The organism is Sphingomonas sp. Xoc002 (assembly GCF_050408055.1).
GTDB classification, from domain to species: Bacteria; Pseudomonadota; Alphaproteobacteria; order Sphingomonadales; family Sphingomonadaceae; genus Sphingomonas; species Sphingomonas yabuuchiae.
The window spans coordinates 3,404,948-3,460,157 of the sequence record NZ_CP191175.1; the positions used below are offsets into that span (position 1 = coordinate 3,404,948).

The 55,210-nt window shown below is 67.3% G+C and carries 52 protein-coding genes and 1 other RNA gene (2 of these 53 cut by a window edge); 29 read left to right on the top strand and 24 right to left on the bottom strand.

The annotated features are described in order from the left end of the window. The 7 genes from scpA to ACQR50_RS15635 all read right to left on the bottom strand — a co-directional run. A protein-coding gene (gene scpA / locus ACQR50_RS15605) for a methylmalonyl-CoA mutase (protein ID WP_428969008.1) crosses the window boundary here: on the bottom strand, window positions 1–1,168 show its 5' portion. 1,094 nt of this gene lie to the left of the window's left edge; only the first 1,168 of its 2,262 coding nucleotides appear in the window; its start codon is at window positions 1,166–1,168; the stop codon falls past the left edge of the window. A gap of 72 nt (window positions 1,169–1,240) precedes the next feature. Further along, on the bottom strand, window positions 1,241–2,011 hold the full coding sequence (locus tag ACQR50_RS15610) for an enoyl-CoA hydratase-related protein (RefSeq protein ID WP_428969009.1): 771 nt from the start codon (window positions 2,009–2,011) through the stop codon (window positions 1,241–1,243). Beyond that, window positions 2,008–2,427: a methylmalonyl-CoA epimerase gene (gene mce, locus ACQR50_RS15615; RefSeq protein ID WP_428969010.1), complete on the bottom strand. Its 420-nt coding sequence runs from the start codon at window positions 2,425–2,427 to the stop codon at window positions 2,008–2,010. Before mce ends, ACQR50_RS15610 begins: the two co-directional genes overlap by 4 nt. A 159-nt stretch (window positions 2,428–2,586) precedes the next feature. Beyond that, entirely contained in the window at window positions 2,587–4,113 is a 1,527-nt protein-coding gene (locus ACQR50_RS15620) for an acyl-CoA carboxylase subunit beta (RefSeq protein ID WP_428969011.1), read from the bottom strand. Window positions 4,114–4,403: 290 nt separating this feature from the next. Then, window positions 4,404–5,336, bottom strand: a complete 933-nt coding sequence (locus ACQR50_RS15625) for a 50S ribosomal protein L11 methyltransferase (protein WP_428969012.1) — start codon at window positions 5,334–5,336, stop codon at window positions 4,404–4,406. Further along, on the bottom strand, window positions 5,326–6,033 hold the full coding sequence (locus tag ACQR50_RS15630) for an SDR family NAD(P)-dependent oxidoreductase (protein WP_428970722.1): 708 nt from the start codon (window positions 6,031–6,033) through the stop codon (window positions 5,326–5,328). The genes ACQR50_RS15625 and ACQR50_RS15630 overlap by 11 nt, the downstream gene beginning before the upstream one ends. 75 nt (window positions 6,034–6,108) lie before the next feature. Next, a complete protein-coding gene (locus ACQR50_RS15635; RefSeq protein ID WP_428969013.1) occupies window positions 6,109–7,491 on the bottom strand; it encodes a methyl-accepting chemotaxis protein in 1,383 nt (460 codons plus the stop codon). 272 nt (window positions 7,492–7,763) lie between these two features. On the opposite strand from ACQR50_RS15635, the gene sdhC reads away from it, so the two are divergent. From sdhC to ACQR50_RS15665, 6 genes are all read left to right on the top strand, one after another. Beyond that, window positions 7,764–8,108, top strand: a complete 345-nt coding sequence (gene sdhC, locus ACQR50_RS15640; protein WP_236696974.1) for a succinate dehydrogenase, cytochrome b556 subunit — start codon at window positions 7,764–7,766, stop codon at window positions 8,106–8,108. Continuing rightward, window positions 8,108–8,491: a succinate dehydrogenase, hydrophobic membrane anchor protein gene (gene sdhD / locus ACQR50_RS15645; protein WP_428969014.1), complete on the top strand. Its 384-nt coding sequence runs from the start codon at window positions 8,108–8,110 to the stop codon at window positions 8,489–8,491. The genes sdhC and sdhD overlap by 1 nt, the downstream gene beginning before the upstream one ends. Continuing rightward, window positions 8,491–10,299 carry a succinate dehydrogenase flavoprotein subunit gene (gene sdhA, locus ACQR50_RS15650; RefSeq protein WP_428969015.1) on the top strand — a complete coding sequence of 603 codons (1,809 nt, stop codon included), beginning with the start codon at window positions 8,491–8,493 and terminating at the stop codon, window positions 10,297–10,299. Before sdhD ends, sdhA begins: the two co-directional genes overlap by 1 nt. 439 nt (window positions 10,300–10,738) lie before the next feature. Then, window positions 10,739–11,485 (top strand): trehalose-phosphatase, encoded by a 747-nt coding sequence (gene otsB / locus ACQR50_RS15655; protein WP_428969016.1) that lies wholly within the window; start codon window positions 10,739–10,741, stop codon window positions 11,483–11,485. A gap of 11 nt (window positions 11,486–11,496) precedes the next feature. Further along, the gene (locus tag ACQR50_RS15660) at window positions 11,497–13,263 is read left to right on the top strand and encodes a glycoside hydrolase family 15 protein (protein WP_428969017.1); all 1,767 of its coding nucleotides are present in this window, start codon (window positions 11,497–11,499) and stop codon (window positions 13,261–13,263) included. Then, window positions 13,260–14,675: an alpha,alpha-trehalose-phosphate synthase (UDP-forming) gene (locus ACQR50_RS15665; protein WP_428969018.1), complete on the top strand. Its 1,416-nt coding sequence runs from the start codon at window positions 13,260–13,262 to the stop codon at window positions 14,673–14,675. The genes ACQR50_RS15660 and ACQR50_RS15665 overlap by 4 nt, the downstream gene beginning before the upstream one ends. A gap of 55 nt (window positions 14,676–14,730) precedes the next feature. Here ACQR50_RS15665 and ACQR50_RS15670 read toward each other — a convergent pair whose 3' ends face one another. Together ACQR50_RS15670 and ACQR50_RS15675 are read right to left on the bottom strand one after the other, a co-directional pair. Beyond that, window positions 14,731–15,858: a mechanosensitive ion channel family protein gene (locus tag ACQR50_RS15670; protein ID WP_428969019.1), complete on the bottom strand. Its 1,128-nt coding sequence runs from the start codon at window positions 15,856–15,858 to the stop codon at window positions 14,731–14,733. A 108-nt stretch (window positions 15,859–15,966) separates the two neighbouring features. After that, window positions 15,967–16,650, bottom strand: coding sequence for a hypothetical protein (locus tag ACQR50_RS15675; RefSeq protein WP_428969020.1), 684 nt, complete (start codon window positions 16,648–16,650; stop codon window positions 15,967–15,969). A 127-nt stretch (window positions 16,651–16,777) separates the two neighbouring features. Here ACQR50_RS15675 and ACQR50_RS15680 point away from each other — a divergent pair, with 127 nt between their 5' ends. From ACQR50_RS15680 to ACQR50_RS15695, 4 genes are all read left to right on the top strand, one after another. Next, entirely contained in the window at window positions 16,778–17,446 is a 669-nt protein-coding gene (locus tag ACQR50_RS15680) for a response regulator (protein ID WP_058718341.1), read from the top strand. Continuing rightward, the gene (locus ACQR50_RS15685; protein WP_428969021.1) at window positions 17,443–18,801 is read left to right on the top strand and encodes an ATP-binding protein; all 1,359 of its coding nucleotides are present in this window, start codon (window positions 17,443–17,445) and stop codon (window positions 18,799–18,801) included. The genes ACQR50_RS15680 and ACQR50_RS15685 overlap by 4 nt, the downstream gene beginning before the upstream one ends. A gap of 13 nt (window positions 18,802–18,814) precedes the next feature. Beyond that, complete coding sequence (gene treF / locus ACQR50_RS15690; RefSeq protein ID WP_428969022.1) at window positions 18,815–20,368, top strand: alpha,alpha-trehalase TreF; 1,554 nt, start codon at window positions 18,815–18,817, stop codon at window positions 20,366–20,368. A 183-nt stretch (window positions 20,369–20,551) separates the two neighbouring features. Next, a complete protein-coding gene (locus tag ACQR50_RS15695) occupies window positions 20,552–21,835 on the top strand; it encodes an Hsp70 family protein (protein WP_428969023.1) in 1,284 nt (427 codons plus the stop codon). 125 nt (window positions 21,836–21,960) lie between these two features. Here ACQR50_RS15695 and ACQR50_RS15700 read toward each other — a convergent pair whose 3' ends face one another. Further along, window positions 21,961–24,348, bottom strand: a complete 2,388-nt coding sequence (locus ACQR50_RS15700) for a TonB-dependent receptor (protein WP_428969024.1) — start codon at window positions 24,346–24,348, stop codon at window positions 21,961–21,963. 206 nt (window positions 24,349–24,554) lie between these two features. Next, window positions 24,555–26,813 (bottom strand): NADP-dependent malic enzyme, encoded by a 2,259-nt coding sequence (locus ACQR50_RS15705; RefSeq protein ID WP_056433537.1) that lies wholly within the window; start codon window positions 26,811–26,813, stop codon window positions 24,555–24,557. Between the two features lie 132 nt (window positions 26,814–26,945). Here ACQR50_RS15705 and ACQR50_RS15710 point away from each other — a divergent pair, with 132 nt between their 5' ends. Genes ACQR50_RS15710 through mutS form a run of 3 tightly spaced genes read left to right on the top strand, consistent with a single transcriptional unit; the run spans window position 26,946 to window position 29,987 of the window. Continuing rightward, window positions 26,946–27,125, top strand: a complete 180-nt coding sequence (locus ACQR50_RS15710; protein ID WP_428969025.1) for an antitoxin — start codon at window positions 26,946–26,948, stop codon at window positions 27,123–27,125. Beyond that, the gene (locus ACQR50_RS15715; protein ID WP_428969026.1) at window positions 27,113–27,388 is read left to right on the top strand and encodes a type II toxin-antitoxin system RelE/ParE family toxin; all 276 of its coding nucleotides are present in this window, start codon (window positions 27,113–27,115) and stop codon (window positions 27,386–27,388) included. The genes ACQR50_RS15710 and ACQR50_RS15715 overlap by 13 nt, the downstream gene beginning before the upstream one ends. Before the next feature lie 28 nt (window positions 27,389–27,416). Further along, window positions 27,417–29,987 (top strand): DNA mismatch repair protein MutS, encoded by a 2,571-nt coding sequence (gene mutS / locus ACQR50_RS15720; protein ID WP_428970723.1) that lies wholly within the window; start codon window positions 27,417–27,419, stop codon window positions 29,985–29,987. A 336-nt stretch (window positions 29,988–30,323) separates the two neighbouring features. Here the strand turns inward: mutS and ssrA are convergent. Then, window positions 30,324–30,673: a transfer-messenger RNA gene (gene ssrA / locus ACQR50_RS15725) on the bottom strand. Window positions 30,674–30,710: 37 nt separating this feature from the next. Between ssrA and ACQR50_RS15730 the strand changes: the two genes are divergently transcribed. Continuing rightward, window positions 30,711–31,142, top strand: coding sequence for an RrF2 family transcriptional regulator (locus tag ACQR50_RS15730; RefSeq protein ID WP_056433595.1), 432 nt, complete (start codon window positions 30,711–30,713; stop codon window positions 31,140–31,142). Window positions 31,143–31,311: 169 nt separating this feature from the next. On the opposite strand, the gene mscL is transcribed toward ACQR50_RS15730, so the two are convergent. Beyond that, complete coding sequence (gene mscL, locus ACQR50_RS15735) at window positions 31,312–31,764, bottom strand: large conductance mechanosensitive channel protein MscL (RefSeq protein WP_428969027.1); 453 nt, start codon at window positions 31,762–31,764, stop codon at window positions 31,312–31,314. A 108-nt stretch (window positions 31,765–31,872) separates the two neighbouring features. On the opposite strand from mscL, the gene ACQR50_RS15740 reads away from it, so the two are divergent. From ACQR50_RS15740 to ACQR50_RS15755, 4 genes are read left to right on the top strand one after another with little or no spacing between them, the layout of a single operon-like run. After that, a complete protein-coding gene (locus ACQR50_RS15740; RefSeq protein ID WP_428969028.1) occupies window positions 31,873–32,466 on the top strand; it encodes a LemA family protein in 594 nt (197 codons plus the stop codon). Window positions 32,467–32,476: 10 nt separating this feature from the next. Further along, on the top strand, window positions 32,477–33,379 hold the full coding sequence (locus ACQR50_RS15745) for a TPM domain-containing protein (RefSeq protein ID WP_428969029.1): 903 nt from the start codon (window positions 32,477–32,479) through the stop codon (window positions 33,377–33,379). A 1-nt stretch (window position 33,380) separates the two neighbouring features. Next, window positions 33,381–34,046, top strand: coding sequence for a TPM domain-containing protein (locus ACQR50_RS15750; RefSeq protein ID WP_428969030.1), 666 nt, complete (start codon window positions 33,381–33,383; stop codon window positions 34,044–34,046). Next, window positions 34,043–34,576 (top strand): NUDIX hydrolase, encoded by a 534-nt coding sequence (locus tag ACQR50_RS15755; RefSeq protein WP_428969031.1) that lies wholly within the window; start codon window positions 34,043–34,045, stop codon window positions 34,574–34,576. Before ACQR50_RS15750 ends, ACQR50_RS15755 begins: the two co-directional genes overlap by 4 nt. A gap of 442 nt (window positions 34,577–35,018) precedes the next feature. Here ACQR50_RS15755 and ACQR50_RS15760 read toward each other — a convergent pair whose 3' ends face one another. The 3 genes from ACQR50_RS15760 to ACQR50_RS15770 all read right to left on the bottom strand — a co-directional run bounded on the left by ACQR50_RS15760 (window position 35,019) and on the right by ACQR50_RS15770 (window position 39,071). Then, window positions 35,019–35,300 (bottom strand): ETC complex I subunit, encoded by a 282-nt coding sequence (locus tag ACQR50_RS15760; protein WP_042491340.1) that lies wholly within the window; start codon window positions 35,298–35,300, stop codon window positions 35,019–35,021. 12 nt (window positions 35,301–35,312) lie between these two features. Beyond that, complete coding sequence (gene hrpB, locus ACQR50_RS15765) at window positions 35,313–37,763, bottom strand: ATP-dependent helicase HrpB (protein WP_428969032.1); 2,451 nt, start codon at window positions 37,761–37,763, stop codon at window positions 35,313–35,315. A 297-nt stretch (window positions 37,764–38,060) separates the two neighbouring features. Beyond that, window positions 38,061–39,071, bottom strand: a complete 1,011-nt coding sequence (locus ACQR50_RS15770) for a polyprenyl synthetase family protein (protein WP_058746568.1) — start codon at window positions 39,069–39,071, stop codon at window positions 38,061–38,063. 110 nt (window positions 39,072–39,181) lie between these two features. Here ACQR50_RS15770 and ACQR50_RS15775 point away from each other — a divergent pair, with 110 nt between their 5' ends. Next, a complete protein-coding gene (locus ACQR50_RS15775) occupies window positions 39,182–39,460 on the top strand; it encodes a chorismate mutase (RefSeq protein WP_056433511.1) in 279 nt (92 codons plus the stop codon). Continuing rightward, window positions 39,460–40,131, top strand: coding sequence for a thymidylate kinase (locus ACQR50_RS15780; protein ID WP_428969033.1), 672 nt, complete (start codon window positions 39,460–39,462; stop codon window positions 40,129–40,131). Before ACQR50_RS15775 ends, ACQR50_RS15780 begins: the two co-directional genes overlap by 1 nt. Before the next feature lie 447 nt (window positions 40,132–40,578). On the opposite strand, the gene ACQR50_RS15785 is transcribed toward ACQR50_RS15780, so the two are convergent. The 3 genes from ACQR50_RS15785 to ACQR50_RS15795 all read right to left on the bottom strand — a co-directional run bounded on the left by ACQR50_RS15785 (window position 40,579) and on the right by ACQR50_RS15795 (window position 41,906). Continuing rightward, complete coding sequence (locus ACQR50_RS15785; protein ID WP_428969034.1) at window positions 40,579–41,172, bottom strand: NADPH-dependent FMN reductase; 594 nt, start codon at window positions 41,170–41,172, stop codon at window positions 40,579–40,581. A gap of 280 nt (window positions 41,173–41,452) precedes the next feature. Then, on the bottom strand, window positions 41,453–41,638 hold the full coding sequence (locus ACQR50_RS15790) for a hypothetical protein (RefSeq protein WP_056433505.1): 186 nt from the start codon (window positions 41,636–41,638) through the stop codon (window positions 41,453–41,455). A gap of 58 nt (window positions 41,639–41,696) precedes the next feature. Then, window positions 41,697–41,906, bottom strand: coding sequence for a cold-shock protein (locus ACQR50_RS15795; RefSeq protein ID WP_056433501.1), 210 nt, complete (start codon window positions 41,904–41,906; stop codon window positions 41,697–41,699). Window positions 41,907–42,218: 312 nt separating this feature from the next. Here ACQR50_RS15795 and ACQR50_RS15800 point away from each other — a divergent pair, with 312 nt between their 5' ends. The 4 genes from ACQR50_RS15800 to nusG all read left to right on the top strand — a co-directional run bounded on the left by ACQR50_RS15800 (window position 42,219) and on the right by nusG (window position 45,566). Continuing rightward, window positions 42,219–44,264 (top strand): carbon starvation CstA family protein, encoded by a 2,046-nt coding sequence (locus ACQR50_RS15800; protein WP_428969035.1) that lies wholly within the window; start codon window positions 42,219–42,221, stop codon window positions 44,262–44,264. Then, a complete protein-coding gene (locus ACQR50_RS15805) occupies window positions 44,261–44,443 on the top strand; it encodes a YbdD/YjiX family protein (protein ID WP_428969036.1) in 183 nt (60 codons plus the stop codon). The genes ACQR50_RS15800 and ACQR50_RS15805 overlap by 4 nt, the downstream gene beginning before the upstream one ends. A 378-nt stretch (window positions 44,444–44,821) precedes the next feature. Then, on the top strand, window positions 44,822–45,019 hold the full coding sequence (secE, locus tag ACQR50_RS15810) for a preprotein translocase subunit SecE (RefSeq protein ID WP_056433493.1): 198 nt from the start codon (window positions 44,822–44,824) through the stop codon (window positions 45,017–45,019). Between the two features lie 10 nt (window positions 45,020–45,029). Further along, the gene (gene nusG, locus ACQR50_RS15815; RefSeq protein ID WP_042491307.1) at window positions 45,030–45,566 is read left to right on the top strand and encodes a transcription termination/antitermination protein NusG; all 537 of its coding nucleotides are present in this window, start codon (window positions 45,030–45,032) and stop codon (window positions 45,564–45,566) included. A 260-nt stretch (window positions 45,567–45,826) separates the two neighbouring features. Here nusG and ACQR50_RS15820 read toward each other — a convergent pair whose 3' ends face one another. Genes ACQR50_RS15820 through ACQR50_RS15830 form a run of 3 tightly spaced genes read right to left on the bottom strand, consistent with a single transcriptional unit; the run spans window position 45,827 to window position 48,354 of the window. Continuing rightward, window positions 45,827–46,414: a hypothetical protein gene (locus tag ACQR50_RS15820; RefSeq protein ID WP_428969037.1), complete on the bottom strand. Its 588-nt coding sequence runs from the start codon at window positions 46,412–46,414 to the stop codon at window positions 45,827–45,829. After that, a complete protein-coding gene (locus tag ACQR50_RS15825; RefSeq protein WP_428969038.1) occupies window positions 46,411–47,574 on the bottom strand; it encodes a M48 family metalloprotease in 1,164 nt (387 codons plus the stop codon). Before ACQR50_RS15825 ends, ACQR50_RS15820 begins: the two co-directional genes overlap by 4 nt. Window positions 47,575–47,586: 12 nt before the next feature. Continuing rightward, the gene (locus ACQR50_RS15830; RefSeq protein WP_428969039.1) at window positions 47,587–48,354 is read right to left on the bottom strand and encodes a hypothetical protein; all 768 of its coding nucleotides are present in this window, start codon (window positions 48,352–48,354) and stop codon (window positions 47,587–47,589) included. A 244-nt stretch (window positions 48,355–48,598) separates the two neighbouring features. Between ACQR50_RS15830 and rplK the strand changes: the two genes are divergently transcribed. Both rplK and rplA read left to right on the top strand, forming a co-directional pair. Continuing rightward, window positions 48,599–49,030 (top strand): 50S ribosomal protein L11, encoded by a 432-nt coding sequence (gene rplK / locus ACQR50_RS15835; RefSeq protein WP_007407063.1) that lies wholly within the window; start codon window positions 48,599–48,601, stop codon window positions 49,028–49,030. Window positions 49,031–49,034: 4 nt separating this feature from the next. After that, window positions 49,035–49,727, top strand: a complete 693-nt coding sequence (rplA, locus tag ACQR50_RS15840; protein ID WP_056433483.1) for a 50S ribosomal protein L1 — start codon at window positions 49,035–49,037, stop codon at window positions 49,725–49,727. Between the two features lie 281 nt (window positions 49,728–50,008). On the opposite strand, the gene ACQR50_RS15845 is transcribed toward rplA, so the two are convergent. Further along, window positions 50,009–50,908, bottom strand: a complete 900-nt coding sequence (locus tag ACQR50_RS15845; RefSeq protein WP_428969040.1) for a sugar kinase — start codon at window positions 50,906–50,908, stop codon at window positions 50,009–50,011. A gap of 139 nt (window positions 50,909–51,047) precedes the next feature. On the opposite strand from ACQR50_RS15845, the gene uxuA reads away from it, so the two are divergent. From uxuA to ACQR50_RS15860, 3 genes are read left to right on the top strand one after another with little or no spacing between them, the layout of a single operon-like run. Then, complete coding sequence (gene uxuA, locus ACQR50_RS15850; protein WP_428970724.1) at window positions 51,048–52,250, top strand: mannonate dehydratase; 1,203 nt, start codon at window positions 51,048–51,050, stop codon at window positions 52,248–52,250. Next, window positions 52,247–53,659, top strand: a complete 1,413-nt coding sequence (uxaC, locus tag ACQR50_RS15855; protein ID WP_428969041.1) for a glucuronate isomerase — start codon at window positions 52,247–52,249, stop codon at window positions 53,657–53,659. The genes uxuA and uxaC overlap by 4 nt, the downstream gene beginning before the upstream one ends. Then, window positions 53,656–55,032 (top strand): mannitol dehydrogenase family protein, encoded by a 1,377-nt coding sequence (locus ACQR50_RS15860; RefSeq protein WP_428969042.1) that lies wholly within the window; start codon window positions 53,656–53,658, stop codon window positions 55,030–55,032. The genes uxaC and ACQR50_RS15860 overlap by 4 nt, the downstream gene beginning before the upstream one ends. A 129-nt stretch (window positions 55,033–55,161) precedes the next feature. Here ACQR50_RS15860 and ACQR50_RS15865 read toward each other — a convergent pair whose 3' ends face one another. Continuing rightward, on the bottom strand, window positions 55,162–55,210 hold the end of the coding sequence (locus ACQR50_RS15865; protein ID WP_428969043.1) for a hypothetical protein. The gene runs 302 nt beyond the window's last position; only the last 49 of its 351 coding nucleotides appear in the window; its start codon lies off the right edge, out of view; it ends in the stop codon at window positions 55,162–55,164.

Consider the following 55,210-nt stretch of genomic DNA (forward strand, 5'->3'; position numbering starts at 1 on the left):
TGCCCCCGAGCGGATCGACGACCTTCGTCATCCCCGTCTCTTCCTGCAGCACGATCTGCGTGTTGCGCGCGATCCGGGCGGAGAAGTCGGTCGGCAGCGCGATGGCCTCGTCCAGCGCATTGGTGTGCAGGCTCTGCGTGCCGCCCAGCATCGCCGCCATTGCCTCGATGGTGGTGCGGATGACGTTGTTATACGGGTCCTGCTCGGTCAACGACACGCCGCTCGTCTGGCAATGGGTGCGCAGCATCTTGGAGCGTTCGTCCTTCGCCCCCAGTTGCGTCATCGCCCGGTGCCACAGCACGCGCGCGGCACGCAGCTTGGCGACCTCCATGAAGAAGTTCATGCCGATCGCAAAGAAGAAGGACAGGCGCCCGGCGAATTTGTCGATGTCGAGGCCCGACGCCACGCCATATTTCACATATTCCATGCCGTCGGCGATGGTGAAGGCCAGCTCCTGGAGCTGCGTCGCCCCGGCCTCCTGCATGTGATAGCCCGAGATCGAGATGCTGTTGAACTTGGGCATTTCGGCCGAGGTATAGGCGAAGATGTCCGAGATGATCCGCATGCTTGGCTCGGGCGGATAGATATACGTATTGCGGACCATGAACTCCTTGAGGATGTCGTTCTGGATGGTCCCTTCCAGCTTGGAGCGGTGAACCCCCTGTTCCTCGGCCGCCACGATGAAGAAGGCCAGCACCGGGATCACCGCGCCGTTCATCGTCATGCTGACCGACATGGCATCGAGCGGAATGCCGTCGAACAGGATCTTCATATCCTCGACCGTGTCGATGGCGACGCCCGCCTTGCCGACATCGCCCGTCACGCGCGGGTGGTCGCTGTCATAGCCCCGGTGCGTCGCCAAGTCGAAGGCGACCGACAGCCCCTTCTGCCCCGCCGCCAGATTGCGGCGGTAAAAGGCGTTCGATTCCTCGGCGGTCGAGAAGCCCGCATATTGCCGGATCGTCCAGGGGCGGCCCGCATACATGCTGGCGCGCACGCCGCGCGTGAACGGCGCGAAGCCCGGCAGGCCGGGGTCCTCGCGCACATCGGCGGCGGTGTAGAGCGGCTTGACCGTGATCCCTTCGGGCGTCTGCCATGACAGGTCGCGACCCTTCACCTCGCGCGCGGCAAGGGCTTCCCAATCGGACAGCTCAGGGCGTTCGGCCATCGGCCACTCCTCATCCACTCTTATTTTGTTTCACTAGAGCGAAATCATCGTGCGCGCGCAAGGGGCGGCATCCTACCGCCCCAGGAAACGCGGCGGGCGCTTTTCGGAAAAGGCCCGGCCGCCTTCCTCGCCGTCCTGAGTCGCACATGCGGCGCGCTGGTCCTCGGCTTCGCGGGCCAGCGCGGTCGTATAATCGCTGTCGAATCCGGCCTGGAGCGCACGGCGCATCAGCCCCAGTGCGACGCTCGGCCCCGCCGCCAGCCGTTCGGCCAAGGCAAAGGCTTCCGCATCGAGCCTGTCGTCGGCGACCACCTTATGGATCATGCCCCAGTCGAGCGCCTTGGCCGCACCGACCCGCTCGCCCAGCATCATCATCTCGGCCGCCCGTGCGCGACCGATCAGGCGCGGCAGCAACCAGCTCGCCCCGCCATCGGGCACCATGCCGATATTGACGAAGGCGTGGAGGAAATAGGCAGTCTCGCTCGCCACGCAGAAATCGGCCGCCAGCGCCAGGCTGCACCCGATCCCCGCCGCCGCCCCGCGCACCGCACTGATCACCGGAATGGGCAGCTCGGCCAGCGTCAGGAACAGCGGGTTGAAGTGATCGACCAGCGCGCGATGCACCGTCTCCGGGCCGATCTGGCCGCCCGAAATATCCGCCCCCGAGCAGAAGGCCTTGCCCGCCCCCGTCAGCAGGACGGCCCGTGCATCGCCGCGCGCCGCCAGCGCCTCGCCCATCCGGTCGAACAGTTCTGGCGGCGCGGCATTGAGGCGGTCGGGGCGGTTGAGCGTCAGGACCAGAACGCCGCCCCGACGCTCGGCCAGCAGCATGGGCTCGCTCAATGGCCTTCTCCCGGTGTTTCCATCAGCTCGACCAGCACCCCGCCCATGTCGCGCGGGTGGAGGAAGACGACGGGCGTGCCGTGCGCGCCGATGCGCGGCTGGCCCAGCAGCGTGGCACCCTGGGCTTGCAGTTCGGCGACGGCGGCGGCCATGTCGGCGACCTCGAAACAGAGATGATGCTGCCCGCCCGCCGGATTCTTCTTGAGGAAGTTGGCGATGGGGGATGTTTCGTCGAGCGGCTGGATCAGCTCAATCTGGGTGTTGGGCGCGTCGATGAAACATACCCGCACGCCCTGCGGCGGCAGGTCGAAGGGTTCCCCGATCGCGTCGGCGCCGAGGAAGTGGCGATAGGTTTCGACCGTCTTCTCGATGGAAGGGGTGGCGATACCGATATGGTTTAGACGGCCGAGGGTCATGCGGCGTGCCTCCAGCGGATATGTGTGTGGAAAGCGCCAGCCCTCCCCCAGCCCCTCCCGCCTGCGGGAGGGGAGAAGTTCCGGGCACGGGCTGGCCCAAAACACGCCCCTCCCGCAAGCGGGAGGGGATGGGGGAGGGCTTTGCCGCAAGCGACCATCTCAGAGCGGTAGATTGTCATGCTTCTTCCACGGGTTCGCGAGGTCCTTGTTGCGCAGCTTGCGCAGGCCCAGCGCGATGCGACGACGGGTCGAATGCGGCTGAATCACCTCGTCGACGAATCCCTTGGACGCCGCCACGAACGGGTTGGCGAAGCGCGCCTCATATTCGGCGGTACGCTCGGCGATTTCCTCGGGCGTTCGCCCACGGAAGATGATCTCGACCGCGCCCTTGGCGCCCATCACCGCGATCTCGGCGGTCGGCCAGGCATAGTTGAGGTCGCCGCGCAGATGCTTGGACGCCATTACGTCATAGGCCCCGCCATAGGCCTTGCGGGTGATGACCGTGATCTTCGGCACCGTCGCCTCGGCATAGGCGAAGAGCAGTTTCGCGCCATGCTTGATGATGCCGTTATGCTCCTGCGCGGTGCCGGGCAGGAAGCCGGGCACGTCGACGAAGGTCACGATCGGAATTTCGAACGCGTCGCAGAAGCGCACGAAGCGCGCCGCCTTGCGGCTGGCATTGATGTCGAGCACGCCCGCGAGCACCATCGGCTGGTTGGCGACGAAGCCGACCGTGCGCCCCTCGATCCGGCCGAAGCCGGTGATGATGTTGGCGCCGTGGGCGGGCTGGACCTCGAAGAAATCGCCCTCATCGACGACCTTCGACAGCAGCTCGTGCATGTCGTAAGGCTGGTTGGCGCTGGCCGGGATCAGCGTGTCGAGGCTTTCCTCGATGCGGTCCCAGGCGTCGGCGGTCGGCCGCTCGGGTACGCCTTCACGGTTGTTGGCGGGCAGGAAGTCGATGAAGTCGCGCGCTGCCAGCAGCGCCTCGATATCGTCCTCGAACGCGACGTCGGCGACACCCGTTTTCGTCGTATGCGTCACCGCACCGCCAAGCGCCTCTTGCGTCACGACTTCGTTGGTCACCGTCTTCACCACATCGGGCCCGGTGACGAACATGTAGCTCGAATCCTTCACCATGAAGATGAAGTCGGTCATGGCGGGCGAATAGACTGCACCGCCTGCGCACGGGCCCATGATGAGCGAAAGCTGCGGCACCACGCCCGATGCCAGCACGTTGCGCTGGAACACCTCAGCATAGCCGCCGAGGCTGGCCACGCCCTCCTGGATGCGCGCGCCGCCGCTATCGTTCAGGCCGATGACGGGCGCACCGACCTTCATCGCCATGTCCATGATCTTGCAGATCTTCTGCGCATGACGCTCGGACAGCGAACCGCCGAAGACGGTGAAGTCCTGGCTGAAGACGAAGACCAGCCGCCCGTTGATCGTGCCCGAGCCGGTCACCACGCCGTCGCCGGGGACGACCTGTTCGGTCATGCCGAAGTCGGTGCAGTTATGCTCGACGAACATGTCGAGCTCCTCGAAGCTGCCCTCGTCGAGCAACACGTCGAGCCGCTCGCGTGCGGTCAGCTTGCCCTTGGCGTGCTGCGCGGCGACGCGCTTCTCGCCACCACCGACGCGCGCGGCGGCGCGGCGGCGTTCCAGTTCGACCATCGTCGATGCCATGACCTCTCCTTACGTCTTTGCCGGGGCTTATGCCCGACTGGCGTAGGGGATGGCAATCGCGGGGATTTCCGTTTTCGTAAGGGGAAGGTTGAGCGGACTATAGCCGAGCGCACTCCCCCTCCCGCAGGCGGGAGGGGGCTGGGGGGAGGGCAAGGAGTCTCACAGAGACCATCGCTCGCGGCCCTGCCCTCCCCCGGCCCAGTTTCAGGTAAACGATGCCCCGCATCGTTTAGGTCATGCCGGGGGCATGACCGACCTGAAACTCGCCTGCGGGAGGGGAGTAAAGAAGGTCAGATATCCAAAGCCCAACCATCCCGCCCCTTGGGATCGAACGGCGCATTCGGCACGAACCGCTCTGCCCCCGCACGCAACCGCAGCACGCTCCAGTCCCCGCGCCGGTCGACCGCCTCCAGCGCACAGCCGCAGGCTTCATAGGCCGCGACCACATCGGCCCGCTGGGTCTCCAGCAGACCCGCGAGCACCAAAGTCGCCTCCGGCCCCGCAATCGCCGCCAGTTCCGGCGCCATCGAGATCAGCGGCCCCGCCAGGATATTGGCGATGACCAGATCATAGGGCGCCGCCGCCATGATCGGATCGGCGAGCGCCCCGTCGGCGACGATCAGTTCGACGCCGTCCACGCCGTTGATCGCCGCATTCTCGGCGGTGACGTCGATCGCGATCGGATCGATATCGGTCGCGACGACCTTCGCCTCGGGCCAGAGATGCCGCGCGGCGAAAGCGAGCAGGCCGGTGCCGGTGCCGACATCGATGGCGTTCGTCACCGTTCCCGAAGCCATCGCATCGAGCATGGCGAGGCAGCCGCTGGTCGTCTCGTGATGCCCCGTCCCGAACGCGCGCCCCGCCGGGATATGGAAACCGCGCAAGCCCTCGGGCACCGCCTCGTCGCCGGTGTGGACGAAGAAGCGCCCGACCGAGAGCGGCTCCAGCCCCGCCTGGCTGATCGTCACCCAGTCCTGCGCGGGCACATGCTCGACCATGGCGGGATGGTCGCCCGCGCTTGGCACCAGCGCGCGGATCGCTTCGATGGTGGCGGCATCGGGCTCGGCCTCGAAATAGGCGTCGAGCCGCCAATGCTCGCGGTCGTCCTCGATTTCCTCGGTGGTCATGATGACCGCCTCGATCGCCAGGTCGTCGGCGGCGTCGATCGCCTCCGCCTCGTCACGCGTGCACGGCAGGGTCAGCTTCCAGCTGTCAGCGGACATAGCTGGCTCCATTCACATCGAGGACCGCGCCGGTCATCGAGGGCGGCGCATCGGTGCACAGGAAACGGACGGTCGCGGCGACCTCCTCGGGAGAGGCGACGCGGCCGAGCGGGATGTCGGCGAGCAACGTGTCCCCGCCCCGGCTGGCCAGATAATCGTCGGCCATGCCGGTCATGGTGAAGCCGGGGCAGACGGCGAAGGCGAGGATACCCTGCGCCGCATAGCCGCGCGCGATGGTCTTGGTCATCGCGACCATGCCGCCCTTGGACGCGGCATAATGCCAGTGCGCGGGCGAGTCGCCGCGATAGGCGGCGCGGCTGGCGATATTGACGATGCGGCCGCCGACGCCCCGCTCCTGCCAGTGCAGAACGGCCAGACGGCAGAGTTCAGCCGAGGCAGTCAGGTTGATCTGCATCGTCCGCGCCCAGCTGTCCGACCAGTCGTCGGCGTCCAGCGGACTCGCCTCGAAGATACCGGCATTGTTGACGAGGACGTCGATCGCGCCGTTCGCCTGCGCCAGTGCCTCGGCCCATAGCCGGGCGGGCGCGTCGGGCTCGGAAAGATCGGCGGCCAGATTTCCGCCGGGGCCGCCGCGCGTGGCATGGCCCAGGACCCGCGTGTCGGGCAGGTCGCCCAGGCTCGATGCGATGGCTGCGCCGATGCCTCGGCTGCTGCCCGTTACCAATATCGTCGTCATGCCCCCGCCGTGCCGGGCGGGGGCCGATGCGTCAACCGCCACCCTGACCTCCTCCCCTGCAAGGGGAGGAATAGGTTAGGCCGCGACCCGCGCGACGAACTGGCTGGCGCTGGTCTTCAGGTCGCCCAACTGCGTATCGAGATGGTCGAAGCCGCGCCCGACCCGGTCGATCTCCTGCGCGACATGCTCGGTATCCTGGCGGATCGCGGCGATGGTGTGCGACATCGAGTCGGCCGCCAGCGCGGTCTCGTCGACCGCGGCGGTGATCGCGGTCACGGTCTGGGCCTGCGCCTCCATCGCATGGCGGATCCGCTCGGCCGATACCTGCACCTCATGGACCGTCGCCTTGATCGAGGCATTGGTCTCGACCGTCGAGCGGGTCGCGGCCTGGATGGCGGCGATCTTGGTCGCGATATCGTCGGTGGCGCGCGCCGTCTGGCTGGCGAGGCTCTTCACCTCCTGCGCCACGACCGCGAAACCCCGGCCCGCATCACCCGCGCGCGCCGCCTCGATGGTGGCGTTGAGCGCCAGCAGATTGGTCTGCCCGGCGATGTCGCGGATCAGGCCCAGGATCGATTCGATCGACTTGGCATGGTCCGACAGCATCTCCGACATGCCGACCGCCTGCCCCGCCTGATCGGCGGCGCGGTTGGCGACATCGGCGGCCTGGTCGACCTCGGTGCGGGCATCCTCGATCGCGCGGATCAGCCCCGCGGCGGTCTGCGCCGCCTCGCGCATCGCGACGGCCGACTGCTCGGCGGCGGCGGCGACTTCGCTCGACTTGCCCAGCATCCCGCGCGTCGACAACGAGGCGTCCTGCGCCTGACGCCGCAGATCGCGCCCCTCGACGCTGGCATTCTCCACGACCGACGCGATGCCGTTGCGGAAGTCCCCCGCCAGCCGCTCGCGCTCGCGGTCGGCGCTCCATTCGCTAAAGCCCGCGAACAGCTCGACGGTCAGCTCGGTCTCCATGCCGAACAGGCGGAGCAGCGTGTCGATCATCGCCTCGCGGCGGGGATCGTCGAGCGGCACCGACTCCTGCAACACCTTCAGCGCGGCCCGGTCGCTGGCGCAGGACATGGCCAGCACATCCATCGGCGGCACCCCGGCGGCATAGGCGGCAGCGACCGAACGCCCCAGCGACTCGACCCAGTCGCGCCCCGACAGATGGCAGAAACGGTTGCGCAGATAGGCCCGCCCGGCCGTCAGCTGCCGCTCGCGGTCCAGCTTGGTCCAGTCGGGTGCACCCGGATTGGCGCGGCGCCAGTGATTCCAATAGGCCTCGATCACCTCGTCGGCGCGCGACTCGATGGCGGGCCAGAGATCGGCGGCCAGGCGGGTCAGCGCGCCGTCGCCTCCGTCGAAAGCGCGAACCCGCGCGTCAAGATCGATCCCTGCCGTAATCTCCGTCGGCGGCGGAAGATCGGTCTTGGCAACAATATTTCCCCGTTCGGGCATAGCGGCTCCAGCGTTCAGGCAATCGGAACGTGATGCCGCTGATTCTGGCGCAAAAAGCGTTAAAGGCGGGTTAGCCGCCGGACGGGCCATGCCGCCATGACCGGTCGAGGCCGCGAATCTCGCCTCGCGACTTGCATCCTGTCGGCGTCTTCATCATAGGCGTATCCGCAAACCAGCCCGACTTTAGACTGTTCGAGGATCTGCCCTTGGCCGCCCGCAACACCGCACGCCCGCTCTCCCCGCACCTCCAGATCTGGAAATGGGGTCCCAACATGCTGGTCTCCATCCTGCATCGTGCCACCGGCACGGGCATGGCGACCGTGGGCGCGGCGCTTCTCGTCTGGTTCCTGGCGGCGGTCGCCGCGGGTCCCGAAAGCTATGCGACGTTCCGCGACGTCTTCACCGTCCAGTCGGGCGGGCTGAACATCATCGGCTATGTGGTCGGCATCGGCCTGACCGCCTGCCTGTTCCAGCACATGGCCAACGGCATCCGCCACCTGTTCATGGACGTGGGCGCGGGCTTCGAGCTGAAGTCGAACAAGCTGCAGGCGCAGGCCACCATGATCTTCGCGGTCGTGATGACGGTGGCCTTCTGGCTCTATCTGGGGATCAAGTGATGCGTTCGGGAACCGCAATCGGCCGCGTGCGCGGCCTGGGCTCGGCCAAGTCGGGCACCCATCATTGGCTCAACCAGCGCCTGACGGCGGGGTCGAACTTCCTGCTGGTCGTGTGGCTGCTGATCTCGATCCTGCGCCAGCCCTTGTTCGATTACGCCGCGATGCATCTGTGGCTGTCCAATCCCTGGGCGGCCATTCCGATGGCGATGCTGGTCGCGTCGATCTTCTATCACATGCGCCTGGGCCTTCAGGTCGTGATCGAGGATTATGAGCAGGACCAGAACCGGGTCGCGCTGCTCGTCGTCATGAACCTGTTCGTCTTCACGATCGCCGCCATCGCCATCTTCTCGATCCTCAAGATCGCCTTTGGAGCCGCTGCATAATGTCTGCTGCCGCCTACAAGATCATCGACCATACCTATGACGCCGTCGTCGTGGGTGCGGGCGGCTCGGGCCTGCGCGCGACCATGGGTATCGCTGAAGCGGGTCTGAAGACCGCCTGCATCACCAAGGTGTTCCCGACGCGCAGCCATACCGTCGCTGCACAGGGCGGCATTGCCGCGTCGCTCGGCAATATGGGTCCGGACCACTGGACCTGGCACATGTACGACACCGTCAAGGGGTCGGACTGGCTGGGCGACCAGGACGCGATCGAATATCTGTGCCGCGAGGCGCCCGCCGCCGTGTACGAGCTGGAGCATGCGGGCGTGCCGTTCAGCCGTACCGAAGAGGGCAAGATCTACCAGCGCCCCTTCGGCGGCATGATGCAGAATATGGGCGAAGGCCCGCCTGCGCAGCGCACCTGCGCCGCCGCCGACCGTACCGGCCACGCTATGCTGCACGCGCTGTACCAGCAGTCGCTGAAGTATGACGCGGACTTCTTCATCGAATATTTCGCGCTCGACCTGATCATGGACGATCAGGGCAATTGCCGCGGCGTGATCGCGCTGTGCATGGAAGACGGCTCGATCCACCGTTTCCGCGCGCACAATGTCGTGCTGGCGACCGGCGGCTATGGGCGCTGCTATTTCTCGGCCACCTCGGCGCACACCTGCACGGGCGACGGCGGCGGCATGGTGCTGCGTGCGGGCCTGCCGCTCCAGGACATGGAGTTCGTGCAGTTCCACCCGACCGGCATCTACGGCGCGGGCGTCCTCATCACCGAGGGTGCGCGCGGTGAAGGCGGCTACCTGACCAACTCCGAGGGCGAGCGCTTCATGGAGCGTTACGCGCCGTCGGCTAAGGACCTCGCCAGCCGCGACGTCGTGTCGCGCTCGATGGCGATGGAAATCCGCGAAGGGCGCGGCGTCGGCAAGGAGGGGGATCATATCTACCTCCATCTCGACCATATCGACCCGAAGGTGCTGGCCGAGCGCCTGCCCGGCATCACCGAGACCGGCAAGATCTTCGCCGGTGTCGACCTGACCCGCCAGCCGCTGCCCGTCACGCCGACCGTCCACTATAATATGGGCGGTATTCCGACCAACTATCACGGCGAAGTCGTCCGTTTGAAGGACGGCAACCCGGACTCGGTCGTCCCCGGCCTGTTCGCGGTCGGCGAAGCGGCCTGCGTGTCGGTGCACGGCGCGAACCGCCTGGGCTCCAACTCGCTGATCGACCTCGTCGTGTTCGGCCGTGCGACCGGCCTGCGCATCAAGGACACGCTGAAGCCCGGCACGCCGCATGCGCCGCTGCCCGCCGGTTCGGAAGAGCTGGCGCTGGGTCGCCTGGACCACTTCCGCAACGCCGCCGGTGGCTCGACCACCGCCTCGGTGCGCAGCGAGATGCAGAAGACGATGCAGCGCCACTGCGCCGTGTTCCGCACCGACGAGCTGCTGACCGAAGGCCGCCAGATGATCCGCGCCACCTATGACCGGATGAAGGACATCGGCATCAAGGATCGCTCGCTGATCTGGAACACCGATCTGGTCGAGACGCTGGAGCTGGACAATCTGATCAGCCAGGCCGTCGTGACGATGGAATCGGCGCTGAACCGCAAGGAAAGCCGCGGTGCGCATGTGAACGAGGACTTCCCCGATCGCGACGACGCCAACTGGATGAAGCACACCGTCGCGACCTTCGACGGCTGGGGCGGCCAGGGCGGCGGGGTCGAGATCGACTATCGCCCGGTGCATGATTACACGCTGACCGACGATATCGAGTATATCAAGCCGAAGAAGCGGGTTTACTAAGGCCTGTATCCAAGGTTCGAAAAAGAGGGGCTGGCGAGCGATCGCTGGCCCTTTTTTTCTTCTTACTCCCACCCGCCGGCGAGTTTCAGGTCGGTCATGCCCCCGGCAGGACCTGAACGATGCGGGGCATCGTTTACCTGAAACTGGGTTAGGGGAGGGAAAGCCCCAAGCGACGTCGCCCGCGGAGAGGGCCCTCCCCCCATCCCCCTCCCGCCTGCGGGAGGGGGTGCGCCAAGCGCCGAGCGCCGGGATCAATCCGCACCGGCAGCCCTTTTTCTCCCCTCCCGCAGGCGGGAGGGGCTGGGGGAGGGAAAGCCACAAGCGATACAGCCCATGGAGAGGGTCTTCCCCCAAACTGTAATCATTTCGGCAGCGCAGCGGAACGTGAGCGGCGGGGATGGGTTCACTCGGCATGTCCGCATCCGCTATGCTTTCGCCCATGCTGGCCGACCTTGCCCCGCCCCCGCCCCGCCTGTCCGCCACCGACAGTTTGTTCCTCGACTTCGACGGCACGCTGGTCGACCTCGCCGACAACCCGGAAGGGGTGCATGTCAGCCGGGACCTTGCCGACCGGCTGGATGCGCTGGCCGCACACATGCCGGGCCGCCTGGCCATCGTCAGCGGCCGTTCGATCGCGCAGTTGGATGCACTGTTCGGCCCCCAAGCCGAGCATTTCACCCTCGCAGGGAGTCACGGCGCCGAACGCCGCTCGCCGGAGGACGGCCATGTCCAGCCCGACAAGCCCGACCATCTCGCCACCGCGACCGACGAAATGCGCGCCGTGGCCGAGGCCAACGACCTGTATTTCGAAACCAAGAGCTTCGGTGCGGGCCTCCATTATCGCCGCCATCCGCAAGCCGAACCACTCGCCGTCCGCGAAGCCACCGCCATCGCCGAGCGTCACGGCCTGACCCTGCAACCCGGCAAGATGATGGTCGAGATCCGTCTGCCCGGCGACAAGGGCCGGGCCATCGAGACGCTGATGCAGGCTCCCGCGATGCAGGGCACGGTCCCGATCTTCTTCGGCGACGACGTGACCGACGAGGACGGCTTCGTCGCCGCCGCCGCGCTGGGCGGCGCGGGCGTGCTGGTCGGCCCGATGCGTGAGACCGCCGCCCGTTACCGCCTGCCCGATGTCGCCGCCGTCCATATATGGCTCGCCCAAGCGCTGGAGAATGCCAAGTAATGCAACAGGACATGAACCTCTGGCCGATCGGCAATTGCCAGGTTTCCGCGCTGGTCGATTCGGCAGGCCGCTTCGTCTGGGGCTGTGTACCGCGCGTCGATGGCGACCCGGCCTTTTGCGCCCTGCTCGGCGATGGCGAGCCGGAGACGGGCTATTGGGCGATCGACCTGGAGGACCGGGTCTCGACCACGCAAGGCTATCTGCGCAACACGCCGATCCTGGTTACCACCCATATGGACGACCGGGGCAACGGCATCGAGATCACCGATTTCTGCCCGCGCTTCTCGCGTGAGGGCCGCGTCTATCGCCCGACCAGCTATGTGCGGATCGTCCGCCCCATCGGCTCCCCCCGCATCCGTATCGCACTGCGTGTCGCAACCGATTGGGGTACGCCCACCGAACGGACCCAGGGGTCCAACCATATCCGCTATCTGATGACGCAGCAGACGCTGCGCCTGACCACCGACGCGCCGGTCGGCCATATCGCCGCCGAACAATGGTTCCGCCTCGAACGCCCGATCCACATGTTCCTCGGCCCGGACGAAAGCTTTGCGGGCGTGCTCAGCGAGGCGAGCCGCGCCATGCTGGAGCGGACCACGCATGAATGGCATCACTGGGTGCGCGGCCTCGCCACCCCCGTCGAGTGGCAGGCGGTGGTCATCCGCGCCGCGATCACGCTGAAGCTGTGCCAGCATGAGGAAACCGGCGCGATCGTCGCCGCGCTGACCACCTCGCTGCCCGAACATGCCGATTCGGGGCGCAACTGGGACTATCGCTACTGCTGGATTCGCGACGCCTATTATACGGTGCAGGCGCTCAACCGGCTCGGCGCGCTCGACGTGCTGGAAGGGTATCTGGAGTATCTCCGCAACATCGTCGATGCGGCACGCGGCGGGCATATCCAGCCGCTCTACGGCGTCGGTGGCGAGGCGACCCTGGTCGAGCGGATCGAGACCAAGCTGCCCGGCTATCGCGCGATGGGACCGGTGCGCGTCGGCAATCAGGCCTATGAGCAGATCCAGCACGATGCGTACGGCCAGATCGTGCTGTCCGACGTGCAGGCGTTCTTCGACACCCGCCTGTTCCGCATGTCGGGCGTCGAGGACTTCCACTCGCTGGAGCGCGTCGGCGAACGGGCCTGGGCCAAATACGATCAGCCGGACGCGGGGCTGTGGGAACTGCGCACCAAGAGCCACGTCCATACCTATTCCGCCGCCATGTGCTGGGCGGCGTGCGACCGGCTGGCCAATGCCGCGCAGGCGCTGGGCCTGGAGGAACGCCGCGCCTTCTGGCAGGAGCGTGCCGACCTGATGCGCGAGACGATCGAGCAATCGGCGTGGCGCGAGGAAACGCAGCGCATGTCGGCGACCTTCGGCGGCGACGATCTGGACGCCAGCATCATCCAGCTGCTCGACCTGCGCTTCCTGTCGCCCGACGATCCCCGCTTCCGCTCGACGCTGGAGGCGGTCGAAAAGGGCCTGCGCCGGGGCAGCCACATGCTGCGCTATGCGACCGAGGATGACTTCGGCCTGCCGCATACCGCCTTCAATGTATGCACTTTTTGGCTCATCGAGGCGTTGTATGTCACCGGGCGTCATGAGGACGCCCGCGCGCTGTTCGAGGAGATGGTGGCGCGCTGCACCCCCGCCGGGCTTCTGTCCGAGGATATCGACCCGAATACGGGCGAGCTGTGGGGGAATTACCCGCAAACCTATTCGCTGGTCGGCCTGATCAACTGCGCCGTCCTGCTGAGTAAACCATGGAGTGCCGTGCGATGAGTCGCCTGATCGTCATCTCGAACCGGGTCCAGCCGCCCACCACCGGGCCGGGCGGAAATCAGGGCGGGCTGGCGGTCGCACTCCTCGCCGCCTTGCGCGAACAGGGCGGTATCTGGTTCGGCTGGTCGGGGGAGACCACCGACCAGTTCAGCGGCCATATCAACTTCCAGCAGGGTGGCGGCGTGACGACCGGCACCATCGACCTGGAAGAACAGGATATCGACGAATATTATAACGGCTATGCCAACCGGACGCTGTGGCCGCTCTTCCACTATCGGATCGACCTGACCGAGTTCGAGCGCGACTTCGATTCCGGCTATGCGCGCGTCAACGATCGCTTCGCGGAAACGGTGCAGCCGCTGATCGAGCCCGACGATCTGGTCTGGGTGCATGACTATCATCTGATCCCGCTGGGCCGCGACCTGCGCAAGCGGGGGTTCAAGAACCGGATGGGCTTCTTCCTCCACATCCCGTGGCCGCCGGTGCGGCTGCTGATGTCGCTGCCCAGCCATCGCAAGCTGGTCGAGTCGCTGTTCGCCTATGACGTGGTCGGCTTCCACACCGAGGACTGGCTGGACAGCTTCCGCGACTATGTGACCAAGGAGTTGGGCGGGACGCTCGGCGAGAATGGCGAGGTGACGTGGAACGGCCGCACCATCTGCGCCATCCGTGCGCCGATCGGCATCGAGACCAAGGAGTTCGAGGAAGCCGCCAACGGCCATGACGCCCGCTTCGCGCGCGAACGCATGTATATGTCGGCCACGGGCCGCAGCCTGATCGTCGGCGTCGACCGGCTCGACTATTCCAAGGGGCTGGCAGAGCGTTTCCTGGGTTACGAGCGCTTCCTGGCGCAGAATCCCGAGCGACGGGCACTGGTCTATATGCTCCAGATCGCACCGCCCAGCCGCGAGAAGGTGAACACCTATCAGGAGATCCGCGCCAATCTCGATGCGCTGTCGGGGCGGATCAACGGCGAATATGCCGATATCGACTGGGTGCCGATCCGCTACGTCAACAAGGGCTTTCCCCGGCCGGTGCTGGCGGGCATCTATCGCGCGGCCCGCATCGGGCTGGTCACGCCCTTGCGCGACGGGATGAACCTGGTCGCCAAGGAATATGTCGCGGCGCAGGACCCGGAAGACCCCGGCGTGCTGATCCTGTCGCGCTTCGCCGGGGCCGCCGAGCAGTTGAAGGACGCGGTCCTGATCAATCCGTACAGCGCCGAGGAAATGTCCGATGCGATCGTCCAGGCGCTGGCCATGCCGCGCGCCGAGCGTATCCGGCGCTGGGAAAGCCTGATCGACAATGTCCGGCGCGAGGATGTGTTCTGGTGGTGCGAGCTGTTCCTGGCCGCGCTGCGCGGGGATGGGGTGAAGGCAGAGGCCAAGGCGATCGAAGAGGCGGCATCCTAAAAACTCCCCCCCTTAAGGGGGGGTGGCGCGCATAGCGCGTCGGAGGGGTGTCCCGCTATCGAGAGGGTGACACCCCTCCGTCAGGGCTTCGCCCTGCCACCTCCCCTTGCAGGGGAGGAATTTGCGGATGATGCTCCAGCCGCCGCCGGGGCAAGGCCTCCGGCATCTCGCGCCGGATATAGTCCAGCAGCCCCTCCCGGATCTCACAGCGCAGATCGAACGCGGTCGAGGCATCGCGCGCCGTCATCAGCCCGCGCACCTCGATCGAATCGGGCTTCACGTCGGTCACCTGCATGTTGAAGAAACGCCGGTCCCAGCGCGTGCTCGCCTCGACCAGTTCGCCCATCTTCTCGCGCAGGCGCGGGATGTCCGCCGCCGGATCGAGATACCAGAAGACCGAACCCAGCAACTGGCTGGTCTCGCGCGTCCAGTTCTGAAAGCTGTTCTCCAGGAACTTGGCGACCGGCACGACCAGCCGCCGCTCGTCCCAGATGCGGACCACGACGAAGGTCAGGTGGATCTGCTCGATCCGCCCCCATTCATTGTCGATGATGACCACGTCGTCGAGGCGGATCGGCTCGGTAAAGGCCATCTGCACGCCCGCGATCAGGTTCTTGAGCGCGGGCTGCGCGGCGGCACCGACGACCAACCCCGCGATACCTGCCGACGCCATCAGCGTGACGCCGATGGTACGGATGCCCGGCACGCTGAGCAGCATCAGACAGACGGTCAGGAACACGATCAGAAAAATGCCGATCCGCCCCAATATCTGCGCCCGCGTCCGCTTTCGCCGGGCGCGGAGATTGTCCTCGACGCTGATATCGGCGCGCAGATAAACGACGCCCTGAAGCGCGCGCAGCGCGGATACCGCCAGCCAGCCGAGCAGGGCGGGCACACAGAAACCCAAAGCCTGCCGCCAGATTTCGCGCCCGTCGCTCGACATCGGAACGAGGCGCATCGCGAAGCTGACCGCGATGGCGATCGCGACCCAGCGCAGCGGCTGGCGGATATGGGCGAGGACCAGATCGTCGCTCTGGCTGGCCGTCCGCCGCGCGGCGTGCCCGGCGATCCGCATGGCGACGCTGTGCACCAGCACGGCGACCAGGATCGCGACCGCAATGATCGTCAGATTTTGAAGCCACAGCCATTCGGCCGGTATGTCGAGCGATCGAAGCCAGCGCATGGGAGGCTAAAGGGTCAGCGGGGGGAAGGTTCCTTTGAATGCGGGATTCTAGCCCCAAACAAAAACGCCCCCCGACCGAAGCCGGAGGGCGTCTTCGTCATGTCCGGATCACCGCGCCGGGCGAACCGCACCGGTGGGTGCCGGAGCCCCGGCGGGCGGCGGGGGCGGCGGAACCGGCGCACCCTGCGGTGCCGCACCGTTCACCGGCGCAGGCGGAGGCGGCGGGGGCACCGCACCCGGTGCGCAACCACCCGGCGGGGGCGGCGGCGGGGCGCCCGGACCACCCGGGGCACCGGGTCCGCCCGGACCGCCGGGGGGCGGCGGAGGCGGCGGCGGGCCGTCACCACGCGGGCCACCGGGGCCGCCATCGGGGCCACGCGGACCGCCCGGCGGGGGCGGAGGCGGGCCGACCGGAGTGACCGTCCCCTGCGGGCTCACCAGATACTGGGCGTGCATGATGCCGTCGTCATAGCGGCCCTGCACCATCACATTGCTGCCGACCGCGGGCATCGCGTCGCGGTTGCTGGCGACCATCGCCCGGCCGGTGCCGTCCTGGACCACGAAACGGTCGCCGAAGACTTCGGCCACGCGCCCCTTGGCGGTGACGACGCCGCTGGTCGAGGCCAGCTTGGCGATGGGCGTCTGGACGGTCGGCGCCATGGTGACATTCGGCCGGGTCATCGAGACGGCGGCGGCGCCACCGCCCGCACCCAGTGCGATCAGGACCGCAGCGGCGGCGGCCAGCGGCGCCTTGCCCTGCAGACGGGGGGTCGGAATATGGAAACGAGACATTGTCGATCTCCTTGGTTGATGGAGATGCTTTTAGGTGATTCGCCCCGATGCCCGCTGAACCGCGCGGTTCAGATTGGGTTTAGGCTATGCGACGATAGCGGGGCGACAAGGGGATAACGGACACGTCATGCGGATTCTGCTGGTCGAGGATGATCCCGCACTGGGCCCCGCCATCGCGCGCGCCTTGCGCGCCGAGCAATGCGCGGTCGATCTGTTCGACCGGGGCGTCGATGCGGGCCATGCGGGCGATACCGAAATCTACGACGCCGCCGTGCTCGACCTGGGCCTGCCCGATGGCGACGGCATGACCCTGTTGCGTCAATGGCGCGAGGCGGGGCGCGCCCTGCCCGTGCTGATCCTCACCGCACGCGATGGCTGGTCGGACAAGGTGGCCGGGTTCAAGGCGGGCGCGGACGATTATCTGACCAAGCCTTTTCGCGTCGAGGAACTGGTCATGCGCCTGCGCGCGCTGGTCCGCCGTGCGGCGGGCCATGCCCAGCCGCGCCTGACCTGCGGGCCCCTCTCCTTCGACAGCCAGACCGGGCAGTTCGAGCTGGACGGCCTGCCGCTGAAGCTGACCGCGTTCGAATGGCGCGTCCTGTCCGCGCTGATGCTGCGCAAGGAGGCGGTCATCCCCCGGCTGGAACTGCTCGAGCGCGTCTATGAAGGCGATGCGGATGTCGATTCCAACAGCCTGGAGGTGATCGTCGGCCGCCTGCGCAAGAAGATCGGCGCCGATTTGATCGAGACCGTGCGGGGCATGGGCTATCGCCTGACCGCCGGAGAGGCCGCATGAGACTTCCCCGGTCGATTCACGGCCGGATGATCCTGATCTCGGGGGCGGCGATCCTGGCGGCGTTGCTGCTCGCGGGCTGGGGGCTGGCGAGCGCGCTGGAGGGGATCGTCACGCGCGGGCTCGACCAGCGGCTCGATTCCGAGATCGCCGTCCTCGCGTCCGCCGTCGACAGACAGGGTAAGGTGGACCGGGAGCGCATCGACCAGCGGCGCGGTTTGCTGGAGCCCGAACCCGGCTGGCGCTGGCGGATCGCGGGACCGGACGGGGTCATCGGATCGGGCGACTTTCCGCCGCTCGCCGCGCCGCATCCGCCGGGGCCTGTCGAGGGCGGCCCGCCCCCTGCCCCTCCGCCCGGCGGTCCCACACTCGTCGAGCCGCCCCGCCCGGCCGAGGGTCGCACCGAGCAAGGCATCCGCGTCCATGCCCGACAGGTCACCATCCCCTCGACACGCGGGGCCGTGACGATCACCGCCGCCGCCCCGCGCGCGGTCGTGGCGCGGCCGATCCGTGCCGCGCTGGTGCCGCTGCTCGCGATGCTGGCGGGGCTGGGCGTGCTGCTCGCCGCCGCCAGCCTGATCCAGTTGCGGCTCGGCCTGCGCCCGCTGCGGCGGCTGCGCGAGGAGGTGGCCGCCATCCGGACCGGCGAGCGCACCCGGGTCGATGAGGACCAGCCCGTCGAGCTCCAGCCGCTCGCCGCCGAACTGAATGCGCTGACCGCCGACAGCGAACGCGCGCTGGCGGCCGCCCGGGCCTCGGCGGCCAATCTGGCGCATGCGCTCAAGACGCCGGTGGCGACGCTGGCGCTCGATCTGGCGGACGATCCGCCCCGCGCAGCGCAGGTCGCGCGGATCGATGACACCATCCGCCACCACCTCGCGCGCGCCCGGGTGCAGCTGGGCACCAGCCGTGCCGCGACAGCACTGCGCCCGGCGATGGACGACCTTGCCGATGCGATCGCACGCATCCATGCCGAACGGGGCGTGCGCATCACCACCGACATCGCCGACGATCTGTCGGTCACGATGGACGCGCAGGATCTGGACGAGGTGGCGGGCAATCTGGTCGACAATGCCGCCCGCCATGCCCGCAGCCGGGTGACCATCGCGGTGGTCGCGGAAGGGCGGCTTATCCGGCTGAGCGTGACCGATGACGGCCCCGGCATCCCGGAGGCCGACCGGCTCCGCGCGACACAGGCGGGGGCGCGGCTCGACGAGCGCGGCGACGGGCATGGCTTCGGCTTGGCGATCGCGCGCGAACTGGCCGAACTGCATGGCGGTCGGCTAGTCCTGGACGAAGCACCGGGCGGCGGCCTGTCGGCCAACGTCCTGCTGCCCCGCGCCGCGCGAACCGAATAGACAGGAGAGGATGATGATCGCCAACCGCTTGCGCCCGCTGGTCCTGCTGCCCGCGCTGGCCCTGCTGCTCCAGGCGCAGAACGCGCCGCCCTCCCCCGCCGATATCTACGGCCCGCTCTTCGGCGCGGTGCAGGAGGCGCAGGTCTTTCCCGACGGCAAGACCTTTGCCGACGCGGTGCCGCGCGAGGACCCGCAAGCGATCATGGCCGCCTATGCCCGCGAAAAGCCGGTCGGCAAGGAGGCGCTGGCCACCTTCGTCCGCCGCTATTTCTCGGTACGCGGCGATACCCAGACCAAGCCCCCCTTGCGCGAGCGCATCCGCCAGCTCTGGCCGATCCTGGGCCGCGCGCCTTTCACGCCCGTGGCGGGATCGTCGGCGCTGGGGCTCGACCATGGCTATGTCGTGCCCGGCGACCGGTTCCAGGAGATTTATTACTGGGACAGCTATTTCACGATGCTGGGCCTGAAGGCGGACGGCCAGGCCCCGCTGATCGAGGCGATGTTGGCCGATTTCGTCGATCTGGTCGAGCGTTACGGCCATGTCCCCAACGGCACGCGGACCTATTATCTCAGCCGGTCTCAGCCGCCTTTCCTCGCGCTGATAATGGACCTGTCGGACAATCGCGATCCGGTACTGGCGAAGCGGCGGCTGGCGGCACTGGTGCGCGAGCATGATTACTGGATGGCGGGGACGAGCTGCCTCGATGCCTCGGGGGCCTGCGCCCATGTCGTGCGGATGCCCGATGGCAGCCTGCTCAACCGCTATTGGGATGCGCGCGAAAGCCCTCGCGACGAAAGCTGGCGCGAGGACCGCGAAACCGCCGCCAAGGCTGCGCCGCGTGCCGCTGGCGTCGTCCAGCGCGACCTGCGGGCGGCGGCGGAATCGGGCTGGGACTTCAGCTCGCGCTGGCTGACCGATCCGATGCGGCTGGAGACGATCCACACCACCGATATCGTGCCGGTCGATCTCAACAGCCTGTTGTGGATGGCCGAAACCCGCATCGCCGCCCGCGCGACGGCGGCGGGGGATGCGGCGACCGCGCGGCGCTTCACCGATATGGCGGCGCGGCGCAAGGCGGCGATCGACCGCTATCTCTGGGTGGCGGGCGAAAAGCGCTATGCCGACTGGGACCGGGTGGCCAAGCGGCCCACGCCTGCGAAGACCGCCGCATCGCTCTTCCCGCTATTCGCCGGGTTGGCCAGCCCGGACCAGGCGCGTGCGGTCGCCGCCACCACCCGTGCCACGCTGATCGGCGAAGGCGGCCTGCGCACCACGGGCCTGCGCACCGGCCAGCAATGGGATGCGCCCAATGGCTGGGCGCCGCTGCAATGGATCGCGGTCGAGGGGCTGGGGCGGTACGGCGATCAGGCGCTCGCCAAGGACATCGCCCGCCGCTGGATCGCCACCGTCGCGCGCACCTATGCCGAGACGGGCAAACTGCTGGAAAAATACGACGTCGAGGAGCGCAAGCCCGGCGGCGGCGGAGAATATCCGACGCAGGACGGCTTTGGCTGGACCAACGGCGTGACGGCGGCGATGCTGGAGCGGTGGCCGGATTTGGGCTGAAACGACCGATGACCTTCTGCTCCCCCTCCCGCCTGCGGGAGGGGGTCGGGGGGAGGGCCGGGAACCTCGCAGAGACCGTAGCCTGTGGCTTTGCCCTCCCCCAGCCCCTCCCGCTTGCGGGAGGGGAGCAAGAAGGCAAGAAACCCCCTGCTCTCAGCGCCCGCATCGTGTAGCGGACGCCGCATGACCGACACCCCGCACGCCATCCTCGGTATCGACTTCGGCACCACCAACTCGGTGATCGCCCGCGCCGAGGGCGGCGACTCGCATCTCGTCCCGCTCAAGGCGCCGAAGGGCGAAGACCCCGTCTTCCGCTCGGCGCTGTGTTTCTGGGAGGATGACGGGATCGAGGTCGAGGCGGGGCCATGGGCCATCGCCGAATATCTCGACTTTCCGGGCGGCAGCCGGTTCATCCAGTCGTTCAAGTCGGTCGCCGCCTCGCCCGTCTTCGAGCACGCGACCGTGTTCGACAAACGCTATCGCTTCGAGGAACTGGGCCGCGCCTTTCTGGACCGGATGGCGGCGCGCAGCGGCGGCACGCTCGACGGCAAGGCGGCACGGATCGTCGTCGGGCGGCCGGTCGAATATGCCGGGCACCGGCCCGACGAGGCCTTGGCCCGCCAGCGTTACGACGCGATGTTCGCGCGGCTGGGGGTGGAAATCCATTATGTCTATGAACCGTTGGGCGCGGCGTTCAGCTATACCTCGCGGATCACCGAGCCTGCCACCGTGCTGGTCGCCGATTTCGGCGGCGGCACCAGCGACTTTTCGGTCGTGCGCATCGCCGCCCCCGGCGCGGATCGGCGGTGCGAGCCGCTGGGCCATGCCGGTGTCGGGATCGCGGGCGATCGGTTCGACCAAAGGCTGATCGATCATCTCGTCCTGCCGCTGCTGGGCGCGGGCGGAAGATATCGCTCGTTCGACAAGGTCCTGGAAATCCCGCGCGGCTATTTCGCCGATTTCGGCGACTGGTCGCGGCTGGCGCTGATGCGCAATCGCAAGACGCTGGCGGAACTGGAAAAGCTGCGCCGCGCCGCGCTCGACCCCGACGCCATCGGGCGAATGATCGCGATCATCGAGGAGGAGCAGGGATACCGCCTCTACGATGCGGTCGGGCGGGTGAAGCGCGACCTGTCGGCGGCGGAGGACGCGCGGTTCCGTTTCGAGGGCGGCGGGCTGTCGATCCAGGCGGATGTGGCCCGCAAGGATTTCGAAAGCTGGATCGCGCCCGACCTCGCGCGGATCGAGCAGGCGGTCGACCGGGCGCTGGTGGCGGCTGCGACCGAGGCGGGCGCGATCGACCGGGTGTTCCTGACCGGCGGCACCTCGCTGATGCCCGCGATCCGGCGGATGTTCGAGGTGCGGTTCGGCGGCGAAAGGATCGCGACCGGGGGCGAACTCACATCGATCGCGCATGGCCTGGCGCTGATCGGAGAGCAGGCGGATATCAGGGCCTGGGCTGTCTGAAAGCCCCTCCTCCCGGCAGGGGGGAGGGGTTGGGGAGGGCACGGCCACAAGCGACGGTCTCGGTGAGACTCCTTGCCCTCCCCCATCCCCTCCCGTTTACGGGAGGGGAGCGTCATACGGACGGGTTAGAACCCCTTCTTCAACGTCACGAACCACTGGCGCGGCGCGCCCGCGAGCAGCGTCTGGTTGTCGCCGCTGGCCGTGAAGCCGTTGGTGCCGATGGTCGAGATGTAGCGCTTGTCGGTCAGGTTGGTCACGCTGCCCTCGATCGCGAAACCGCCCCATTCCTTCGGGAACCGATAACCGATGCTCGCGTCGACCAGCACGCGGCCCGCGACCGACTGGTCGTTCAGATAGGTGAAGTAGCGCTTCGACATATAGTCCGCGCCGACCCGGCCGAAGAACCGGCTGTCGTCATAAACCAGCTCGCCCTTGACCATGTTCTGCGGCGTGTCGACGACGTAGCGCCCCTTTTCGGCGAGCAGGTTGCCCGAGCCGTCGCGCACCGTCTGCTGATAGGTGGCATGGTTGTAGGAATAGCTGGCCAGCGCCGAGAAGGCCGAGGTCAGGCGGTAAAAGGCCGAAACCTCCGCGCCATAGCTTTCCACGCCGCCGACATTGTTCAGCGTCGGCGGAATGCCCTGGATCGCGGTGCCGACCGAATAGGTCAGCAGGCGGTCGGAAAAGTCGATATAATAACCGACCGCCGACAGCTGCAGCCCGCCGGTGCGATAACGCAGGCCGCCCTCGGCCGTCTTGGACTTTTCGGGGCGCACGGTGCCCGCGACCGAATTGAACGCCGCCTGGCTGATCGAGAAGGGCGCAGCCGTCGCCGCCGCGATGAAGGCGCGCATATTCTCGGTATAGCTGGCGAAGACTTCGGCCTGGTTGCCCAGGTGCAGCACCGCGCCGACCTGCGGCAGGAACCAGTCCTCGCTCTTGATCCGGCCGCGTGCCAGCGTGCCGGCCAGCGTGTTCGCCTGGTTGCGGACCCGCATCCCCTTCCAGCCGCCGTTGAGGGTCAGCTGGCCGATGTCGAGCGTGTCGCCGACCGAATATTGCAGCGTCTCGGTGTCGTACTTGCCGTTCCAGACGGTCGCCATCGGATTGCGCTGGAAATCCAGCGCGCTGCGGTTCGGCGTCGCGGTGTCGGTCATGCCATAGAGGCGACGCGCCTGGTGCAGCGTGTTGCTCTCATACCAGCCGGTCAGTTCCAGCTTGTTGGCGCCGGTGGTCAGCGCCAGCTTGGCGATCGTGCCCGCGCGGTCGAGGCTGTATTCGGTCGTGCGGAACGACAGCGGCGCGGGGTTGGTGATCGGCGTGCCATCGGCGTTGGGCGCGCCCGCTACCGTCGGGCTATAGGGCGTGATCCACGACCCCTGGCCCTTGTTATGGTGGTAATAGCTGGTCGAGGTCAGCGACAGCGCCTCGGTCAGCTTGGCCGCGAAGGTCACGCCGCCCAGATAGTCGCGGCGCAGCCCCGCCGCATCATAATAGCCGTCGTCCAGCGTGATGCCGGTCGGCAGGCCGATGCCGATCCCGGCATAGGGCGCGGAAAAGCCGGTCAGCGACCCGTTATTGGCACGCGCATAGGCCGCGGCCGCCGCGCCGTTGGTCGCCTGCTTGGCATAGAGGATCGCGAGCGGATAATCGTTGGTGATGTTGTCGTTATAATAGCCGCGACGCTTGATGATATCGAGGCTCAGGTCCTGATAGTCGTTCTCGCGACGATCCGAGAAGTTGAAGAAGCCGGTGATCGATCCCCGGTCGCCGAAGTCCTTCACGATCTTGGCATTGGCCTGATGCTGGCGCTGGCTGCCGAAACCCTTCCACTTGTCGGTGGTCAGGTAGGAATAGCTCAGATAGCCCTTCAGGCCGCCGCCCAGGTCGCCGCTGTCGGCGCGGACAAAGGCGCGGATCGTGTCGTTGCTGCCATAGGTGCCCGAGGCGGCGAGCGCGGCGGTGTCGGACGGCGTGCGGCTGGTGAACTGGATGGTGCCGCCCAGATTGCTCGTCGAGGCGGTGCCGAGCGCGCCCGCGCCCTGCGCTACGCTGGTCGAGCCGATATTCTCGGAGATGATCGCGCGGCTGATGTGCAGGCCGTTGGTCGGACCATAGCTCATGTCGCCCAGCGGCACGCCGTCGAGCGTGAAGCCCAGCTGGTTCTGGTTGAACCCGCGAAGCGAGATGCGGGTCGACCATTCATAGGCCCCGAACGGGTCGGCCGCCTGGAAATTGACGCCCGGCAGCTTCGAGATCGCCTTGAGCGGCGACGTGCCCGGGGTCAGCCGGTCGAGATCGGCGGCGGTGATCGTCTGCACCTGGCGGCTCTGGCCGAAGCCGAGCACGACGACATCGGCCGGGACATTGGCCTGTTCGCCCTCGGGCGTGGGATCGGCCGCGACCGGGTCGGTGGTCGTGCCGGTGACGGCGGCTTGTACGGGCAGCGTCTGCGCCGACGCACCCGATGCGATCAGCGCCAGCGGCGCGACACCGATCAGAAACTTTACCATCTACTCTGGCCCCCAAATGGCTCGTTAACCCAATGGAGCGGGCGCATGGGGCCGGTGCGTGACACGCGCACGACAGCGTAATGACCGGAATGTGACGGGGTGGAGTTGTGGTTTTGGCGACACGATCTTCCCCGGCACGGGGAGGAATGAAAAAGGGGCCGGGCAACGTCTGCTGCCCAGCCCCCTTTCCTACCGTCCAACGAAGATCAGCGCGCGATGCCGCCCGCGGCCAGCACCGCCAGCGTGACCAGATCGCCCGCCGTCGAAGTCATCGGCGCGATCTGCACCGGCTTTTCCATGCCGATCAGCATCGGGCCGATCATGCTGTCGCCGCCCAGTTCGCGGAGCAGCTTGGCCGAGATATTGGCGGACTGGAGCCCCGGCATGATGAGAACGTTCGCCGGACCCGACAGGCGCGAGAAGGGGAAGTTCGCCATCTGCTTGGGGTTCAGCGCGACGTCGGGCGACATGTCGCCTTCATATTCGAACCCGACCTGCCGCTTGTCGAGCGCGAGCACGCCGTCGCGGACATTGTCGATCCACTGGCCTTCGGGATTGCCGAAGGTCGAATAGGACAGGAACGCCACGCGCGGCTCATGCCCCATGCGACGGGCGACGGCGGCGGTGCGCTCGGCGATGTCGGCCAGTTCCTCGCCCGAGGGACGCTCGTTGACCGTGGTGTCGGCGATGAAGACGGTGTGGCTCTGCCCGACGAGCAGGTGGATGCCGAACGGCACCTTGCCGTCGACCGGATCGATGACCCGGCGGATCTCGCGGAAGCTCTGCGCATAGGTGCGGGTGATGCCGGTGATCATCGCATCGGCCTGGCCCAGCTGGAGCATGACCGAGCCGAAGATGTTGCGATCCTGGTTGATCATCCGCTCGGCATCGCGGCGCAGATAGCCGCGACGCTGGAGACGCTGGTACAGGAAGTCGACCATCTGCGGCACCATCTCCGAGGTGCGGCTGTTATGGACTTCATATTCCTGCGGGTTGGTGACGCCCAGCGCCGCCAAGCGGTCGTACACGTCGTCGCGACCGACCAGCACGGGGGTACCGTAGCCGCCCTCCTTGAAGGCGATGGCGGCGCGCAGCACCACTTCCTCTTCGCCCTCGGCGAACAGCACGCGCTTCGGATGCGCCTTGGCGCCCTCATAGGCCAGGGTCAGGACCGAGGTGGTCGGGTTGAGGCGCGCCCGCAGCTTCTGGCGATAGGCGTCCATGTCGAGGATCGGCCGCGTCGCCACGCCCGAATCCATCGCCGCCTTGGCCACCGCCGAGGGGACCAGTTCCATCAGGCGCGGATCGAACGGCGCCGGGATGATATATTCCGGGCCGAAGCTGTGCTGCGTGCCATAGGCCAGCGCCACTTCCTCCGGCACGCGCTGCCGCGCCAGTTCGGCGATCGCGTTGGCGGCGGCGATCTTCATCTCGTCATTGATGCCGGTCGCGCGCACGTCGAGCGCGCCGCGGAAGATGAAGGGGAAGCCGATGACGTTATTGACCTGGTTCGGATAGTCCGAACGGCCGGTCGCGACGATCGCGTCGGGGCGCGCGGCCTTTGCCAGCTCGGGGCGGATTTCCGGCTCCGGATTGGCCATCGCAAAGATGATCGGCGACGGTGCCATGTCCTTGACCATCTCGGGCTTCAGCGCACCCGCCGCCGACAGGCCCAGGAACACGTCCGCGCCGTGCAGCGCCTCGGTCAGGGTACGGCGATCGGTGGCGGCGGCATGCGCCGACTGCCACTGGTTGACGTCGTCGCGGCCCTGATAGATCACGCCGGTCCGGTCGCACATGATGACATTGTCGTGGCGCACGCCCATCGCCTTCATCAGCTCGGTACAGGCGATCGCCGCCGCGCCCGCGCCGTTGACGACGACCTTGATCTCGTCCAGCCGCCGCTTGGTCAGCAGGCAGGCGTTGATGAGGCCCGCCGCGCAGATGATCGCGGTGCCGTGCTGGTCGTCATGGAAGACCGGGATGTTCATCCGCTCGCGCAGGGTCTGCTCGATGATGAAGCATTCCGGCGCCTTGATGTCTTCCAGGTTGATGCCGCCGAAGCTCGGCTCCATCAGCTCGATCGCGTCGATGATCCGGTCGACATCCTCGGTCTTCAGTTCGATATCGATCGAGTCGACATCGGCGAAGCGCTTGAAGAGGACGGCCTTGCCCTCCATCACCGGCTTGGACGCCAGCGCGCCCAGATTGCCGAGGCCCAGGATCGCGGTGCCGTTGGAGATGACCGCGACCAGATTGCCCTTGGCCGTATAGTCGTAAGCCGTGGCGGGGTCTTCGGCGATGGCCAGCACCGGCACCGCGACCCCGGGCGAATAGGCCAGCGCCAGGTCGCGCTGCGTCGCCATCGGCTTGGACGCGATGATCTCGATCTTGCCGGGGCGTCCCTCGGAATGGAACAGCAGGGCCTCGCGCTCGGAGAACTGGTCGGTAGGTTCGTCGGACATGCGCGCGGCCTTCGATGCTGTGGATACAAGGACGCTACGGCTCTTGAAGCTTTCGGGCGTGGCTGACAACCCTGTCACGCAGCCCTTTTGCCGCCCTAGGCAAGGCCAGCCATCAGCCTTATAAGTTCATCTATGGAGCATGAGCCCGGCATTTTCGAGCAGCGCGACGAGGCGGCGGAACTGGCCGCCGACGAACGCGCGCTTGTGGATTTTCGGGCCGGCCGTTTCGTGCCGCATGAGAAGATGGCCGAATGGCTGAAGACCTGGGGTACGCCCGATCGCAAGCCCCTGCCCCGCGAATGGCTCAAATAAGCTGGTCGATCCAGGCCTCGCTGCAACTCGCCGCGATCGTCGATTATCTCGAAGAATTCGATCCCTCCGCAGCCCGGCGATTGGGCGTGCGTTTGATGGAGCTTGCCGATTCCCTCCGGAAATTTCCCGATCGCGGCCGACCGATTACGCAGGGTCGTCGCGAGATGGTGACGGTCCGCCCCAATATTCTACGTTATGTCCATGAGGGCGATACGGTGGCGATCCTCGGTATCCGCCATGCCGCCCAACTCTCCGAAGATTGAAGAAGTGCCGATGACCACCCCCACCCCGATGATGGCGCAATATCTGGCGCTGAAGGCCGAGGCCGAGGATTGCCTGCTCTTCTACCGGATGGGCGATTTCTTCGAGTTGTTCTTCGACGATGCGCGCATCGCCTCGGGCGTGCTCGACATCGCGCTGACCTCGCGCGGGGAGCATGAAGGCGAGAAGATCCCGATGTGCGGGGTGCCGGTCCATGCCGCGACCGCCTATCTGCAGCGCCTGATCAAGGCCGGGCACCGCGTCGCCATCGCCGAGCAGACCGAGACGCCCGCCGAGGCCAAGGCACGCGGCGGGTCCAAGGCGCTGGTCGCGCGTGGAATCGTGCGGGTTGTCACCGCAGGCACGCTGACCGAAGAGGCGCTGCTCGATGCCAAGTGCGACAATTGGTGCGTCGCGATCGGTGAGGCGGGCGGCGCGGTGGCGCTGGCCGCCGCCGACATCTCGACCGGGCGGTTCGTCGTGATCGACGTGAAGGCCGACGCCCTAGGGGCCGAACTCGCCCGCCTGGCCGCCGCCGAAGTGGTCGCCGCCGAGAATGCGGGCCATGCCGGTGCCGCGACGACGTTGCGCCCCTCTTCGACCTTTGACAGCGGTAGCGGCGAGGACCGGCTGAAGCGGCTTTACGGCGTCGCCACGCTGGACGGGTTCGGCCAGTTCAGCCGTGCCGGGCTGTCGGCGGCGGGCGGACTGGTCGCCTATCTCGACCATACCGCCAAGGGGGCCCTGCCCTTCCTCCGTCCGCCCGTGCTGTCGCAGGCGGCGGGTGCGATGGCGATCGACGCGGCGACGCGCGAGAGCCTGGAGCTGACCCAGACTGCCAACGGCCAGCGCAAGGGCTCGCTGCTCGATGCGGTCGACCGGACGGTGACGGGCGCGGGCGCGCGGGCGCTGGCGGGGGATATCGGCGCACCGCTGATGGACCGCGATGCGATCGAGGCGCGGCTCGATCTGGTACAGCATTTCCATGACGATGCCGCGCTTCGCGAGCGTTTGCGCGCGGCCTTGCGGGCGCTGCCCGATATCGGCCGCGCCATCGGCCGGATCGCGGCGGGGCGGGGGTCCCCGCGCGATCTGGGGCAGTTGCGGGATGGTCTCGACGGGGCCTGGGCGCTGTCCGAGCAACTGACCGACGGCCCTCCCCTGCTGCGCGAGACGACGCCCCGTTTGCGCGGCCATGGCGCCCTGATCGACCTGCTCCGCCGCGCGCTCGTCCCCTCGCCGCCGATCGAGGCGAGCGAGGGCGGCTATATCGCGGCGGGCTATGACGTGGCGCTCGACGATCTGCGCGATGCGGGTGCGGGCGGACGCCGCGCCATCGCCGCGCTGGAGGCGGAATTCCGCCAGAAGACCGGCATCGCCGCGCTGAAGATCCGTCACAATGGCGTGCTCGGCTATCATGTCGAAGTTCCTGCGCGTTCGGCCGATGCGCTGATGAAGCCCGAGTCGGGCTTTACCCATCGCCAGACTCTGGCGGGCGTGGTCCGCTTCAACACGCCCGAGTTGCATGAGGTCGCCAGCAAGGTCGCGCAGGCAGGCGCCCATGCGCTGGCCGCCGAGGCCGCGCATCTGGAGGAGCTGACCGCCGCCGCGCTCGCCTCGCGCGAAGGAATTGCCGCGACGGCGGATGCGCTCGCCCGGCTGGACGTCGCGAGCGGCCTTGCGGAACGTGCGGTGGAGGGCGGCTGGGTCCGGCCCGAACTGGTCGACCATGCCTGTTTCGACGTGACGGGCGGGCGTCATCCGGTGGTCGAGGCGGCGGTGGCGCGCTCCGGCGAGCGGTTCGTCGCCAATGACTGTTCGCTGTCGGAAGGCTCGCGGCTCTGGCTCGTCACCGGCCCGAACATGGGCGGCAAGTCGACCTTTTTGCGCCAGAACGCGCTGATCGCGGTGCTGGCGCAGGCCGGGTCCTACGTCCCCGCCGCCCGTGCCAAGATCGGACTGGTCGACCGGCTGTTCAGCCGGGTCGGCGCGTCGGACAATCTTGCGCGTGGGCGCTCGACCTTCATGGTCGAAATGGTCGAGACGGCCGCAATCCTGGCACAGGCTGGCCCACGCAGCTTCGTGATCCTCGACGAAGTGGGGCGCGGCACCTCGACCTATGACGGCCTGGCGATCGCCTGGGCGGTGGTGGAGGCGATCCATGAGGATAATCGCTGCCGCTGCCTGTTTGCGACCCACTATCACGAGCTGACCCGGCTGGCCGAGCGGTGCGAGGCGCTGTCGCTCCACCATGTCCGCGCGCGCGAGTGGAAGGGCGAACTGGTCCTGCTGCACGAGGTTTCGGAAGGGCCGGCCGATCGCTCCTACGGTCTGGCGGTCGCACGCCTCGCTGGGATGCCGCCGACGACGGTGGCGCGCGCCAAATCAGTGCTGGCGAAGCTGGAGGCGGGCCGCGCCAAGACCGGCGGGCTGGCGGCGGGGCTGGACGACCTGCCGCTCTTTGCCGCCGCGGCGCAGATCGAGGAAGAACAGTGCGATGCGATCCGGGCGGAGGTGGAGAAGCTCGACGTCGACGCCCTGTCGCCGCGCGAGGCGCTGGATGCGCTGTACAAGCTGAAGGCGCTGGCGCGGGAGGGGTAAGTGTCTTCTCGTGCCCCGGCGGAGGCCGGGGCCCAGGCTCCACGCAGCCTAAAGCGCGCTATGATCGTGAGGGGGAGGCGATCGGTATCCCGCCTTCGATGACTCACCGCAACTGGGCCCCGGCCTCCGCCGGGGTCGAAGAAGAGTGATATCTCCCCCACCTCCGTTCAGCCTGAGCGAAGTCGAAGGCCAAGCCCCACCGCCCCGCCGCAAAGGCAGCCCAGACACGTCGACTCCGATCAGGCTGAACGGCTGCCGAAGACCGGCGATCGGCCTGCGCTCACATCAAAAACAGGAAAGTGGGGAGCTTCTGTTGCCCGGTGCTCCCCGTACCGCTGGATTCCCCTTCTGTTGCCCGGTGGGGTCCGACCGCGCTATTTTGGTGTAATGTCAGGCCGTGAGGCCCTCAATTACGCCGCAATCGCGAGTGCTTCGTTATCGTTGGCACTTGTGTATATGGGCCGTTGCGGTGGTCCCATTCCGAACGAAAACAGCGCTTTTCAACACACGTCGATCCTGGTTCGGCCCCGTCAGAAACGGTGTCCAAGTACACCACCTTTTATGGTGGAGCCGCCGGGTACTGCCCCCGGGTCCGCTGCGTCTATTACTCGCCGCAGTTTATCGTCATAGCCGGGTGAAACCCGGCAAGAGGGGATATAGGAAGCCCGGCGGCATTACGCAAATGCCTTTCGCTCGCCCCATTTTGGGTCCATGGAGGCGGCCATGTTGACCCAGCGGTCCCGTTATGCGCTGCGCGCGATGCTGTTCCTGGCGGAAATGCCGGTGGACGGGCCGCCGACCTCGATGACCCGCATCGCGGCCGAGGCCAATGTACCGCGCAAGTTCCTGGAGCTGATCCTCGCCGACCTGAAGGGCGCGCAACTGCTCGACAGCCAGCGCGGCAAGATGGGCGGTTACCGCCTCGCCCGACCCGCGCACCTGATCTCGCTGGGCGACATCATCCGCACGATCGAAGGGCCGCTGGCGCTGGTGCCGTGCGTCAGCCGGACCGCCTATCGCCCGTGCAACGACTGCAAGAGCGAGGCCGACTGCGCCATCCGCCACGCGATGATGCGCGTGCGCGACGAGACGGCACGGATTCTGGACGGTACCAGCCTTGCGGATGCGACGGCCAAGAAGCTTGCGGCGGCTTAAGCCCTTTACCCAACATCGCGCCACCCCGGCGAAGGCCGGGGTCCAGTTGCGGTGAGGCAACGGAGGCGGGGCGACGCCGCCTCCCAAGCGACGTTGCTGCGCCCCACGGGCTTGATGGCGACTGGGCCCCGGCCTCCGCCGGGGAACACCAGCCTTCCGATTTAAACGCTCAGGGACGCCGCGCGCGCAGTTCATCGCGGATTTCGCGGAGCAGCGCGACATCGGCAGGCTCCGCCTTGGGCTCGGCGGCGGCGACGGCCTTGTCCTTCTCGAATATCGCGGTCGCACGGTTCACGGTGCGGATCAGCAGGAAGATGATGAAGGCGACGATCACGAAATTGACCGCCTGCGTCACGAACGCGCCATAGCCGAGCAGCGGCACGCCCGCCTTCTTCAGCGCGGCATAATCGGTCAGCGAACCCGCATAATTGGCGGGTATCGGCCCCATGCGCACGAAATAGCTGGAGAAATCCAACCCGCCGAAGATCTTGCCGATCACCGGCATCAGCACGTCGTCGGTCAGCGATGTCACGATCTTGCTGAACGCCGCCCCGATGATGACCGCCACCGCCAGATCGAGCACATTGCCCCGCGCGATGAAGGCGCGAAATTCCTTGAGCATCGCCAACTCCCTCTATTCGATGAACTTTCAGGCTATCGTCGCTTTTGCCCTTCGCCAAGCGCCTCACGCGTCTTATATAGCCGATACAGTTGACGGAGGAATATTCGAATGCGTCGTCCCGTTCTTGCCCTGACCCCGGTCGTGATGGCCGTCGCTTTGTCCGGCTGCGGCATGAACAGCGTGCCCACGGCCGAGGAAAATGTGAACGCGAAATGGGCCGACGTTCAGGCCGCCTATCAGCGCCGCGCGAACCTCATTCCCAATCTGGAAGCCACGGTGAAGGGCGCCGCCGCCTCGGAAAAGTCGATCCTGACCGAGGTGGTCAACGCGCGCGCCAGGGCGACCTCGGTCCAGGTGTCGGGTGACGACCTGTCCGACCCCGCCAAGATGCAGCAGTTCGCGGCAGCGCAGGGCCAGCTCAGCGGCTCGCTCGGCCGCCTGCTGGCGAATGTCGAGGCCTATCCGAACCTGAAGAGCCAGGACAATTTCCAGACGTTCATGAGCCAGCTAGAGGGCACCGAGAACCGCATCAACATCGCGATCGGCGATTACAACAAGGCGGTGCAGGCCTATAATACCCGCATCCGCACCTTCCCCGACGCGATCGGTGCCAAGGTGTTCTACGGCGCCAAGCCCAAGACCCCCTATCAGGCGACCACGCCGGGCGCCGAGAATGCGCCCAAGGTGAATTTCGGCGCCTGATCGTATCCTCATGCCCCGGCTCACCCGGTTGTTTCGCCCGGTCCTCGGGCTATGGCTGATCCTCTGCGCCGTCCCCGTGATGGCGCAGAGTTTTCCCAAGTTCGACGGGCTGGTCGTCGATGCGGCGGGCAAGATCGACCCCGCGACCAAGGCGCAGTTAGAGGCGAAGCTGGAGTCCCTGCAAAAGGATACCGGCCGCCAGCTGGTGGTCGCGACGATCCCCGACCTGCAGGGCTATCCGATTGAGGATTATGGCTATCGGCTGGGTCGGGCCTGGGGCGTCGGCCTGAAGGACGCGAACAACGGTGCGATCCTGTTCGTCGCGCCCAATGAAGGCAAGGGCCAGCGCGGCCCCCGGCTGGAGGTCGGGCGCGGGCTGGAGCCGATCCTGACCGACGCTTGGTCGTCGCAGATGATCCGCACGCTGATGATCCCGCGCCTTCGGGAATCGAGCGACATATCGGGTGCCCTGAATGCGGGCGCGGATGCGGTCATCGCCCAGCTTCGCGCCTCGCCCGAGGAAGCCCAGGCCAAGGTGGCCGAGGCCGCCAAGCAGTTCGACCGCGAGCATCGCCGCGGCGGCAGCGATTCCAACGGCTTTCCGATCGTCATCATATTGGTGATCTTCATCGGCGGCTTCGTCCTGTTGTCGATCCTGCGCCGCAGACAGGGCCAGCGTTTCCACGACGACGACGATGACGATCGTGGTGGCGGCGGCGGGCGTCGCGGCGGCGGGGGCTGGCCCATCATCCTCTGGGGTCCCGGCTGGGGCAGCGGCGGCGGATCGGGCGGCGGCTGGAGTTCGGGCGGCGGCTCGTCCGGCGGCGGCAGCGACGGTTCGTGGTTCGGCGGCGGCTTTACCGGCGGCGGCGGGGGCGATTTCGGCGGCGGCGGCGCATCGGGGGATTGGTGAGATGTTGAGCGAAGCCGATAGCGATCTGGTCACCGCCGCCGTCGCGCGCGCGGAGGCCACGACCGACGCCGAGATCGTCACCATCGTCGCCCCCCGATCGGACGAGTATCGTGACATCGCCTTGTGGTATGCGGCGGCCGCGATGCTGCTGGTGCCGCTGTTTGCTGCGCTCTTCCCCGATCTGGGGTTGAAGCTGCTCGCACTGGTCCATGACGCGTGGAGCGCGCCGGGCGAGGACCTGATCCTGGGCGTGCTGATGCTCGCGCAGATTCTGGTGTTCGGGATGGTTTACGCGCTGCTAGGCCCCGTCGCGCGCCGCATCGCGCTGGTGCCCAAGAGCATCCGCCATGCCCGCGTGCGCGCCCGCGCCGTCCTGCTGTTCCGCGTTTCGGCCGAGCGACGGACCGATAGTCGCTACGGCGTTCTGCTCTACCTCTCCGAGGACGAGCATATGGCCGAGATCGTCGCCGACTCCGGACTGACCGGCAAGGTCGGGCCGGAAACCTGGGGCCGGGCGATGGCGGTGATGCTGCCGCATGTCGCCAAGGGCCATGTCGGCGAAGGGCTGAGCGCGGCGGTCGAGCGCATCGGGCTTGTGCTGGCGACACATTTCCCCAAGACGGCGGCAGACACCAACGAACTGCCGGACAGACCGATCTCGCTATGACCGATCCCCGTATGGACGCCCCCCTCGAAACCCTGGCCGAGGGACGTTTCCTGGCGCTGCGCAAGCGCGGCACCTGGGAATATGCCGACCGACCGCGCGACATCCGCGCCGCCGTCATCCTGGCGATCGAGGACGGCCATATCCTGCTGGTCGAGCAATTCCGCATTCCGCTGGGCGTGACCTGTCTGGAAATGCCCGCCGGTCTGATCGGGGACGAGACCGAGGGCGAAGCGGTGCTCGATGGCGCCGCGCGCGAGCTGGAAGAGGAAACCGGCTATCGCCCCGCCCGGATCGAGGCGCTGGGGGAATTCTGTTCCTCGCCGGGCATGACGTCGGAGCGTTTCACCCTGGTCCGGGCCACCGGGCTGGTGAAGGTCGGCGAAGGCGGTGGCGATTCGGACGAGCAGATCGTCGTTCACCGGGTGAAGCTGTCCGAGGTTTCCGCCTTCATCGCCGAGCGCCGCGCGGCGGGCGTGGCGATCGATGCCAAGCTGCTCTTGCTTTTGGGTGGCGGCATTCTGGGCTTTTGAATTCGCGCGAAGCCGCGAAGACGATTTATCGCGCGGAGACGCGGAGGCGCGGAGGCGCGGAGATGTCGTATTCGCGGCAGCGAAATATCTCTTCAACCGGCCGTTTGTCATGCGCGCCCGATGCCCCCAGACACGCCACCTCTGCGCTCTCTGCGCCTTTGCGCGAACCAATTCACAAATTCTTCGCGTCATCGCGGCTTCGCGCGAACACATGGTGACACGCCGGAACCGACGGGCAGATGCCAAGAAACTTTGTTCGCGCAGAGGCGCAGAGAGGATGGGGGCGCGGAAGCGACATACCGCTCTAATCAGCCGGTTATGAAGCGATCCCGATGCCGCCGGGGGAGACACCTCCGCGTCTCCGCGTCTCCGCGCGAACCGACATTCTCAAGCGCTGCGCGCGAAAGAAAAGCGCCCCGGCCTCGACCGGAGCGCTTGAAGATCAGCGGAAATTGTCGGCGTAGCTTTGCAGCTTCAGCGTCTTTTGCGGCGTCGGCACGACATGATGGTCGAGCCCTTCGCGCTGGCAATAGGCGATCGCCTCTTCCAGCGTCGCGAAGGTCAGGCGGACCTGTTCCTGCGTGTCGCCGCTGCCGGCCCAGCCGGTCAGGGGATCGGGCTTTTTCGCCTCGGTCGGTTCGAATTCGAGTTGCCAGCGATCGGTCCGGTACTTGCCGGATTGCATCGCGTTCTTGGGGCGCTGGAAGATGCGAGCAGTGGCCATAATTCTTGTCCCTTATCGCGAACCGGCGGCTCTTGCATCCGCCTTTTTCGTGCGCAGTGTCGCGGACGCCGCCGCGGGCGCGTCGGGCCAGGGATGGCGGGGGTAGCGGCCGCGCATTTCCTTGGCCACCGCGCTCCAGCTGCCCGCCCAGAAACCGGGCAGGTCGCGCGTCGTCTGGATCGGCCGCCCGGCGGGTGAGGTGAGGCTGAGGACCAGCGGCACGCGCTCGGTCCCGATCACCGGATGCTCGGCAAGGCCGAACAACGCCTGCACGCGCAATTCGACGCGCGGCCCACCTTCGGCTGCGTAATCAATCGCATGGCTACTGCCCGCCGGGCTGGTGAAGTGCGACGGCGCCATCGAATCGATCCGGCGTTGGTCGTTCCAGTCGACCAGATTGCGGATCGCCTCGGTCAGCGCGCCCGGTGCCAGCGCATCCAGCCGTCGCTTGCCCGCGACCAATGCGGGCAGCCAGTCGTCCAGCCGTTCGAGCAGCGTCTCGTCGTCCAGCGCCACCCCGGCATAGGCCGCCCGCGCCCGGTAAGCCCCCGCCCCGTCGCTCCAGGGCAGCAGCGACAGGCCATGCGTCCGCACCCCCTCGACCAGCGCCGCGGCGATGGCGTCGGGTGACGCGCCCGAATCGGGGCCGCTCGACAGGCGAAGCCCGCCCAGCCGCCGTTCGCGCAACGCCTCGACGCCGCCCGTGGCCAGGTTGAAGGTGACGGTCCGCCGCGTCTCGATCCGATCGGCGAACAGCACCTCGACGGTGGCGAGGTCGAGCGGCGCGGCGGACAGGATGCGTGCGCCCGAGGCCCCGCCTTGCGTCTCGCCCACCGCCAGCCATTCCGAACTCGCCAGCCCAGAGGCGGGATCGAGCCGGAAGCCCCTGCCCCCCACACTCGCCCAATTCTCGCCCGTCCCGTCACGCCGCCGCGCCACCCGGTCGGGATAGGCGAGCGCGAGGCAGACGCCCGCCGCATGGTCCCAAGCCTCCTGCTCGACCGGCTTGGGGGCGAGGCCGGTCCAGCGTTTCGCCATCGCCCTCGCCGCTTCCGCCTTGGGGCCACGCTCGCTCCCCCAGCGACGCAGGCGCTGTTCGACATCGACATCCTGCCCGCCGATGCCACGCTCGCCGAGCAGCACCGCGACCTCGGCGGCGGTCGACGCCAGCCCGCGCTCGCCGCTGCGGATCAGCATATGCGCCAGGCGCGGCGGCATCGGCAGTTTGGCGATCGCCTTGCCATGCGCGGTCGGGCGGCCGGTTTCGTCCAGCGCCTCCAGCACGGTGAGGCGGGCGCGGGCTTCCGCAACGGCCGCCTCGGGCGGCGGGTCGAGCCATGGGAGCGCGCGCGGATCGCTCACGCCCCAGAGCGCGGTGCCGAGCAGCAGCGCCGACAGGTCCGCCTCCAGGATCTCGGGCGGATCGAAACGTGGCAGGCCCGCCGTCGCGGCTTCTTCCCACAGGCGATAGGCGACACCCGGCGACTGGCGCGCGGCGCGGCCCGCGCGCTGGATGACGGCGGCCTGGCTGGCGCGTTCGGTGACGAGGCGGGTCATCCCCGCCGCGCGGTCGTAGCGGGGGCGGCGGGCCAGCCCCGAATCGACGACGATCCGCACGCCATCCAGCGTCAGGCTGGTTTCCGCGATGGAGGTAGCCAGCACGATCCGCCGCCGCCCCTCCGGATCGCGCCGGATCGCCGCGCGCTGAGCCGCCGGGTCGAGCGAGCCATGGAGCTCATGGATTGCGATGGCGGAGGGCAGGTTCGCCAGCCGTTCAGCGGTGCGCGCGATCTCGGCGGTGCCGGGCAGGAAGGCGAGGATGTCGCCCTCCGCTTCGTCCTGCAACGCGCGGCGGATGGCGGCGGCGACCGAATCCTCGATCCGCGCTTCGGCGGCGCGGCCGAGATGGTGCAGGGTCAGCGGATGGCTGCGCCCCTCGCTCTCGATGACCGGGGCATCACCCATCAGGCTGGAGAAACGGCGGCCGTCGAGCGTCGCCGACATGGCGACCAGCCGCAGGTCGGGGCGCAGGCCCGCTTGGGCATCCAGCGCCAGCGCCAGGCCGAAATCGCCGTCGAGGCTGCGCTCATGCACTTCGTCGAACAGCACCGCCGACACGCCCACCAGTTCGGGATCGGCCTGGATGCGCGCGACGAAGATGCCTTCGGTGACGACGGTCACGCGGGTCGCGGCGCTGACCTTCGTATCCATGCGCGTCGCATAGCCGAAGGTGCGGCCGACCGGCTCCTCGGCGAGTGCGGCCATGCGCTCGGCCGCGGCGCGCGCGGCGAGGCGGCGGGGGGACAGGAGCAGGACTTCGCCGGTGCACCAAGGCTGGTCGAGAAGGGCGGGCGCGACGGCGGTGGTCTTGCCCGCGCCGGGGGGCGCGACGAGGACGGCGTTGGGGGCGTCGGCGAGCGCGGTCAGCAGGTCGGGGAGGACGGCGGTGACGGGCAGGGTCATGGGGGTGCGATACGGGGTTTGGGGAGCGGGGTGAAGGACCTGTGCCTCACCTCCGTTCAGGCCGAGCGAAGTCGAAGCCCATGCTTAGATATTCGCCGTTTCCCTTGGCCTTCGACGACGCTCAGGCTGAACGGAGGGGATGTAGTCTCAATGAAACCGTTCCCCGGCGGAGGCCGGGGCCCAGGCTCGACCAAATTCGTGGCGCGCTACTCGACGCGGGGGAGGCAAAGCGTTTCGTGCCTTCGACACTGCACGGCAACTGGGCCCCGGCCTTCGCCGGGGAACGGTTGTTTGATTTCAGTATGCCCGCGCGACGGCGAACTCGACGGCTTCGATCATCGCGCTCTTCGCCGGACCATCGGCAAAGCCGCGCAGCGCTTCGATCGCCAGCCCGCCATAATGGCGCGCGCGGGCCATCGTGTCGTCGACCGCCCGGCTCTTGCGGACCAGCGCGATGGCATGGGCGAAGTCCTCGTCCGACGTGCGACGTCCCTCGACCGCGTCCTTCCAGAATGCGCGCTCTTCGTCGTTCGCCCGCGCATAGGCCAGGATCACCGGCAGGGTCATCTTGCCCTCGCGGAAGTCGTCGCCCGCATCCTTGCCCATGGTCCCTGCGTCCGACACATAGTCGATCGCATCATCGATCAGCTGGAACGCGATGCCCAGGTTCCGGCCATAGGCCTCCAGCGCCAGCTCCTCCGCCTCGGGCCGCTCGGCGACGACGGCCGCGATACGACAGGCGGCGGCGAACAAAGCAGCGGTCTTGGCGTCGATGATCGACAGATAGCGTTCCTCGGCCAGCCCCACCTGCCGCACGGCGGTCAGCTGGTTCACCTCGCCCTCCGCGATCACCGCCGAGGCGCCCGACAGGATGTTCAGCACCTTCAGGCTACCCGCATCGACCATCAGCTGGAAGGAGCGGCTGAACAGGAAGTCGCCGACCAGCACGCTGGCGGGATTGCCCCAGATGATGTTGGCGGTCCGCCGCCCGCGCCGCAGGTCGGAGCCGTCGACGACATCGTCGTGCAGCAGCGTGGCGGTGTGGATGAACTCGACCGCCGCGGCCAGGACGTGATGGCTGGTGCCCCGATAGCCCAGCAGCTGTGCGCTCGCGAGCGTCAGCATCGGGCGCATCCGCTTGCCGCCGCCCGCGATCAGATGGCCCGCCAGTTGCGGGATCAGCGGGATTTCCGACGCCATGCGGTCGATGATGACCTGGTTCACGGCGTTCATGTCGTCGGCCACCAGCCGGATCATCGGGTCCAGCGAGGGCGCGGGCTTGGCGAGGCGGGTGGCGGTTACGGTCATGGGCAGGTAAGAGCCTCTGGCGACAACGCTTGCCGAACGCAAGCCTAAGCGCGAAAGGGCCCGCGCGAATTCATGTGCGGCGCGGGCCGCCAGAGGGAGACAGACCGATCATGTCCGACACCGTGCTGACCGGCTATCGCCAGTCGATCGACAATATCGATGCCGCGCTGGTCTTCATGCTGGCCGAGCGGTTCAAGATCACCCAGGCGGTCGGACGCTATAAGGCCGAGAACGAACTGCCCCCGGCCGATCCCGGCCGCGAGGAATCGCAGATCGCCCGGTTGCGCCAGCTGGCGAGCGATGCGCAGCTGGACCCCGAATTTTCCGAAAAATTCCTGCGCTTCATCATCGACGAGGTGATCCGCCACCATGAGCGACTGCGCGGCTGATGGCGTTCCTGCTGGCGATCGAGGGCGCGGACGGCGCAGGCAAGGCAACCGCGACGGCGGCCGTCACCGAGCGGCTGAACGCCGCCGGGCTGTCGGCGGCGGCCTTGTCCTTCCCGCGCTATGCCGAGACGGTCGGCGGCTGGGCGTTGGGCGAGTATCTGGCGGGCCGCCTGCCCCATGCCGCTGCGCCCGAGACGGCGGCGACGCTCTATGCGCTCGACCGATTCGAATCGCGGCCGCACCTGATCGAACTGGCCGAAGCGCACGACGTGATCGTGTTCGACCGCTATATTGCGTCGAACATGGCCTATCAGGCGGCGCAGGTAGCGCCCGACCAGGCGCCCGCGCTGCTGCAATGGATCGAGCAGTTGGAGACGGTGCAGTTCCGCCTGCCCGCCCCGCATCTGTCGGTCTATCTCGACACGCCGCTCGACGTTGCGCGCGACCTGATCGCCCGCAAGCGCAAGCGGAGTTATACCGACGACACCTATGATGCCTATGAGGCCGATCTGGGGCTTCAGGCGCGGGTGCGCGCCAATTACGCCGCGATGGCGGACGGGGCGATGCTGGGCGAATGGGTGACGGTGTCGACCGTGGCGGGCGGTGCCTTGCGCGATCCGGCGGCGATTGCGGACGAGATCACGGCGCTGGCGACGGAACGCTTGCGCTAGCTGTTTCCCGACGACTTACTGTTCCCCGGCGAAGGCCGGGGTCCAGTTTCTAGGCGCTATCGATGTGCGCGAGGCATTGGCCTCCCACGCAACGTTTCGACGCGCCACCGGCTTGGAAGGAACTGGGCCCCGGCCTTCGCCGGGGAACGGATTTATTCAATTTCGGAACTTCGCCACTCGATCGGACGGCGGATGAGATGATTGATCTCACGCGAAGCCGCGATGCCGCGAAGAGAGAAGATTTGGTTCGCGCAGAGGCGCGGAGGACGCGGAGCTGTCGTGCTCGCCGCTCTTGCAGCCCGTCCCCCTCAAGCGATCGAAGAAAGAGAACTGCGCGCGGCCGCGCGCGATATTTCTCCGCGTCCTCCGCGCCTCCGCGCCTCCGCGCGAGATAAAACTCTTCGCGGCTTCGCGGCTTCGCGTGAACCAAAATCCCGGCCCCGCCCCTCAGTTCGACGCGCGGATCGTCCCCGCCAGCGGCGCGAAGCGGGCGACCTGTTGGCCGACGAGGCGCAACTGCCCCTCGACCGCCGGATCGCTGATCCGCCCTTCCGCGTCGAAGTGCGTCTGCTGCGTGTTCACCGCCGCCGCGAAAGGCGTCGGCCAGCCCCGCAGCGCATGGACGATCGAGCGCAGCGCCGCGATGGTCGAACCCGTCGCCTGCCAGCCATAGGCGGTGGCGATCAGCCCCACGGGCAGGTCGGCGAAATAGGGCTGGTCGTCCTTCGCCGTTTCCTCCAGCAGGTCGAGCGCGTTCTTCACCAGCCCCGAGATGCTGCCATGATAGCCGGGGCTGGCGATGATGATCGCCGACGCCTGTCGCACGGTGTCGACGAACATACGCTCCGCCTCGGTCCGCTCGCCCGCGCGCGGGTTGTAGAGCGGCAGGCGCGCCAGATCCTCGCCGCCGAAGACATGAGTACGGAACCCCTCGTCCGCCGCCGCCGTCATCGCGGTGCGCAGCGCGCGCTCGGTCGAGGAGACGCTGCCGATCGTGCCGCCGATGCCGACGACGAGCGGGGAAGAGGATGCGCTGGCCATGCCAAGCCTTTCACCCCGGACCGCGCGGCGGGGCAAGCGCTAAGTTTGTCCAGAGACCCGCCAGTCGTGTCCGAACTTTGGGGATGTCGCGCCGCTCGCCTGTCTGGCGCAGGCGCAAAAGGTGCGGCAGGGGTCCACGGGACATGGCGGCGTGGTCGCGAGCCCTATCACGAGGACGGGGCGTGTGCCCTACGGCCTAAGCGGCCCAGTCGCCGATTCACCACTAATCCGCGAGCGGGGGCAGGCGACGCTGAGCCTGGGTTACGGATTCCGCTTCGACCTATAGCGCCGCTCGCGCCGCCGCCGCCGCGCGTCCCAGTTCCGCCCGCTCGGCCCGGACGGCCATCGCGTCCCAGGAGGCGGCGGCCCGCTCGCAGCGGTCGCGGACATTCTGCAATGTCGCATCGGCGGCGTTGTTGCGCTCGATCTCGGCCTGATTGCGGAAGAAGATGGCATCGCGAGACATGGATTATCCTTTCGGGCCACAAAAAAAGCGGTAGCCGGACCGGCTACCGCTTCGACATTCAGGCGGGCTGAAGGTTGACCGCCGCCATCTTTCCGCGGCGATCCTCTTCCAGTTCATAGGTGACCCGCTGGTTCTGGTTCAGCGTGATCATCCCGGCGCGCTCGACCGCGCTGATATGGACAAAGGCGTCCGCGCCGCCGCTCTCGGGGGCAATGAAGCCGTAACCCTTGTCGGCGTTGAAGAATTTGACGGTTCCGGTGATGCTCATATTCGTTCCTTCATCATGATGGACCAGGCTGGGCCGGGTCCGGGGCCGCGGTGCAGGGAAAGAAGGAACGAGCCGCAAAGCAGAGAACCGTCGATTTGCGACTTTAGCACGGATCAATATCGGGTCCCCGCGCGCAAATGTAAGGGCCGGTGTGAAAATACTGTTTTCCTTTGCTCCCATCGACCGGGAACGCAGCTATGCGAAGCCCCCCCTCGGAAGCCCGAACTTCACCGGAATCGCCTTTCGGGACTGGCGTCGGCGGCCTGGCGGGCTAGAAGAGGGGCAAAGCAGAACGGGAGGACCGAGCGGGGCATGACGAAACACCTTCCCTGGATCGCACTGGCGATCGTCGGAGCGGGCGCGCTGGGCGTGGTCGCCACGGTACGGGGCGAACCGATCAACGCGCTGTGGATCGTGGCCGCCGCCGTCTCGGTCTATCTGATCGCCTATCGTTACTATGCGCTGTTCATCGCGCGGGTGATCGGCATCGACCCCAGCCGCCCCACCCCGGCCATCCGCCGGGCCGACGGCCTCGACTATGTGGCGACCGACCGGACGGTGCTGTTCGGCCATCACTTCGCCGCGATCGCGGGTGCCGGTCCGCTCGTCGGGCCGGTGCTGGCGGCGCAGATGGGCTATCTGCCCGGAACCTTGTGGATTTTGGCGGGCGTGGTGCTGGCCGGGGCGGTGCAGGATTTCCTCGTCCTGTTCCTGTCGATGCGACGGGACGGGCGCTCGCTGGGCGAGTTGATCCGCATGGAGATGGGCCCCGTGGCGGGCACCATCGCGCTGTTCGGCGCCTTCATGATCATGGTCATCATCCTGGCGGTGCTCGCGCTGATCGTCGTGCGGGCATTGGCCGAAAGCCCATGGGGCCTGTTCACCGTGGCCGCCACCGTGCCGCTGGCGATGCTGATGGGCGGCTATACCCGCTGGGTCCGGCCGGGGAAGATCGGCGAGGTGTCGATCATCGGTTTCATCGGCCTGATCCTCGCCATCGTCTATGGCCAGTCGATCGCCGAATCGGCGACGCTGGCGCCGCTGTTCACCTTCACGCCGGTGCAGCTCTGCTTCCTTCTGATCGGGTACGGCGCGGTCGCCTCGGTGCTGCCGGTATGGTTGCTGCTTGCGCCGCGCGACTATCTGTCGACCTTCCTCAAGATCGGCGCGATCGTGGCGCTGGCCATCGGCATCGTCGTGATGGCGCCGCCGCTGAAGATGCCCGCGCTGACCAAGTTCATCGACGGCAGCGGGCCGGTCTGGGCCGGGCCGCTCTTCCCCTTCCTGTTCATCACCATTGCGTGCGGCGCGGTGTCGGGCTTCCACGCCCTCATCGCCAGCGGCACCACGCCGAAGCTGATCGCCAGCGAGAAGGACGCACCCTTCATCGGTTACGGCGCGATGCTGATGGAAAGCGCGGTGGCGATCATGGCGTTGGTCGCGGCCTCGATCCTCGATCCGGGCGTCTATTTTGCGATGAACGCGCCCGCCGCCGTGCTGGGCACCGATCCGGCCAGCGCCGCCGCCGCCGTCACCGCGATGGGCTTTCCCATCTCCGCCGACACGCTGACCCAGGTCGCGCGTGACGTGGGCGAGCATACGATCATCAGCCGTGCGGGCGGCGCGCCGACACTGGCGGCGGCGATGGCGGAAATCTTCAGCCACCTGTTCGGCGGACAGGCGATGAAGGCCTTCTGGTATCACTTCGCCATCCTGTTCGAGGCGCTGTTCATCCTGACCGCCGTCGATGCGGGTACGCGTGCAGGAAGGTTCATGCTGCAGGACCTGATCGGCCTGGTCGTCCCCAGCTTCCGGGGATCGAGCAAGGTCGCGCCGGGCCTGATCGCGACCGGCCTGTGCGTCACGGCCTGGGGTTTCTTCCTCTATCAGGGCGTCACCGATCCGCTGGGTGGGGTGAACACGCTGTGGCCGCTGTTCGGCATCTCCAACCAGATGCTGGCCGCCGTCGCGCTGATGCTGGCGACGGTCGTGCTGTTCCGCATGAAGAAGGACCGTTATGCCTGGATCACGGTGATCCCGACCGTCTGGCTGCTCGCCTGCACGCTGACCGCCGGTTGGCTGAAGATCTTCTCGGCCGACCCGCGCGTGGGTTTCCTGGCGCATGCCGACAAGTTCGCCAGCGCCGCCGCGTCGGGCAAGGTGCTGCCGCCCGCCAAGACCATGGCGGAGATGGGACGGATCGTCTTCAACGACCGGATCGACGCCGGGCTGTGCGCGATCTTCCTGGGCGTGGTGCTGGCGATCCTGATCTATGCGGTGCGCACCTGCCTGATCGCGCGCCGTATCGACCAGCCCAGTGTGACCGAGGTCCCGCCCGAACTGATGGCCGCCGAATGAACTGGCTCGCCCGCCTGCGCCAGATCGGCAATGCGATGGTCGGGATGCCCAGCTATGACGCCTATGTGGCGCACATGGCGGTGAAACATCCCGACCGGGAGCCGATGGACGAGGTGACCTTCTTCCGCGAGCGGCAACAGGCGCGCTATGGCGGGAAGAATGGCGGGCGTTGCTGTTGATCGTTCACGCGATGACGCGAAGAAGAAGAAGGAAGGTTGGTTCGCGCGGAGGCGCGGAGGCGCGGAGGTGTTAGGCGCGGCCGACAGGCCAGACCATCCCAACGTCTGACTCATAGTCTGCCGCTTCTGAGCGCAGCCAAAGCCCCTCTGCGTCCTCCGCGCCTCTGCGCGAACAAAAAACCTTCGCGCCTTCGCGCCTTCGCGTGAACCGAAAACCCCATCCCGCCCCCACCCTTGCCTTTTACCCGAGCCACAGCTACATCGCGTTCCCATCCGAACAGCGCGGACGGACCTTTCGTCGCAGGCCCCCTGGGGCAGGCGACGGCGGACCCATGCCCCGCTGACAGTAATTTCAACGCAGGTGCGGGAACGGCACGAGTGGCGAAGACGACCCCCATCGAATTCCTCAACCAGGTCAAGACCGAGACCAAGAAGGTCGTCTGGCCGACGCGGCGCGAGACGGTGATGACCGGTGTGATGGTGGTCGTGATGACCACGATCCTGGCCATCTTCTTCCTGGCGGTCGACTCGTTCTTCGAGACGCTGGTCCGCACCCTGCTGTCGTTCGCGAAGTAAAAGGGTTCTCATGGCGCGCTGGTACATCATCCACGCTTATTCCGGTTTCGAGGGCAAGGTCCGCGACTCGATCATGGCCGAGGCGACCCGTCTGGGCCTCGACCATCTGGTCGACCAGATCGAGGTCCCGACCGAGACCGTGACCGAGGCCCGCCGCGGCAAGAAGATCGCGGTCGAGCGCAAGTTCATGCCCGGCTATGTGCTGGCCAAGCTCGACATGACCGACCAGGTCTATCACCTCGTCAAGAACACGCCGAAGGTGACCGGCTTCCTGGGCGCGATGGGCAAGCCGCAGGCGATCAGCGAGGCGGAAGCCACGCGGATGCTGAATTCCAAGGAAGAAGCCGCCGCCGCCCCGAAGCACAAGGTCAAGGTCGACTACGAGATCGGCGACGCGGTCAAGGTGCTGGAAGGCCCCTTCGCCAGCTTCAACGGCGTGGTCGAGGAACTGGATTTCGACAAGTCCAAGGTCAAGGTGTCGGTGTCGATCTTCGGTCGCGCCACCCCGGTGGAACTGGACTTCGAGCAGGTCGAACGCTCGAAGTAAGCTCGGACCATCCGACGGAAACAGGGCCGGGGCGGCGACGCCACCGGCCCTTTTCGTATTTGGGCCTATCTTTAACTCCCGCCTGCTCCCCTACCTCCGTTCAAGCTGAGCCCTTCGGCTGGCTGGCAAGCCAGCCGCTCAGAATAAAGTTCGGCGCCTTGCGCCGAAGTCGAAGCCCACGCCCGCCCCTCGCCGCCCAGCGAGTCCCGTGCACTTCGACTTCGCTCAGTGCGAACGGAGGGCTGGAAGAAACATCCCCCTTACAATTTCGCGCTGTTCGCCACCTGCCGGAACGCCGCGACCCCAGCGTCGAAATAATGCAGCCGGGGCGCCTCGAAGGTGATCAGGTACAGCTTGCCGCCGATCATCGCGCCGCGCCCCTCGCCCTTGCGCGGCAGGTCCTCGCTCGGCCGGGTGAAGCTATAGGTGAAGCGGATGCCGGGCTGCCCCGCAAAGGCCATCGGCTCCATCCCCTCCACGGTGAACAACGGCGTATTGAGCGCGATGCGATAGCTGTTCTCGACCAGCGTCGGTATGTCGGTCACCAGCATCGTCGCCTTGACGCGCGGCAGCGGCTTGGTGCGCTTGCTGACCTCGCGGAACAGCGTCTGTTCGGGTTCGATCCCGCCATAGAAGGTCAGGTCGTTCAGCGCATCGCCATCGAAGGTCCACGTCTCCGAATTGCGCCCCGGTCGCGCGCCCAGCTTGTTCCATTCGACCGAGGGCGTGACCGTCAGCACCGATTTGGCGACCGCCACGGGCTGCCCCGCCGGGATCAGCTTGTTGCCCGCCAGCACCGGCGCCGCCACCAGCGCCAGTCCGATCGCCGCGATCCTCAAAGCCTTCATTGCACGCCCCCTTCCCCGATCAACATCGCCATGGCCGCGCGGTCGCTCGCCTGCGGTGCACGCTCCAGATAGGTTTTCAATGCGGCCCGCCCCGCCGCCTCCTGCTGCCCACGCAGCAACGACAGGCCCAGCCCGCGCCAGGCGATCGGATCGGTGCAGCCCGCGTCGATCGCCTGTTGGTAGAATTGCGCCGCGCTCACCAGATCGCGGGGGTTACCGCGCTCGCGATAGAGTTCGCCGCGCGTCAGCAGCAGATCGGGCGTCCACTGGCCGGTCGCCAGCTCGCCCAGCAGATATTCCGATCCGCCGAAATCGTTGAGCTTGATCTGGTCGGCCAGGAAGCTCGCGCGCCACGGGCGCATCGCCGTCAGGAACGCGTCGCGTGCTTCGTCGCCCTGCTCTCCCCCCGTGCCCACGACCTCGCGCAGATAGGTGGCGCGGGTCAGTTCGGTCGGGTGGCTGGCGAAAAAGCCTGCGGCATAATGATGGGTGACGCGCCGCTTGCGTCCCAGCGCGGTCGCATCCTCCTCCGCCATCAGCCGCTCCCAGATGTGCGACGCGGCGAGCGGCCGATATCCGGCCGCCGTCAGATAGCGCAGGCCCATCAGATCGGCCTCGGTCTCCTGCGCGCGGTTATAGGAGAAATGCAGCCGGATCAGGCTGACCGGCAACAGGCTGTAGGGCGAGACCACCCCCGTCCAGGCGATGATGTCGCCGATCGTCCGCGCCCGGCGAAAGCTCGCCAGGCTGTGCCGCATCTCGAAATGGCCGAATTCGTGACCCAGCACGGATGCCAGTTCCGCCTCGTCGCGCAACCGCAGCAGGGCCCCGGTCCAGACCACCATCATGCCGTTGGGCGCCATGAACGCGTTGAAATAGGGCGCGCGCACCACATAGATCCGCACGCCCCGACACCGATCCCCGCCCACCGAACGGCAGAGAACCTTGGTCAGATAGGCGTTCAGCGCCGTATCGCGTACCACGGCGGGCGAGTCGCGCAGATCGCGCTCGGCCTCATCCGCCTGTTGCCACAGCCCGCGCTCGTCGACGGTCGTCGGCGTGTAGGCCGCGCCGTAAGGCGGCAGCGGGGCGAGCCTGTCGGACGCGCCTGCGCCCAGAGCCGCCCCTGCGAGCGCAGCGGCGATGATCCATCCGGCCATGATCGCCTCCCGTCAGCGTGCGGCGGTCTTGGTCGGGGCCGCCGGAGCGACCGGCGCCTCGACCGGCTTGCCCGGAAAACCCTCCAGCAATTGCGACACGCGCTTGGCCGCCCCCTCGGGCGTGCGGACATCGCCGCCCATGGCGAGATCGGCGTTCAGCCAGACCAGATCGCCGGTCTTCAGGTCGATCAGTCCGGCATAGCCCTTGTGCACGCCCGCGCTGACCCCGATACCGGCCACCCCGGCGGCGAAGACTTGCAACAGCTTACGCCCGGTCGAGCCGTAATGATCCTCGGTCGTCACGAAGAGCGCATAGTCCGCTCCCTGCACGCCCGGCAGCCTGGCCACCTCGGACCCGATAGACCACAGGAAGCTGTCGTCGCGCTTCTTGGTCGGCAGGCGATTGCCCGGAAAGAACTGATAGGTGATGACCGAATCGGCCAGCGCGGTGAACAGCGCGCGATATTCATGCGCCGTGGCCGCACCCTGCCCGACCGGCTCGACATGAGTGACGACCCGGTTGCCCAGCTTGCCTTGCGCATCGGCCAAGGCCCTGCCCAGATTCTCGCGCGCCTGATCGGTCCAGTCGGCATTGGGTTCGTACGACCCGCCGGTCGACTGCGCCCCGACCGCGATCTCAGGCCGCATCAGGACGATGGTCGCGGTACCCGGGGCCAGCGTGAAACCGGGCTTGTTGCCGGTCTTTTCCTGCGCCGCCAGCGGTGCGGCCACCAACGTCAGCGCCGCCGCACAGGCCAGCGCACCCCATCCCCGTCGCATGTGTCGAACCCCCGTTCGAGCGATGGCGGAACCGGTCGCTCCCTCGACCGAGTCGTCCATCATGAGCCCAGAGTGACATGGCCGGATCGGCCGTGACAAGCGCAATGCTGGCCTTGCCATTTCTCCCCTTTTCGGCTATCGGCCCGCGCTTCCCTAGCATCTTGCGACGGAACCCTTGCGGGAGGGTGCGCTGGCTCATGCCTCGCGTGCCCGTCACGACCGCTAGACTCGAAAAGAGAGTGACATGGCAAAGAAGATTACCGGCTATATCAAGCTGCAGGTCCCTGCAGGCGCCGCCAACCCCTCGCCGCCGATCGGCCCGGCGCTGGGTCAGCGCGGTGTGAACATCATGGAATTCTGCAAGGCGTTCAACGCGCAGACCGGTGAAGTCGAAAAGGGCACGCCCCTGCCGACCGTCATCACCGTCTATGCCGACCGTTCGTTCTCGTTCGAGACGAAGACCGCGCCTGCGACCTACCTCATCAAGAAGGCGGCCAACCTGAAGTCGGGCTCGAAGGAGCCGGGCAAGGTGTCGGCGGGCAAGATCGCGCGCTCGAAGCTCGCGGAAATCGCCCAGGTCAAGATGAAGGACCTGAACGCCAACGATATCGAGGCTGCGACCAAGATCATCGAAGGCTCCGCCCGCGCGATGGGCCTCGAAGTGGTGGAGGGCTAAGATCATGGCGAAGCTGACCAAGAAGCAGAAGGCCGTCCAGATCGACGCCGAGAAGCTGCACGGCATCGACGAAGCGATCACGCTGGCTCGTACCAACGCGACCTCGAAGTTCGACGAGACGATCGAAGTCGCCGTCAACCTGGGCGTTGACCCGCGTCACGCCGACCAGATGGTCCGTGGCGTCGTCACCCTGCCCAAGGGCACCGGCAAGACCGTTCGCGTCGGCGTGTTCGCCAAGGGCGCGAAGGCCGACGAAGCACGCGCCGCCGGCGCCGACGTCGTGGGTGCGGAAGACCTGATGGAAACCATCCAGGGCGGCACCATCGACTTCGATCGCTGCATCGCGACCCCGGACATGATGGGCGTCGTCGGTCGCCTCGGTAAGGTGCTGGGCCCCAAGGGCCTGATGCCGAACCCGAAGCTGGGCACCGTGACCATGAACGTCGCCGAAGCCGTCAAGGCGGCCAAGGGCGGTCAGGTCGAGTACCGCGTCGAAAAGGCCGGCATCATCCATTCGGGCATCGGCAAGGCGTCGTTCCCGGCGGAAGACCTGCGCGCCAACTTCGACGCGCTGGTCGATGCGCTGATCAAGGCCAAGCCGTCGGGCGCCAAGGGCAAGTATGTCCGCAAGGTCGCCGTCTCGTCGACGATGGGCCGCGGCATCAAGGTGAACGTCTCGGAAATCCCGGGCGCGTAACCTACGCCAGCAGCACATGCTGACAGGATCAGGGGGTCGGAACCGAGGTTCCGGCCCCCTTTTTCGTGGCGGAGTGGCGGAAGTCCCCCTTACTCCGTTCGGACTGAGCGAAGTCGAAGGCCACGCCCCGGCGAAGCCCCTGCACTTCGACTTCGCCCAGTGCGAACGGAGGGTGGGTTCAGGGGTGGAATATGCGCAAATTACCTCCCTCCCCTTCGGGGGAGGGGCTAAAGGGGCTTACCCCATGACCGACCGATCGATTTTGGTCAGTCCAAAATCCATCAACGCGGCAAGTCATTATCCCGCGTTGGAATCGCGCCCGAGCGCATGACCGTCCACCCGGCCAGCCTATGCCCCCGCATCGCCGCCTCCGCCGGATCCAACCCGTCCAGCCGCGCCGCCAGATAGCCCGCGTTGAACGCATCCCCCGCCCCGCTGGTATCGCGTGGACTCAGCCGCTCGGGCGGGGGGACGATACCGACGCCGGTGACCAGACATCCCTCGGCCCCCAGCTTCACCACGACCTCGCCCGCGCCCAGGCCCTGCCAACGGTCGCGTACCTCTTCGGCGGACTTGGCGTCGACCAGCATCGCCTCGTCCTCCAGCGTCGGCAGGCCGATATCGCAGCCACCGATCGCCCGGCGGCACAGTTCGCGTGCTTCGTCCTGGCTGGCGAACAGGCGAGGACGGTAATTGCCGTCGAACGCGACCCGGCCGCCCCGCGCGCGGACTCGCTGCGCCAATTCGAACAGATGTTCGCGACTCGGTTCGTCGAGGATCGCCAGGGTGATGAGCGAGTATAGCAGCAGATCGGCCTGTTCCGCCTCCGCTATCACCGCCTCGCTGCCCGGCAGCGACAGAGTGCGCCGCGCGGCGCTCTGTCCCCGCCAATAGGAAAAGCTGCGCTCGCCCGCCTCGTCGGTGGTGATCGCATACAGGCCGGGCATACGGGTCGGATCGCGCAAGGTCAGGCTGGTATCGATGCCCTCGGCCGTCCAGTCCTGAAGGAGCGTCGCGCTGAAGGGATCGTCACCCAAGGCGGTCACGTAGCGGACGTCGCGACCCATCCGCGCCAGATGGATCGCGGTGTTCAGCGTGTCGCCGCCATGACCCAGCCGCCATAGCCCGCCGTCTGCGCGCGACAATTCGATCATCCCTTCTCCGACGACGACGATCCGCATCCACTTATCTCCTATCGCTCTCCGGCTTCACCATCATAGTGGCAAGGCCAAAATTTGTAACTGGTCAATCCGGATGCTGAATGCTACCGCTAACCACAGAGAAAATGCGATTTGGGACGAGGGAATAACGGCCGTGTTGATGATCCAGTCCATGCGGTGGTTCGGCCCCGCCGACCCCATCGCCTTGTCCCATATCCGTCAGGCGGGCGCCACAGAGGTCGTCACCGCGCTGCATGAAATTCCCAACGGCGTGGTATGGCCGCGTGAGGCGATCGCCGAGCGGCGGGCGATGATCGAGGCGGCCGGGTTGGGATGGTCGACGGTCGAGAGCCTGCCGGTGCATGACGCGATCAAGCGCGGCGAACTGACCGACGAACTCGTCCAGGCTTACGGCGACAGCCTGCGCAACCTGGCGGCCGAGGGCGTGCGAACCGTCACCTATAATTTCATGCCGCTGCTCGACTGGACGCGTACCGATCTGGACTGGCAGTTGCCTGACGGTGCAACCGCGCTGCGCTTCGAATGGGCGGCGGTGGCGGCCTATGACATCCATATCCTGCGCCGCCCCGGCGCCGAGGCGGATTATTCGCAAGAAGTCCGCGCCGCCGCCGCCGAGCGCTTCGCCGCGATGACGCCCGAGGAGCGCCACAAGCTCGAACGCACGATCATCGCCGGGCTTCCGGGCAGCGAGGAGAGCTTCGACTCGCCCGCCTTCCAGCGTGCGATCGACACCTATGCCGGGATCGACGCCGAGGCGCTGCGGGCGAACCACATCGCCTTCCTGCGCGCGGTCTGCCCGATTGCCGAGGAGGTCGGCATCAAACTGGTCGTCCATCCCGACGACCCGCCCTTCCCCATTTTCGGCCTGCCGCGCGTCGTCAGCACCGCCGAAGACCTCGACCATCTCTACGCCGCCGTGCCCTCGCTGGCGAACGGCCTGTGCTTCTGCACCGGCTCGTTCGGCGCACGGCCGGACAACGACCTGCCCGCCATGGTCCGCCGCTTTGCCGACCGGATCGACTTCCTCCACCTCCGCTCGGTCGGATGGGAAGCGGGCGAGCGCAATTTCCATGAGGCCGAGCATCTGGGCGGCAATGCCCGCATGACGCAGGTGATGCAGGCGGTGGTCGAGATTTCGCATGCGCAAAACCGTGCGATCGTGATGCGCCCCGACCATGGCCACCGGATGATGGACGACCTTCATCGCAGCTCCAATCCCGGCTATTCGCTGCTCGGCCGGATGCGCGGGCTGGCCGAGCTGCGCGGGCTGGAGCAGGGAATCGTGCATATGCTGGGCTTGAACGCAAACGCCGCTCCGGCCGAACTGGAGCTGACCGCATGACCCGCAAGCTGGAGCTTCACCCCGACCGGCTGCTGCCCGCTGACCCGACGACGCGGGGCATCGCGCGGACGCTTTATGCCGAAGTCGCGGACTTTCCGATCATCAGCCCGCACGGCCATACCGATCCGCGCTGGTTCGCAACCGACGAACCCTGGGCCGATGCCAGCGACCTGCTGCTCGCGCCCGATCATTATGTCTTCCGCATGCTCTACAGCCAGGGCATCGCGCTCGACGATCTGGGCATCCCGCATCGTGGTGGCCGCCCGGCGACCGATCCACGCGCAGCTTGGAAGCTGTTCGCGTCAAACTATCACCTGTTCCGCGGCACGCCGTCGCGCATGTGGCTCGACCATGTCTTTGCGGAGGTGTTCGGCTTCGACATGGGCCTGGAAGAGGCGACCGCCGACCGTTATTTCGACGCGATCGGCGAGGCGCTCGCCACCCCCGCCTTCCGCCCCCGCGCGCTGTTCGAGCGGTTCCGCATCGAATGCCTGGCGACGACCGAGGGCGCCGACGATCCGCTGGTCCATCACCAGGCGATCCAGGCCTCGGGCTGGCAGGGCCGCGTCATCACCACCTATCGCCCCGACAGCGTGATCGATGTCGAGCATGAACAGTTCACAGGCGCGATGCAGCGCTTCGCCGAGCTGACCGGCGAGGATGTGTATAGCTGGTCCGGCTATCTCGCCGCCCATGCCAAGCGCCGCGCCGCCTTCCGCGCGCTGGGCGCGACCGCGACCGATCACGGCCATCCCACGGCGGCGACCGCCAACCTGTCGACGGCGGAATGCGAGGCGCTGTTCGCGCGCATCGTCGGCGGCAGCTGGACGCCCGCCGATGCCGAACTCTTCCGCGCACAGATGCTGACCGAGATGGCGAAGATGAGCGTCGCGGACGGCATGACGATGCAGATCCATCCCGGATCGTTCCGCAACCACAATGCGGGCCTGTTCGCCAGCCATGGGCGCGACAAGGGCGCGGACATGCCGATGCGCACCGATTACGTTCATGCGCTGAAACCCATGCTCGACGTGGTCGGCAATGAGCGCGACCTGACCATCATCCTCTTCACGCTGGACGAAAGCGTCTATGCGCGCGAACTGGCGCCGCTGGCCGGGCATTATCCCTGCCTGAAGCTGGGCCCCGCCTGGTGGTTCCATGACAGCCCAGAGGGGATGCGCCGCTTCCGCGAGATGACCACCGAGACGGCGGGCTTCTATAACACGGTCGGGTTCAACGACGACACCCGCGCCTTCCTGTCGATCCCGGCACGGCATGATGTCGCGCGGCGGATCGACTGCGGCTTCCTGGCGCGCCTCGTCGCCGAGCACCGGCTGGAGGAGGATGAGGCGGTCGAGCTGGCCCATGCGCTGACCAACGGTCTGGTCCGCACGGCGTACCGGCTGTGACCCGGCTGAGCGAAGCGACCGCCGCGGCGCTGCCCGACGCCGTGGCGCCCCCCGGCTATGACCGGGCAGGCCAGCGGATCGGCATCGTTCATATCGGGCTCGGCGCGTTCCACCGCGCGCATCAGGCGGTCTATACCGACGACGCGATGGCGGCGGGCGACCGCGACTGGGCCATTGCGGCCGCCTCGCTGCGATCGGGCGGCGTGCATGACCAGATGGCGCCGCAGGACGGCCTCTATACCGTCACCGAACGGTCGAGCGAGGGCGAAGCCGTCCGCCTGATCGGCGCGATCCGCGACGTGATCGTCGCGGCCAAGACGCCCGAGCGGCTGGCCGAACGCCTCGCCGCGCCCGACACGCGGGTCGTGACGCTGACCGTCACCGAGAAGGGCTATTGGCGGCGGCCCGATGGTGCGACCGATCTGGCGGGCATCGTCGCGGACGGGAACAGCATCTATCACTATCTGGCGCAGGCGGTGGTCGCGCGGCGGGCGGCGGGGCACGGCCCCCTCACGCTGGTCAGCTGCGACAACCTTCCCGACAATGGCCGGGTCCTGCGCGCCGGTGTGGCGGCGTTTCTGGACCATCAGGGCGAGACGGCGGCACGGCAATGGTTCGAGCGCGACTGGCGCTGCCCCAACACCATGGTCGACCGGATCGTCCCCGCCGTCACCGAGGCCGATCGCGCGGCGGTCGAAGCGGTGCTGGGGATGCGCGACGAAGCCGCCGTCATCACCGAGCCCTATCGCCAATGGGTGATCGAGGATGACTTCGCAGGCGACCGTCCGCGCTGGGAAGTCGGCGGTGCGCAGTTCGTCGCCGATGTCGCGCCCTATGAGACCGCCAAGTTGCGCATGCTCAACGGCGCGCATTCGGCACTCGCCTATCTGGGCTTGGAGCGCGGGCATGAATTCGTCCACCAGGCGGTCGCTGATCCCGCCATCCGCCCCGTGATGGAACGGCTGATGCGGGACGAGGCGGCGACCAGCTTCAACGCCGCCGAGGGGCAGGCGCTGGGGCCTTATGCCGATGCGCTGCTCGCCCGCTTCGCCAACCGGACGCTGGAACATTGCCTGTCGCAGATCGCCAGCGACGGATCGCAAAAGGTCGGGCCGCGCTGGCTGTCCTCGCTGGCGGCGCATGGCGGCGAAGCGCCCGCGACGGTGACGGCACTGGCGGCGTGGCTGCGCTTCATCCGGACGGGGAATGACGCCTCGCCCGATCCGCGCCGGGCGGAACTGGCCGCGCTGTGGGCGCAGGGCGATGCGGCGCAGGTGGTCGACGCGCTGTTCGGAGAAGGCGGTTCGATGGCGGGGCTGTGGCGGCCTACCGAGGCACAGCGGGCTGGATTGATTCAGGAAATCGCGAAGTAAATTCCTCCCCTGCAAGGGGAGGTGGCAGTCCGAAAGGACTGACGGAGGGGTGTCCCCATCAGCGGGGACACCCCTCCACCACCGCTTCGCGGCGGTCCCCCTCCCCTTACAGGGGAGGAATAATTGGGATTACTGCCCGTCCTTGGGTTCGATACCCTCCGCCGGGGGCGCATCGTTG

What these genes read in the sequence shown, in the direction of transcription:
- treF (WP_428969022.1), top strand. Translation starts at nt 18,815, where the DNA reads ATGATCGCCAACCGCTTGCGCCCGCTGGTCCTGCTGCCCGCGCTGGCC.
- mutS (WP_428970723.1), top strand. Translation starts at nt 27,417, where the DNA reads ATGATGGCGCAATATCTGGCGCTGAAGGCCGAGGCCGAGGATTGCCTG.
- ACQR50_RS15695 (WP_428969023.1), top strand. Translation starts at nt 20,552, where the DNA reads ATGACCGACACCCCGCACGCCATCCTCGGTATCGACTTCGGCACCACC.
- ACQR50_RS15805 (WP_428969036.1), top strand. Translation starts at nt 44,261, where the DNA reads ATGAACTGGCTCGCCCGCCTGCGCCAGATCGGCAATGCGATGGTCGGG.
- ACQR50_RS15825 (WP_428969038.1), bottom strand. Translation starts at nt 47,574, where the DNA reads ATGGCCGGATGGATCATCGCCGCTGCGCTCGCAGGGGCGGCTCTGGGC.
- mce (WP_428969010.1), bottom strand. Translation starts at nt 2,427, where the DNA reads ATGACCCTCGGCCGTCTAAACCATATCGGTATCGCCACCCCTTCCATC.
- ACQR50_RS15670 (WP_428969019.1), bottom strand. Translation starts at nt 15,858, where the DNA reads ATGCGCTGGCTTCGATCGCTCGACATACCGGCCGAATGGCTGTGGCTT.
- ACQR50_RS15775 (WP_056433511.1), top strand. Translation starts at nt 39,182, where the DNA reads ATGTCCGACACCGTGCTGACCGGCTATCGCCAGTCGATCGACAATATC.
- ACQR50_RS15665 (WP_428969018.1), top strand. Translation starts at nt 13,260, where the DNA reads ATGAGTCGCCTGATCGTCATCTCGAACCGGGTCCAGCCGCCCACCACC.
- mscL (WP_428969027.1), bottom strand. Translation starts at nt 31,764, where the DNA reads ATGCTCAAGGAATTTCGCGCCTTCATCGCGCGGGGCAATGTGCTCGAT.
- ACQR50_RS15620 (WP_428969011.1), bottom strand. Translation starts at nt 4,113, where the DNA reads ATGGCATCGACGATGGTCGAACTGGAACGCCGCCGCGCCGCCGCGCGC.
- ACQR50_RS15685 (WP_428969021.1), top strand. Translation starts at nt 17,443, where the DNA reads ATGAGACTTCCCCGGTCGATTCACGGCCGGATGATCCTGATCTCGGGG.
- ACQR50_RS15750 (WP_428969030.1), top strand. Translation starts at nt 33,381, where the DNA reads ATGTTGAGCGAAGCCGATAGCGATCTGGTCACCGCCGCCGTCGCGCGC.
- ACQR50_RS15770 (WP_058746568.1), bottom strand. Translation starts at nt 39,071, where the DNA reads ATGACCGTAACCGCCACCCGCCTCGCCAAGCCCGCGCCCTCGCTGGAC.
- uxuA (WP_428970724.1), top strand. Translation starts at nt 51,048, where the DNA reads ATGATCCAGTCCATGCGGTGGTTCGGCCCCGCCGACCCCATCGCCTTG.
- ACQR50_RS15780 (WP_428969033.1), top strand. Translation starts at nt 39,460, where the DNA reads ATGGCGTTCCTGCTGGCGATCGAGGGCGCGGACGGCGCAGGCAAGGCA.
- rplK (WP_007407063.1), top strand. Translation starts at nt 48,599, where the DNA reads ATGGCAAAGAAGATTACCGGCTATATCAAGCTGCAGGTCCCTGCAGGC.
- ACQR50_RS15705 (WP_056433537.1), bottom strand. Translation starts at nt 26,813, where the DNA reads ATGTCCGACGAACCTACCGACCAGTTCTCCGAGCGCGAGGCCCTGCTG.
- ACQR50_RS15710 (WP_428969025.1), top strand. Translation starts at nt 26,946, where the DNA reads ATGGAGCATGAGCCCGGCATTTTCGAGCAGCGCGACGAGGCGGCGGAA.
- ACQR50_RS15660 (WP_428969017.1), top strand. Translation starts at nt 11,497, where the DNA reads ATGAACCTCTGGCCGATCGGCAATTGCCAGGTTTCCGCGCTGGTCGAT.
- ACQR50_RS15635 (WP_428969013.1), bottom strand. Translation starts at nt 7,491, where the DNA reads ATGCCCGAACGGGGAAATATTGTTGCCAAGACCGATCTTCCGCCGCCG.
- ACQR50_RS15820 (WP_428969037.1), bottom strand. Translation starts at nt 46,414, where the DNA reads ATGAAGGCTTTGAGGATCGCGGCGATCGGACTGGCGCTGGTGGCGGCG.
- ACQR50_RS15630 (WP_428970722.1), bottom strand. Translation starts at nt 6,033, where the DNA reads ATGACGACGATATTGGTAACGGGCAGCAGCCGAGGCATCGGCGCAGCC.
- ACQR50_RS15755 (WP_428969031.1), top strand. Translation starts at nt 34,043, where the DNA reads ATGACCGATCCCCGTATGGACGCCCCCCTCGAAACCCTGGCCGAGGGA.
- ACQR50_RS15800 (WP_428969035.1), top strand. Translation starts at nt 42,219, where the DNA reads ATGACGAAACACCTTCCCTGGATCGCACTGGCGATCGTCGGAGCGGGC.
- ACQR50_RS15845 (WP_428969040.1), bottom strand. Translation starts at nt 50,908, where the DNA reads ATGCGGATCGTCGTCGTCGGAGAAGGGATGATCGAATTGTCGCGCGCA.
- uxaC (WP_428969041.1), top strand. Translation starts at nt 52,247, where the DNA reads ATGACCCGCAAGCTGGAGCTTCACCCCGACCGGCTGCTGCCCGCTGAC.
- ACQR50_RS15790 (WP_056433505.1), bottom strand. Translation starts at nt 41,638, where the DNA reads ATGTCTCGCGATGCCATCTTCTTCCGCAATCAGGCCGAGATCGAGCGC.
- ACQR50_RS15730 (WP_056433595.1), top strand. Translation starts at nt 30,711, where the DNA reads ATGTTGACCCAGCGGTCCCGTTATGCGCTGCGCGCGATGCTGTTCCTG.
- sdhC (WP_236696974.1), top strand. Translation starts at nt 7,764, where the DNA reads ATGCTGGTCTCCATCCTGCATCGTGCCACCGGCACGGGCATGGCGACC.
- hrpB (WP_428969032.1), bottom strand. Translation starts at nt 37,763, where the DNA reads ATGACCCTGCCCGTCACCGCCGTCCTCCCCGACCTGCTGACCGCGCTC.
- ACQR50_RS15795 (WP_056433501.1), bottom strand. Translation starts at nt 41,906, where the DNA reads ATGAGCATCACCGGAACCGTCAAATTCTTCAACGCCGACAAGGGTTAC.
- sdhD (WP_428969014.1), top strand. Translation starts at nt 8,108, where the DNA reads ATGCGTTCGGGAACCGCAATCGGCCGCGTGCGCGGCCTGGGCTCGGCC.
- ACQR50_RS15785 (WP_428969034.1), bottom strand. Translation starts at nt 41,172, where the DNA reads ATGGCCAGCGCATCCTCTTCCCCGCTCGTCGTCGGCATCGGCGGCACG.
- nusG (WP_042491307.1), top strand. Translation starts at nt 45,030, where the DNA reads ATGGCGCGCTGGTACATCATCCACGCTTATTCCGGTTTCGAGGGCAAG.
- otsB (WP_428969016.1), top strand. Translation starts at nt 10,739, where the DNA reads ATGCTGGCCGACCTTGCCCCGCCCCCGCCCCGCCTGTCCGCCACCGAC.
- ACQR50_RS15675 (WP_428969020.1), bottom strand. Translation starts at nt 16,650, where the DNA reads ATGTCTCGTTTCCATATTCCGACCCCCCGTCTGCAGGGCAAGGCGCCG.
- ACQR50_RS15745 (WP_428969029.1), top strand. Translation starts at nt 32,477, where the DNA reads ATGCCCCGGCTCACCCGGTTGTTTCGCCCGGTCCTCGGGCTATGGCTG.
- sdhA (WP_428969015.1), top strand. Translation starts at nt 8,491, where the DNA reads ATGTCTGCTGCCGCCTACAAGATCATCGACCATACCTATGACGCCGTC.
- ACQR50_RS15740 (WP_428969028.1), top strand. Translation starts at nt 31,873, where the DNA reads ATGCGTCGTCCCGTTCTTGCCCTGACCCCGGTCGTGATGGCCGTCGCT.
- ACQR50_RS15715 (WP_428969026.1), top strand. Translation starts at nt 27,113, where the DNA reads ATGGCTCAAATAAGCTGGTCGATCCAGGCCTCGCTGCAACTCGCCGCG.
- ACQR50_RS15760 (WP_042491340.1), bottom strand. Translation starts at nt 35,300, where the DNA reads ATGGCCACTGCTCGCATCTTCCAGCGCCCCAAGAACGCGATGCAATCC.
- ACQR50_RS15700 (WP_428969024.1), bottom strand. Translation starts at nt 24,348, where the DNA reads ATGGTAAAGTTTCTGATCGGTGTCGCGCCGCTGGCGCTGATCGCATCG.
- ACQR50_RS15625 (WP_428969012.1), bottom strand. Translation starts at nt 5,336, where the DNA reads ATGTCCGCTGACAGCTGGAAGCTGACCCTGCCGTGCACGCGTGACGAG.
- rplA (WP_056433483.1), top strand. Translation starts at nt 49,035, where the DNA reads ATGGCGAAGCTGACCAAGAAGCAGAAGGCCGTCCAGATCGACGCCGAG.
- ACQR50_RS15680 (WP_058718341.1), top strand. Translation starts at nt 16,778, where the DNA reads ATGCGGATTCTGCTGGTCGAGGATGATCCCGCACTGGGCCCCGCCATC.
- ACQR50_RS15830 (WP_428969039.1), bottom strand. Translation starts at nt 48,354, where the DNA reads ATGCGACGGGGATGGGGTGCGCTGGCCTGTGCGGCGGCGCTGACGTTG.